This window comes from Massilimicrobiota sp. An80 (genome assembly GCF_002159255.1).
GTDB lineage: Bacteria > Bacillota_I > Bacilli_A > Erysipelotrichales > Coprobacillaceae > Allocoprobacillus > Allocoprobacillus merdigallinarum.
Genome location: NZ_NFHI01000023.1, coordinates 1 through 40770 on the forward strand (window position 1 = coordinate 1; position 40770 = coordinate 40770).

General features: G+C 31.9%; 40 protein-coding genes, 1 rRNA gene and 1 other RNA gene. 5 read left to right on the forward strand and 37 right to left on the reverse strand.

Annotated elements, in window-relative coordinates; all coding sequences use genetic code 11:
* Both B5G32_RS07600 and dtd read right to left on the reverse strand, forming a co-directional pair.
* A 16S ribosomal RNA gene (locus tag B5G32_RS07600) occupies positions 1 to 70 on the reverse strand; the annotation flags it as partial.
* A 265-nt stretch (positions 71 to 335) separates the two neighbouring features.
* Positions 336 to 788, reverse strand: coding sequence for a D-aminoacyl-tRNA deacylase (dtd, locus tag B5G32_RS07605; protein WP_087936323.1), 453 nt, complete (start codon positions 786 to 788; stop codon positions 336 to 338).
* A 218-nt stretch (positions 789 to 1006) separates the two neighbouring features.
* Here dtd and B5G32_RS07610 point away from each other — a divergent pair, with 218 nt between their 5' ends.
* Positions 1007 to 2266, forward strand: coding sequence for a replication-associated recombination protein A (locus tag B5G32_RS07610; protein ID WP_087298166.1), 1260 nt, complete (start codon positions 1007 to 1009; stop codon positions 2264 to 2266).
* A gap of 52 nt (positions 2267 to 2318) precedes the next feature.
* On the opposite strand, the gene B5G32_RS07615 is transcribed toward B5G32_RS07610, so the two are convergent.
* Genes B5G32_RS07615 through B5G32_RS07645 form a run of 8 tightly spaced genes read right to left on the reverse strand, consistent with a single transcriptional unit; the run spans position 2319 to position 11079 of the window.
* Positions 2319 to 3431 (reverse strand): phosphotransferase enzyme family protein, encoded by a 1113-nt coding sequence (locus B5G32_RS07615; protein ID WP_239386223.1) that lies wholly within the window; start codon positions 3429 to 3431, stop codon positions 2319 to 2321.
* Positions 3421 to 4347: a nucleotidyltransferase family protein gene (locus B5G32_RS07620; RefSeq protein ID WP_087305322.1), complete on the reverse strand. Its 927-nt coding sequence runs from the start codon at positions 4345 to 4347 to the stop codon at positions 3421 to 3423. The genes B5G32_RS07615 and B5G32_RS07620 overlap by 11 nt, the downstream gene beginning before the upstream one ends.
* Positions 4348 to 4363: 16 nt before the next feature.
* On the reverse strand, positions 4364 to 6517 hold the full coding sequence (gene gnpA / locus B5G32_RS07625; protein ID WP_087244216.1) for a 1,3-beta-galactosyl-N-acetylhexosamine phosphorylase: 2154 nt from the start codon (positions 6515 to 6517) through the stop codon (positions 4364 to 4366).
* Positions 6514 to 7644, reverse strand: coding sequence for an ABC transporter ATP-binding protein (locus tag B5G32_RS07630; protein ID WP_087305324.1), 1131 nt, complete (start codon positions 7642 to 7644; stop codon positions 6514 to 6516). The genes gnpA and B5G32_RS07630 overlap by 4 nt, the downstream gene beginning before the upstream one ends.
* Before the next feature lie 10 nt (positions 7645 to 7654).
* Positions 7655 to 7822, reverse strand: coding sequence for a DUF6903 family protein (locus B5G32_RS13950; RefSeq protein ID WP_164483503.1), 168 nt, complete (start codon positions 7820 to 7822; stop codon positions 7655 to 7657).
* 12 nt (positions 7823 to 7834) lie between these two features.
* Complete coding sequence (locus B5G32_RS07635; RefSeq protein ID WP_087244214.1) at positions 7835 to 8707, reverse strand: carbohydrate ABC transporter permease; 873 nt, start codon at positions 8705 to 8707, stop codon at positions 7835 to 7837.
* A gap of 12 nt (positions 8708 to 8719) precedes the next feature.
* Entirely contained in the window at positions 8720 to 9616 is an 897-nt protein-coding gene (locus B5G32_RS07640; RefSeq protein WP_087936325.1) for a carbohydrate ABC transporter permease, read from the reverse strand.
* A 59-nt stretch (positions 9617 to 9675) separates the two neighbouring features.
* Entirely contained in the window at positions 9676 to 11079 is a 1404-nt protein-coding gene (locus B5G32_RS07645) for a carbohydrate ABC transporter substrate-binding protein (RefSeq protein WP_087244212.1), read from the reverse strand.
* A gap of 153 nt (positions 11080 to 11232) precedes the next feature.
* On the opposite strand from B5G32_RS07645, the gene B5G32_RS07650 reads away from it, so the two are divergent.
* Positions 11233 to 12117 carry an AraC family transcriptional regulator gene (locus B5G32_RS07650; protein ID WP_087936326.1) on the forward strand — a complete coding sequence of 295 codons (885 nt, stop codon included), beginning with the start codon at positions 11233 to 11235 and terminating at the stop codon, positions 12115 to 12117.
* A gap of 207 nt (positions 12118 to 12324) precedes the next feature.
* Here the strand turns inward: B5G32_RS07650 and miaA are convergent, their stop codons facing one another.
* From miaA to B5G32_RS07740, 18 genes are all read right to left on the reverse strand, one after another.
* Complete coding sequence (gene miaA / locus B5G32_RS07655) at positions 12325 to 13248, reverse strand: tRNA (adenosine(37)-N6)-dimethylallyltransferase MiaA (protein ID WP_087305464.1); 924 nt, start codon at positions 13246 to 13248, stop codon at positions 12325 to 12327.
* A complete protein-coding gene (locus tag B5G32_RS07660) occupies positions 13241 to 13600 on the reverse strand; it encodes a phage holin family protein (RefSeq protein WP_087244209.1) in 360 nt (119 codons plus the stop codon). Before B5G32_RS07660 ends, miaA begins: the two co-directional genes overlap by 8 nt.
* Entirely contained in the window at positions 13600 to 15414 is a 1815-nt protein-coding gene (gene mutL, locus B5G32_RS07665; protein WP_087936327.1) for a DNA mismatch repair endonuclease MutL, read from the reverse strand. Before mutL ends, B5G32_RS07660 begins: the two co-directional genes overlap by 1 nt.
* A 12-nt stretch (positions 15415 to 15426) precedes the next feature.
* A complete protein-coding gene (gene mutS, locus B5G32_RS07670) occupies positions 15427 to 17916 on the reverse strand; it encodes a DNA mismatch repair protein MutS (protein ID WP_087936328.1) in 2490 nt (829 codons plus the stop codon).
* A gap of 96 nt (positions 17917 to 18012) precedes the next feature.
* Positions 18013 to 18519, reverse strand: coding sequence for an outer spore coat protein CotE (gene cotE, locus B5G32_RS07675; RefSeq protein WP_087305469.1), 507 nt, complete (start codon positions 18517 to 18519; stop codon positions 18013 to 18015).
* Positions 18520 to 18665: 146 nt separating this feature from the next.
* The gene (locus tag B5G32_RS07680; RefSeq protein ID WP_087244205.1) at positions 18666 to 20174 is read right to left on the reverse strand and encodes an IMP dehydrogenase; all 1509 of its coding nucleotides are present in this window, start codon (positions 20172 to 20174) and stop codon (positions 18666 to 18668) included.
* A 66-nt stretch (positions 20175 to 20240) separates the two neighbouring features.
* Positions 20241 to 20585, reverse strand: coding sequence for a YlbF/YmcA family competence regulator (locus tag B5G32_RS07685; protein ID WP_087244204.1), 345 nt, complete (start codon positions 20583 to 20585; stop codon positions 20241 to 20243).
* Complete coding sequence (gene miaB / locus B5G32_RS07690) at positions 20569 to 22011, reverse strand: tRNA (N6-isopentenyl adenosine(37)-C2)-methylthiotransferase MiaB (RefSeq protein ID WP_087244203.1); 1443 nt, start codon at positions 22009 to 22011, stop codon at positions 20569 to 20571. The genes B5G32_RS07685 and miaB overlap by 17 nt, the downstream gene beginning before the upstream one ends.
* Before the next feature lie 81 nt (positions 22012 to 22092).
* Positions 22093 to 22338, reverse strand: coding sequence for a hypothetical protein (locus B5G32_RS07695; protein WP_087244202.1), 246 nt, complete (start codon positions 22336 to 22338; stop codon positions 22093 to 22095).
* Positions 22339 to 22400: 62 nt separating this feature from the next.
* The gene (locus B5G32_RS07700; protein WP_087297571.1) at positions 22401 to 22661 is read right to left on the reverse strand and encodes a stage V sporulation protein S; all 261 of its coding nucleotides are present in this window, start codon (positions 22659 to 22661) and stop codon (positions 22401 to 22403) included.
* Positions 22662 to 22708: 47 nt separating this feature from the next.
* Positions 22709 to 23491, reverse strand: coding sequence for a TIGR00282 family metallophosphoesterase (locus B5G32_RS07705; protein ID WP_087244200.1), 783 nt, complete (start codon positions 23489 to 23491; stop codon positions 22709 to 22711).
* 42 nt (positions 23492 to 23533) lie between these two features.
* A complete protein-coding gene (gene rny, locus B5G32_RS07710; protein ID WP_087304866.1) occupies positions 23534 to 25093 on the reverse strand; it encodes a ribonuclease Y in 1560 nt (519 codons plus the stop codon).
* Positions 25094 to 25238: 145 nt separating this feature from the next.
* Positions 25239 to 26270, reverse strand: a complete 1032-nt coding sequence (gene recA / locus B5G32_RS07715) for a recombinase RecA (RefSeq protein WP_087244198.1) — start codon at positions 26268 to 26270, stop codon at positions 25239 to 25241.
* Between the two features lie 44 nt (positions 26271 to 26314).
* Positions 26315 to 26770, reverse strand: a complete 456-nt coding sequence (locus tag B5G32_RS07720; protein WP_087244197.1) for a CinA family protein — start codon at positions 26768 to 26770, stop codon at positions 26315 to 26317.
* Position 26771: 1 nt separating this feature from the next.
* A complete protein-coding gene (pgsA, locus tag B5G32_RS07725) occupies positions 26772 to 27365 on the reverse strand; it encodes a CDP-diacylglycerol--glycerol-3-phosphate 3-phosphatidyltransferase (RefSeq protein ID WP_087244196.1) in 594 nt (197 codons plus the stop codon).
* A gap of 1 nt (position 27366) precedes the next feature.
* The gene (locus B5G32_RS07730) at positions 27367 to 28308 is read right to left on the reverse strand and encodes a helix-turn-helix domain-containing protein (RefSeq protein ID WP_087936329.1); all 942 of its coding nucleotides are present in this window, start codon (positions 28306 to 28308) and stop codon (positions 27367 to 27369) included.
* 217 nt (positions 28309 to 28525) lie between these two features.
* Positions 28526 to 28847, reverse strand: an RNA gene (rnpB, locus tag B5G32_RS07735) — RNase P RNA component class B.
* A gap of 40 nt (positions 28848 to 28887) precedes the next feature.
* Positions 28888 to 29220: a DivIVA domain-containing protein gene (locus B5G32_RS07740; protein ID WP_087936336.1), complete on the reverse strand. Its 333-nt coding sequence runs from the start codon at positions 29218 to 29220 to the stop codon at positions 28888 to 28890.
* Positions 29221 to 29368: 148 nt separating this feature from the next.
* Here B5G32_RS07740 and recU point away from each other — a divergent pair, with 148 nt between their 5' ends.
* Together recU and B5G32_RS07750 are read left to right on the forward strand one after the other, a co-directional pair.
* Positions 29369 to 29962 (forward strand): Holliday junction resolvase RecU, encoded by a 594-nt coding sequence (recU, locus tag B5G32_RS07745; RefSeq protein WP_087244194.1) that lies wholly within the window; start codon positions 29369 to 29371, stop codon positions 29960 to 29962.
* Positions 29962 to 32766, forward strand: coding sequence for a transglycosylase domain-containing protein (locus B5G32_RS07750; protein ID WP_239386224.1), 2805 nt, complete (start codon positions 29962 to 29964; stop codon positions 32764 to 32766). Before recU ends, B5G32_RS07750 begins: the two co-directional genes overlap by 1 nt.
* Positions 32767 to 32798: 32 nt before the next feature.
* On the opposite strand, the gene nth is transcribed toward B5G32_RS07750, so the two are convergent.
* The 6 genes from nth to spoIVA all read right to left on the reverse strand — a co-directional run bounded on the left by nth (position 32799) and on the right by spoIVA (position 37210).
* Positions 32799 to 33455, reverse strand: a complete 657-nt coding sequence (gene nth, locus B5G32_RS07755; RefSeq protein ID WP_087936331.1) for an endonuclease III — start codon at positions 33453 to 33455, stop codon at positions 32799 to 32801.
* Positions 33448 to 34047: a DnaD domain protein gene (locus B5G32_RS07760; RefSeq protein ID WP_087244191.1), complete on the reverse strand. Its 600-nt coding sequence runs from the start codon at positions 34045 to 34047 to the stop codon at positions 33448 to 33450. The genes nth and B5G32_RS07760 overlap by 8 nt, the downstream gene beginning before the upstream one ends.
* Position 34048: 1 nt before the next feature.
* Positions 34049 to 34525 carry a hypothetical protein gene (locus tag B5G32_RS07765; protein WP_087244190.1) on the reverse strand — a complete coding sequence of 159 codons (477 nt, stop codon included), beginning with the start codon at positions 34523 to 34525 and terminating at the stop codon, positions 34049 to 34051.
* Between the two features lie 79 nt (positions 34526 to 34604).
* Positions 34605 to 35321, reverse strand: a complete 717-nt coding sequence (locus B5G32_RS07770; protein WP_087304870.1) for a zinc metallopeptidase — start codon at positions 35319 to 35321, stop codon at positions 34605 to 34607.
* A gap of 66 nt (positions 35322 to 35387) precedes the next feature.
* Positions 35388 to 35660: an HU family DNA-binding protein gene (locus B5G32_RS07775; RefSeq protein ID WP_087244188.1), complete on the reverse strand. Its 273-nt coding sequence runs from the start codon at positions 35658 to 35660 to the stop codon at positions 35388 to 35390.
* Between the two features lie 71 nt (positions 35661 to 35731).
* On the reverse strand, positions 35732 to 37210 hold the full coding sequence (gene spoIVA, locus B5G32_RS07780) for a stage IV sporulation protein A (RefSeq protein ID WP_087936332.1): 1479 nt from the start codon (positions 37208 to 37210) through the stop codon (positions 35732 to 35734).
* Between the two features lie 123 nt (positions 37211 to 37333).
* Between spoIVA and B5G32_RS07785 the strand changes: the two genes are divergently transcribed.
* Positions 37334 to 37807, forward strand: a complete 474-nt coding sequence (locus B5G32_RS07785; protein ID WP_087936333.1) for a VOC family protein — start codon at positions 37334 to 37336, stop codon at positions 37805 to 37807.
* A gap of 16 nt (positions 37808 to 37823) precedes the next feature.
* Here the strand turns inward: B5G32_RS07785 and B5G32_RS07790 are convergent, their stop codons facing one another.
* The 3 genes from B5G32_RS07790 to abc-f are packed head-to-tail and all read right to left on the reverse strand — an operon-like array spanning position 37824 to position 40429.
* Positions 37824 to 38408 (reverse strand): hypothetical protein, encoded by a 585-nt coding sequence (locus B5G32_RS07790; protein WP_087936334.1) that lies wholly within the window; start codon positions 38406 to 38408, stop codon positions 37824 to 37826.
* A complete protein-coding gene (locus B5G32_RS07795; RefSeq protein ID WP_087244184.1) occupies positions 38401 to 38907 on the reverse strand; it encodes a hypothetical protein in 507 nt (168 codons plus the stop codon). Before B5G32_RS07795 ends, B5G32_RS07790 begins: the two co-directional genes overlap by 8 nt.
* Positions 38908 to 38953: 46 nt before the next feature.
* A complete protein-coding gene (gene abc-f / locus B5G32_RS07800) occupies positions 38954 to 40429 on the reverse strand; it encodes a ribosomal protection-like ABC-F family protein (protein ID WP_087936335.1) in 1476 nt (491 codons plus the stop codon).
* Between the last annotated feature and the right edge of the window lie 341 nt (positions 40430 to 40770).

Consider the following 40770-nt stretch of genomic DNA (forward strand, 5'->3'; position numbering starts at 1 on the left):
TGCGTCCGACTTGCATGTATTAGGCACGCCGCCAGCGTTCATCCTGAGCCAGGATCAAACTCTCCATTGTCCTTTTCTATCTTCAGACAATTTCATGTCTTCTTGACTCTTTCTTTTTTTCTATATTTATTGACGTGTTTACTGTTCAGTTTTCAATGTCCCTGTGCCCTCTCGTCGAGTGCTCATCTATAATACCATCTATCCCTTACCTTTGCAAGTCTTTTTTTTACTTTTTTTCGTTTTTTTGTTTTTTGATGGTTTAATCATCACTTTTTTCTTAGAAAATAAACGTCTTTTCCTTTAAAACATTCAATTTTCTTATTTATAATATAAATTTACTTACAAATTTCCTGACTATCTAAAATAATTGTTACTGGTCCATCATTAATAAGCGAAACTTTCATATCAGCCCCAAATACACCTGTCTGCAACTCAATCCCGTGTTCTTTAATCTTTTCATTAAAATAATCATACAATGGTATAGCATATTCAGGTTTTGCAGCATGAATAAAACTAGGTCTTCTTCCCTTTTTACAATCCGCATACAATGTAAACTGAGAAATAGATAAAATACTCCCATAAACATCTTGCAAAGATAGATTCATTTTCCCATTTTCATCTTCAAAAACGCGTAAGCCAAGCATCTTATCAACAATCTTATCGACAATTTCTTTTGTATCATCTTGACAAAAACCTACCAAAACCATAAATCCTTTTTGTATTTGTCCATATACACTCCCATCAATTGTAACACTGCTTTCTTTAACTCTTTGAACGACAACTTTCATTATATCCTCCATTTTCCTGTATCTCCATTAATGAGATACAAACCCTATAATCAAAACCCAATTTTGCATTAATTCAAATCAATTGAGTACATTTCTCTATAAAATATTTTTATTGTCAATATCCACAACAAATTTCATTTTCGCATTTTTCACCTATCCTTATACCTTGAAAAATGCTATAATCATTATATCAAAATCATAGAAAAAGGAAAGATTTTATGGCAACAACTTTAGCACATCGTATGCGTCCAACATCTTTAAAAGATGTTCTTGGTCAAAAACATATAGTCGGAGAAAATGCTTTATTTTCTCAATTTGTTAAAAAGAAACATCCTATGTCGACTATTCTTTATGGTCCACCTGGATGCGGAAAGACAACAATTGCATCAGCTCTAGCTAACGATTTAAATATTCCATATCGCCTTTTTAATGCTTCCACTGGAAACAAAAAAGAAATGGATATAATCATTGAAGAAGCAAAACTTTCCGGTGAACTCTTTGTCATTATTGATGAAGTTCATCGTCTTAATAAAGATAAACAAGATCACCTTTTACCCCATATTGAAAATGGATTACTTATTATTGCTGGATGTACAACAGCAAATCCATATCATTCTATCAATCCTGCCATTCGTTCGCGTTGTCAGATAGTAGAAGTTAAACCTTTAAGTCAAGACGATATTATTCTTGGATTAAACCGTGCTTTAACTGCAGAAAATGGTTTGAATAATGCATATCAAGTTGAAGATGGTGTCTTATCATATATTGCTCAATTAAGTAGTGGTGATATTCGTTATGCTTATAACTGCTTAGAAATCAGCACCATTCTTTCTGAGGATTCACTTATTACTTTAGATACTGTTCAAAAATCTTTATTTAAGGCTAATGCTCAATTTGATAAAGATGAAGATCAATATTATGATACATTAAGTGGTTTACAAAAATCTATACGTGGTAGTGACCCTAATGGTGCAATGTACTATCTAGGAAAATTAATAGAAGCTGGTGACATAGAATCTTTAGAAAGAAGAGTTATTACAACAGCATATGAGGATATAGGTTTAGCTAATCCAAATGCCTGCATGCGTACCGTCATCGCTTTTCAGGCAGCTAAAGTTATTGGCTTCCCTGAAGCACGCATTCCTATCGCAAGCGCTATTATTGATTTATGCCTATCACCAAAATCGAAGTCATCTGAAGCGGCTATTGATGCTGCTTTAGCATCTTTAGCTAAACATCCTTATCCAGCACCAAACTATTTACGATTAACACCTGTAGGACTTGAAGAAGATGAAAAATATAATTATAATCGTCCTGAACTTTGGGAATATATTCAATATCTTCCTGACCCAATCAAAAAAGAACAATTTTATATTCCATGGATGACAAGTTCTTATGAAAAAGCACTTGCTGAAAACTATCGTCGTATACTTAAGCACGGAAGAACTCATCACCTTAAAGAACTTAACAAAAAATAAAAACATCTATCGTTTTATCATCAATCAAAACAATAGATGTTTTTTTATTTTCTTAATTTGTATACTTTGCTACTATTTCATTCATCTGATCCCATTTCTTTTCCATATCTGACACCAGTTTTAATTGAGTACGACAACGAACTAAATTATGTGTTGGATATTGAATCTTAAAATAAGTATCACCTTGCAAATAGTCAGTCAAAAAGCGCATTCCACATTCAAATGTCATCACTTTTGCCCCAATAGGAAGAGCTTTAATTTCAGATAATGTTAATTTCCCTTGACACCCTTCAAGAAATCCTTTTGTATATACTTCAAATAAATGCATGTCACACTCAACTTTTGATAAATCTTTTTCATCTTCTAAAGCAGTGCTTGCACCAAAACGAATAGAATCTCCAAAATCATTAACAACCAACCCAGGCATCACTGTATCTAAATCAATTATACAAATGCCCTCATGTGTCTTATCATCAATCAAAATATTATTTAATTTTGTATCATTATGAGTTACACGTAATGGAAGTTCCCCGTTTTCTTGCATTTCTGTTAATATATTTGCTATATCTTCTCTTTGTAAAATAAATTGAATCTCATCTTGCACATCTTTTGCACGATGCATTTTATCTTCTTCTACTGCTGTTTTAAACACTTCAAATCTAGCTTTTGTATTATGAAAATCAGCAATTGTTTCATGTAAAGTGCTCGCAGGATAATCACTCAGTAAGTTTTGAAACTTTCCAAAAGCTAAACCACTTTGATAAAAGTCTTCTTCTGTTCTGACTTCATCATAACCCGTTGCCCCAACAATAAAATGATAGGCACGCCAGTAATCGCCATCACTATCTTTACAATAAGGTTTTCCATCTTTTGCCAAAATAACAGTAAGTGTTTCTCTTTCTGGATCTCCACCATTCTCAATAATTTTTTTTCTTAAAAACGCTGTAACATTTAAAATATTTTCCATTAATTGTTCAGGATTTATAAAAATTTTTGTATTCATGCGTTGTAAAATAACAGGAACAATGCCCATATGTTTTATTTTAAATTTAACTAAATAAGTATCATTAATATGTCCACTACCAAATGGTTCTATTGTAAATAATTCGCCTGAAAAATCAAATTGATTTATGACTTCTTTTACTTTCAAATGATTATTCATCATAAATACCCCACAACTTTTGAGGATATAAGCCCTGCTTTTTCATACGTTGAATCGCTTCTTCCACAACTGGCTTATCAGCTTTATATGTGACACCATACCATTTAGCAGGTGATTTTAAAACTTGTACAGTTGCCTTTTTTTCCTGCAATAATCTACTCACAACATCAGGAATAAAATATTCACATTTCAATGGGTTATCTTTTAAATTCTGATCTAAAAATGTTGGAAATCCCTGAGCAATTTCTTCAATGATTTTTTGACTAAATCCCCATAAATTCATAGAAACAATTGTTCCTTTAGGCACTGCAAACCATTGGTCATCCTCCTGATACATTGCACCATTTAAATCAGCTTTAATTTTTGTGCGCTCAGTAATGCTACATAAATAATTTTGTTCATCAACTTCACAAATTCCTCGTGCTACTGTTCCATTTTCAGTCAGCGTATTTTCAATACAGTAACCTACCATAGCCAAACGATACAATTCATCGTCTTGATGACCAGCCAAATAATTATAAATCATTTGAAAAGATTCAAAGCCATAGTAATCATCCGCATTGATCACTGCAAAAGGTCCATGAATCCATTGACGACAACAATAAAGTGCATGTGCTGTTCCCCATGGTTTATAACGTCCATCAGGCACCTGATACCCTTCTGGCAAATCATCAATCTGTTGAAAAGCATAATGAACATGCATTATATTTTCTATACGTTTACCAATCGTATTTTTGAAAATGTCTTCATTTTCTTTTTTAATGACAAAAACAACTGTATCAAATCCTGCTCTTTTGGCATCAAAAAGAGAAAAGTCAATAATAATATGTCCATCTTGGTCAACAGGATCTATTTGTTTCAATCCACCATATCTACTTCCCAATCCTGCAGCCATAATGACAAGAACTGGTTTTTCCATGTATTATTCTCCTCTCTTAAATTTCTACCCATCTTAATTCCATTGGTTCTAAATCTAATGTTTCTACTTTTTCACCATGAATATATAAATCCGTTGATAGTGAATCTGTTGTATTGTTAATAACAGCTATTTTTCCTACTTTTTCAAAAGCAGCGACTTCTGTATTCACATTACTTACATAAAATTTCTTCATTTCACTCTCTTTACCAGCAGCCCAATAAATAGCACGTAATAATAAACGACAATTTTGTGGTGAATAAGGCAATCCAGCAAAATAGACACTTCGTCCTTTTCCGTAAATATTAGTAACGAGCTGTGCATAACCATGATGTTGACTCAAAATTTGATAATTTTCACCATGAGCATAAATTCCATCCATTCCTTCTCCAAAATCAATTTCTTCATCAATATCTTCTAATAGGAAATGATTTGAATTCACTTGATTATATTTGTCATGACTCAAAGTAAAACCAACTTCTTTATCAACACCTAAAACATCACTCAATTGGAAAAATTGTCCCTGATATTGATAAGCTGTTGGATCACCGACACCGATAAATCCACCACCTTGATCTACCCATTTTCTAATACGTGTAACAACTTCTTCATCAATCCAGTTCTCAGCTCCTGACCATGAAGTATATTGTGCTCCTGCATTAATAATAACTTTATATTGATCTAATGCACCCTTTTTTACATCTTCAAAATTAATAAATTCAATATCAATTGGCATACCACTTAAACATTCAATAATTCCTACATAAGAATAAATTTCTCGATACCAAATTGAGTGATGAACTTGATTATTCATCCATTTTCTACATGCTCCCCAGCAATTTAAAATAGCGACCTTAAATGGAGATACATATGCTTGAGTTCCCTGAATAGTCTGATGAATTTCTCTAAATTCATCTACAACATGTTTAATTGTATCAATAAATCCAGGCCATTCTAACGCCAGCTTTAAATATCCTCCATAACCAATACGATCTAATGGACTACGTAAAATAGCACGACGTGCTTTCAGCCAATTATTATGAGCTTCTCCAATAGGATCGCCACCTTCACAGAAAACATCTGGGAAAAAGTATGGAAGTAAACGTCCTTCAGTGTATTTAACACCTTTAATATCCGAAATCATCCTCATCGTTACTCCATCACCTACAGAGCCTACAACAGCATCAAGTCCTATTGATTCAAAATAAGGACCATATGGTTCTGTCCCAATCCAATGATCTCCTAAAAACATCATAGCTTCTTTTCCATAACTATGAACAATATCTACAAGTTCTTTAGCCAGTTGACAAACTTCCTGCTGTTGAAACTCAATAAAATCCTTAAATTCTTTTGATGGAACTCTAAACAATGAATTATGATATCCCTGATCAACAATAAATTCAGGTCTAAATTTATACCCTGCCCATTTTTCAAATTTTCTTAAAATATAAGGTGAAACACTAGCACTATACCCAAACCATTCAACAAATTTTTCTCTTTTTTGTTCATCAAAAGTTAAAGTAAATTGATGGAAAAAAGTTGTAAAACGAATAACATCAACTTGAGGATGATCTTCACAGAATTTTTTCAATTTCTCTTTTACATATTTTTGTGTTTTCGGTTGTCTCACATCATATGTCAATTGATGTGGGGCATCTTTCCAGTCATTTGTTATAAAATTATACATATGAACAGGATCCCAAATTAAAAATGCTAAAAAACTGACTGTATATACATGATATGGGATTGTTTGTATTGTAACAGTTCCTTGATCTTGATCGTATTCCCAACAATCAGGTGAAACAACTTCTCCTGTCGTACGATCAATAACTTCCCACCAAACTTTTGGGTCATCAATAAAATTAGGCTTTAACTGTTCAGTATGGAATCCTTTCATTAAAGTAATTGTTAAAGATGACTGTTTTGCTGTATAACGATCTGTTATAAGATACTCTTGTTGAATTTCTTCAGGATTCGCAAGTGCCCATTCATTATCTTTTCTTGTTGTATAATAAGTAGCATAAACCTTTGCATCCATATCCAACAATTCTTGTGGCATTTGCGTTCCATCACAATCTCTAATTGCATCAGCTCCTAGACTTTCTTTAAGTGCTATTGTTTCATCAATAACATCTAAATCAGTAGGGAGTGTAAGTCGTCCATAATTTTTCATGATTCTTTTTCTCCATTTTCTAATATATTTAATTCACTCTCTTTATCAAAGAAATGTGCTTTATTCATCAAATATGTAAATGATCCCTGATCCCCAGTTCTTAAAGCGGTACTTCCAAAAACTTTCACCACAAATGGCTGATTATCTTTTGTCATATGAATATAGCTTTCTGCACCCATTAATTCTACAACATCTATTTCACTTTGAAATGATGATTCAGGATGTGACATGATATAATGAGGATGTGTTGATATATCTTCTGGACGAATGCCCATTGTGACAACCTTACCTATATATCCTTTTTCTTTTAATATTGTTCCTTTATCTTCAGGAATTTCCAAACTGATATCTGAAAGTTCAATATACATTTTGCCTTCTCTTTCAACGATTTTTCCATCTCTAAAATTCATTTGCGGACTTCCAATAAATCCAGCTACAAATTTATTAATTGGATGTTCATATAAAAATGTTGGGGCAGCAACCTGCTGAATGCGACCATCTTTCATAACAACAATTCTTGTTCCCATTGTCATCGCTTCAGTTTGATCATGTGTGACATAAATAAAAGTTGTTCCTAATTGTTGATAAATTTTTAAAATTTCAACTCTCATCTGTACTCTTAATTTTGCATCAAGATTGCTTAATGGTTCATCCATTAAAAAGACTTTTGGTTCACGAACAATTGCTCTTCCCAATGCTACACGCTGTCTTTGTCCACCAGATAATGCTTTTGGTTTTCGATCTAGATATTGTTCGATATCAATCGCTTTTGCTACTGCTCTTACACGTCTATCTATTTCATCCTTAGGAACTTTTGCAATTTTTAATCCAAATGCTATATTATCATAAACAGTCATATGAGGGTATAATGCATAAGACTGAAACACCATTGCTATATCACGATTTTTAGGTGCTACATCATTCATCAATTGACCATCAATATAAAGTTCTCCAGAAGAAATATCTTCTAATCCTGCAATCATTCTTAATGTTGTAGATTTTCCACATCCAGATGGTCCTACAAAAACAATAAATTCTTTATCGGCAATATCTAAGTTAAAATCAAAAACCGCCTGTACCTGATTATCATATATTTTATCAATATGTTTTAAAGATAGTGTTGCCATATAATTCCTCCTACTTATATTTTTTATTGTACATATACAGCAAGATCAATAGTCCTGCTAAACCAATCAACTCTAAAACTAAACCTGTATATCCCACCAGACTTTGACCATAACAGACTAAAACAAAGGAAACAACAAAACAAACAATTGCGATAATATTTTTTGTTATTTGACTCATACTTTCACACCTCTAATCTTTTAATCCGCCAAGCGTCATACCTTGCGTTAATTTCTTTTGAACTAAGATATATAATATTAATGTAGGCAACATGACAATCACAAGACCCGCATATAATTGTCCATAATTGGCAGCCGCCATCTGTCCTTTAGATAAAGTGACTAAACCTACTGGTAAAGTTTTTGAAGCCCCAGGCATTAATGTTAAAGCGATGATATATTCATTCCAAAAAGCTAAAAAGTTAAATAGAATAACAGTAATAATACTTGGTTTAGCCATTGGAGCCATAACTTTAATTAAAGTTTTAAAATAACCACATCCATCAATAAATGCTGCTTCTTCATAAGCTTTTGGTAATGTTTTAAAATAACCACTTAATAAATAGATAGTAAATGGTAAAGCTGTAGAAGCATAAACAACTGCTAAAACAAATATGTTATCCAAAAAGAAAGTTTGACCAAATAAATTATAAATCACATCATCCCAATCTAATAACATCAAGAAAATAGGCACCACAATATAGTTAACATTAATAAAAAGTCCTGCCATAAATAAAGTATTAATAATTTTCTTACCAGCAAAGTCAAATCTTGCTAGAACATAAGAAGCCGGTAAAGCAATGATAACCAGTAAAATTAAACCTAATGCTGTTACGATCACAGAATTCAATAAATATTCAGCCATATGTGCTTTTTCAAAAGCATCAATAAAGTTTTGAAAATAAAAACTCATTGGTAACGTCCATGGACTCCCTTGAAACTCTGCATTTGTTTTTAATGAAGAAACAAACACCCAGGCAACAGGAACAATAATAGAAATAGCCAAAGAAATCAATGCTACATAGACAAATATTTTATATAACTTTTCTGTACTCATTTTTTTCATATGTCTACCTCCCTAGTATTCCAATTCATCACGTTCAGTTATCTTATTAATCGTAGCACTTAATAAGAAAGAAAATAAGAATGTTATAGCCCCAATGGCCATACCATATCCATAACTTGCATTATTGTATGCTTGATCGTAAAGATAGAATAATAAAACACGACTTGCTCCATCTGGTCCTCCAGTTGTCATAACTTGCACAAGTAAAAAACTCAAGTTAATTGTACTAATAACGAAAAATGTTAATGTTGTACGAATATTTGTCCAAATCAAAGGAAGCGTAATCATAAAGAATTGTTTGATTTTACCACATCCATCCAATTCAGCAGCTTCATAATAATGGGCTGGAATGGATGACATACTTGCCATATACATAACCATATAATAACCTATAGCCTGCCATATTAAAGCAAAAGCAATGGAATACATAACAATAGACTGATTACCTAAAAATTGGACACCAATCCAACCATCTCCATGAAACAGACTCAGAAAGCTATTCAATAATCCATTTGTTGAAGGGTCATAGATAGCACTAAAAATGGCCCCAATAACGACAATAGATAATATATTAGGAATATAGAAAATAATCCTAAAGAAATTCTGACCTTTCAATTTCTCTCTTACCAAAATGGCAGCAAATAAAATGGCTAAAGCAAGAGTAAAAACTGTCACAACGACAATGACAAATATTGTATTTTGGAACGCACGAATAAAATTCATATCTTGAAATAAAATGACAAAATTATTAATTCCGACAAATTCTTTGATGTCTGAAAATCCACCCCATTTTAATGTTGACATTAAAAAGACATTGATTGTAGGATAAATCATAAATATAGCAAATAAAATAACTGCTGGAGCAAGACATAAAATCACAAAACGTCTTTTTTCCTTAGTTTTATTCATAAAATACCTCCTTTAAAAGGTAGGCGATTTTCCCAACGCCTACCTTCTATATTTTTTGACTATTTGTCTGCTTTTGCATTTGCTTCTGCGATTTTTGCAACTGCATCAACAGATTCTTGATACCATTGATCAACAGATTTATCTCCGTTCATTACAGAGTTAACTGATCCAAATAAAATACCAGTTTCACCTGTTAAAGTCACACCTTCAACAGCTTCAGCAGCCATGAATGTTGCACTATTTGTTTTTATACCTTTTTCAGATAATGTATACATAAATGTATCTGATTCAGCTACTCTCTTTTCAGAACCTTTAATAGGAATTAAATATCCTGCTTTATAAACTTCTTTACCATCATCATTCTTTTTCATTGCTTCTTCATCTAAAGCACCATATTTATAGAATAAGTCTGCTGCTTCATCACTATAACAATAAGCTAAGAATTGTAATGCAAGATCTTTGTTTTCAGCTTTTTCAGGAACATACATTTGTTCAACAAAGTTTGTTGAATAAGAATCTCCACCAGCTTTAGCAGCTGGAATTCCAGTCATACCCCATTCGAAACCTTCAGGTGTCGTTGCTGCCATTTCACCAGGTAACCAAGTTCCATTAGGAATAAATAATGCATCTCCATCAATAACGGCTTGTTGATTTTTAACAAAATTATCACCATTAGCATTTGCTACTGTTGTAGGTAATGTATAATCTTTTAATTTTCCAACAATTTCAAATGCTTCTTTAACTTCAGGAAGTTTCCATGCTTCTGTATCATAAGCAATTAATTTAGCATAAACTTCAGGACCAGCAGTTGCATTTAATAAAGAAGTAAAGAACGCATCAAAATATCCAGCAGTTGGATAAGTAAATAAGTAAATTCCTTCTTTCTTTGCTTTTTCTCCTAATTCAAACATTCCATCCCAATCAGTTGGTACTTCCCAACCTTTTTCTTTAAATAATCCAGCATTATAAAATAATCCACAAGGTGCATTATTAAGTGGTGCTAAACGTAAAGTTCCATCACCATAAGGATCAGCAGTTGCTCCTTCAACAAATGATGTTAAAACTTTATCTTTCACTTTCACGTCTTCACCTGGAACTGTTTCATCCAATAACGCAGAAATATCAGCAATTTGTTTTTCTTTAATAAGTGTATCAGTTAATCCCCCAGTTGCTCCAACACTTAAGTAAATAATATCAGGAACATCTTTTCCAGAAGTCATTTTTGGTCTTAAAACATCACTAATTTTTTTATCAAATGTAGATTCTACTTTAACACCTGTTTTTTCTTCAAACTTTTTAATAACTTCTTCCCAACCTTTTGTTCCATAACCACCATCTAATCCGGCGATTTTTAAAGTTTTACTTTCATTACTAGATGTACTACTATTATTACTGCAGCCTGTAATTAATGTCGCACACATTAATAATGAAAGACCTAAAGATAACATTCTTTTCATTTTCATCTGTTATTTTCCTCCTCCATGATATCTTTCTAATAACAATATATATAAATGTAAGCGTTTTATCTATATCGAAATTGTTTATTTTTTTATATATCTTGCTATTATTTAAAAATGCGATATAATTAAAAAGGAAGCTAAAGAGAGGAATATAATATGAGCAGTAATCGTATCAATATCGTTGATGATCAATTTTTTGACCATAAATCACAATTAATGTATATTTCGCATTCTAAATACGGAAGTGATTGGAAATCTTTAAAACATTTTCACCCTTTTACAGAAATTTTTTTTGTTTTGAATGGAAGAGGCAAATTCACTGTTGAAAATAAAACCTTTCCCATTAAAGAAAATGATCTCATTGTTGTTTCTCCTAATGTGTACCATTATGAGAATTCGCAAGAAGATAAACCTTTGGAATATGTTGTATTAGGTGTAAAAGACTTATTATTTCAAATAGATGAAATCAATCCACATTTTATTTATCAAAACTTTAATAAGGATAGTGGTGATATTCGTTATTATTTTTCGCATCTATTAGTTGAAAGTAAAAATAAAGAAATAGGATATGATACTGTCTGTCAAAAACTATTAGAACTTTTATTACTTAAAATCATTAGAAAGCTCAACATTCAACTTCAGTCGCATCAATCTTCATTACCTATAAGACGTGAAATAAAAATGATTTGTCAATATATTGATCAAAATTATGCAAATAATATAACACTTGAATCTCTTGCTCAATATATGAAAATGAATAAATATTACATGTCTCATGAGTTTAAAAAATACATGCATATTTCACCTATTCAATATCTTATTGAACGACGCATTAAAGAATGTCAATCACTTTTAAGAACATCCAGTCTATCTATCTCAGAAATATCTGAAGCAGTTGGATTTTCTTCTCAATCTTATTTTGCGCAAATTTTTAAAAAAACTCTTGGTTTAACACCTCTACAATATCGCCAATCAAATACAAACGATGAAATATTGCATCAAAATGATCATGATAACTTTCTTATTCAATCCATTGAATAAAAGCATAAAACCTTATCATCAACAATCCTATATCAAATACAAACTTAACAATGTACAATTTTATTCTCATAAAATTGTACATTTTTTATCATTTTCATTTTTCAAAAACAAAGAAACTCTATCATATGATAGATTTCATGTTTTAAAAAGTTATCTATCAATGCTTACTTTTTCCTTATATCATATTTATCATATAAAAAGATGGACTCATACAAGAGTCCATTTATTGATTTGTTCACACACTGATTGAATCGTATGATCAAAACAATCTAAATCCACATCATACCAGTGAACAGGAAATTGGTTTCTAAACCATGTATATTGCCTTTTGGCATATTGTCGTGAATGTTTTTTGATATTTTCATACACTTCCTCACGACTAATCAATTGATCAAAATAATCAAACCATTCTTTATATCCAATACCTTTCATACTTTGATTTTCCCTTGTCAATCCAGTTTGATATAATTGATAAACTTCCTGTTCTAATCCTTGTTGCTTCATAGATTCAACACGTTGATTAATTCTTTCATATAGGCTTTCTCTTTCCATAGTCAAGCCAACAAAATAGGCATCATATAAACAAATATGTTGTTGAGCATCAATAATTTCACTTTTTCTTTGACCAGTCTGCTCATATATTTCAATAGCACGTAAAACACGTTGACGATTATGTGGATGAAGCTCCATAGCACTCTTAGGATCTATTGATTTTAAATATTCATAGAGTTCTTCGTGACTATAATGAGCATATTTTTTTCTAAAGAATTCATGATGGTCTTCTGTATCATTAAAAGTATAATCATATAAGGCCGCTTTAATATAAAGACCAGTCCCCCCAACAATAATAGGCATTTTTCCTCTTTGGACAATTTCATCAATCGTTTTTCTAACCTGAGTTTGAAAATCTTTCACACTATAATAAGCATCCGGCTCTAACATATCAATACAATGATGAACAATTCCCTGCATTTCTTCATGAGTCACTTTAGCCGTACCAATATCCATTCCTTTATAGATTTGCATGGAATCTCCACTAATCACTTCACCATTGAAATATTTTGCTAAAGCAACTCCCATTCTTGTTTTTCCTACACCTGTTGGTCCTACAACAACAATCACTTTATTCATTGATTTTACCAATTCCCAGTAAACTATATAAAATAGAGATAATAACCGATATAATAATTGTGAGACCAAAAGAAGGAATATAAAAATCTGGAGCCAAAATCATTTCAGCTATTTCTAATACAAAACCATTAATAATCAACTGAAACAATCCTAAAGTTAATAATGTGATAGGAAAAGCTATAAAAGTTAATAGAGGTTTAATAAACGTATTTAACAAAGCTAAAACAATAGCAATCAAACAAGCAACACCAAAGTTTTTCACATACACTTCTGGAAATAGATAGGTTGTAAGCATAATAACAGCACCACCTAAAAGAAATTCTAAGACTAAACGAAAAATACTTTTACGCATTAAACCACCCTCTTAAATAATTTTTCTAATTCATAACTACTGTAAAAAATAATTGTTGGTCTACCATGTGGACAAACATATGGATTATCACATCGCATAAGATTATCAAAAATAGTCTGCATATCCGCTTGTGATAAATACGTATTCGCTTTTAATGATGCTTTACAGCTAAGTGTTGCAATCGCATGATCTTGCAAGGCAACAACATCTAAATGATTTTTATGCAAAACTTCTTGAATCATTTCATCTACAAATACATTCTCATCAATTTTTTTCATCCACAGTGGTAAACTTCTTACAATATAACCATGTTGCCCAAATACTTCTAAATGAATACCTACTTTTTCTAGCATCTCTTTTCTTTCTTCTAAAATAAGAAATTCACTCATTGGATATTCAAATTGTAATGGAACAATCAATGGTTGCATTGTCAAATCAAGATTGGCAAATTTATCTTTATAATATTCATAATTAATTCTTTCCTGAGCAGCATGCTGATCAACCAGATACATTCCTTTTTCATTTTCACCAACCAAATAAGTTCCATGAATCTGTACTTTCGCATATATTTTTTCCTTTATAGGTTTTATTTTTTCTTCCTTCATCACAGGTTGTGGATTTTCAGGTATGATAACATCCTGTTGTACCTCTTGACTTTGATATGTCAAAACAGGTTCTTCAACACTATGATTGTCTTTTAAAACAGCTGACTGAGTCCATAAAGGTGTTTCTTGAATTGGCGGTTCTTCTGAAATTGACAATGTCATTTGATCTAATTGTGGTTTGAAAGTTTCTCGTTCTGTTTGCTTATTTTTAGCTTCATATGTTAAATCGACCTGTCTCAATGTTTCACTGACACCATTATAAATTAAATCTCTTAATTCATATTCTTTAGAAAAACGAACTTCTAATTTAGATGGATGAACATTGACATCAACCAAATAAGGATCAACTTCAATATTGACAACAGCAATAGGGTAACGATTATCAGCCAAATAAGAACGATAGGCATTATTAATAGCATCTATACTCATGACATTTTTAACATAACGATGATTAACCAAAGTAATAATATTAGCTTTAGATGCACGTGATGTATCTATTTTACTGATATATCCATCTATTTGAAATTCATCAGTCTGCAGATGCAATGGCAACATATTTTTAGCTGTTGCAATTCCATACATATTAGCAATGACCTCTAAGAGCTGTCCTTTTCCATTCGTTTGAAAAATAGCCTTATCATTATGATAAAGATGAAAAGCTATTTGAGGATAAGCCAATGCCATACGTTCTACATATTGATGAATAGCCGCAAATTCACTGTTAACAGATTTTAAATATTTTAATCTGGCAGGAACATTTTGAAAGAGTTTCGTAACAGTGATTTGTGTCCCTTTAGGCAAGTCGCAAACTTCCTCTTGCTGATACTTACCAAATTCATAAACAATAGATGTTCCCTGCAAGCCCGTTGAAGTTCTTAAATCAAAGCGACTGACTGAGGCGATAGAAGGAATAGCTTCTCCTCTAAAACCTAATGTCATAATATTGAATAAATCTCGATCATCCTTAATTTTACTTGTCGCATGCCTAGAAAAACACAAACGTGCATCCACTGCTTCCATGCCTTCTCCGTTATCACAAACTTTTATTTTTTGCATACCACCATCTTCAATGAATATATCAATTTTTGAAGCACCGGCATCAATACTATTTTCAACCAGTTCTTTGACGACACTTGATGGTCTTTCTACAACTTCCCCAGCCGCAATTTTATTAGAAAGAATATCATCTAATTGTCTGATTTTCCCCATTTTCTCACCTCACTATAATAATTTTTTTAATTCAATTAATGTACTTAAAGCATCTAATGGAGATAATGACATTGGATCAATACGTTCTAAAGCTTTTTCCACTGCACTTTCTTTTGTAATCATTTGAGGTTCTTGTTTTTCACTAATAACTTTTTCAATATTATTATTTTCTAAAGATTCTAAAATCACTTGAGAGCGTTGGATAACTTCTTCTGGTAACTTCGCTAATTGAGCAACATTAATACCATAAGAACGATGACTTTTCCCTGGTTTAATCTTATAAAGGAAAACAATATGATCATCTTCTATTGAAGCACTGGCATGTACATTTTGAATATGGAAAGATGCATCCATCATTGTCAGTTCATGATAATGTGTTGAAAACAGAGTTATACATTGTATAGATGTTGCAATGTATTCAATAATGGATTGGGCAATGGCCATACCATCAAAAGTTGCTGTCCCACGACCAATTTCATCAAAAATAATTAATGAATCTTTGGTTGCATAACGTAAAGCATTATTTGCTTCAAGCATTTCTACCATGAAAGTTGATTGTCCAGAAATCAAATCATCACTAGCACCAATACGGGTAAAAATTTGATCAAAGATAGGCATATTCGCTTCATCTGCTGGAACAAAAGAACCAATTTGTGCCATAATCACACTTAATGCAATTTGTCGCATATACGTAGATTTACCACCCATATTAGGTCCTGTAATCAATAGAATAGATTGATCTTCAGGAATATGAATATCATTAGGTACATAGTTTTGTCGAGAGATAACTTGTTCTATCACTGCATGTCTGCCATTGATAATATTTAAAGTATGATTTTGATTAAAAGTTGGTCTGACATATCCATATGCACTTGCTTTTGAGGCCAAGGATTGATAGACATCAATTTGTGCAATTACTGCGGCAACATCTTGGATCAAATGGACATCTTTTTTAATATATTCTCGCATTTGTACAAAAATTTCATATTCTAGCGCAACAATTTTATCATTAGCACTTAAAATCTTAGCTTCCATTTCTTTAAGCTCTGGTGTCACAAAACGTTCAGCATTAGAAATACTTTGTTTACGTGTATATTCAAACTCATCTTTAATCATTGGTAAATAACTTTTTGTGACTTCAATATAATAACCAAAAACACGATTATAACCTATTTTTAAGCCTTTGATGCCTGTTTTTTCTCTTTCTTTAGCTTCAAATTCACTTAACCATTGTTTTCCATTTTCACGAATATATCTCAATTCATCTAATTCCTGATTATAACCTGAGCGAATCAATCCACCTTCTTTTAATGTCAATGGAGGATTATCAATAATGGCCTCATCAATGGTCTGGGTTAAATGTGATAAATCTATGAGTTGATTCGCCAATTCATGCGTATAAGGATGATCTAATGATAAAAGCTGATGCTTCAATTCTGGGATCACCTTTAAAGAAGAAGCAATCCATTTTAGATCTCTGGCGTTAACATTTCCAAAAGCAATACGTCCAGCTAATTTCTCCAAATCATATACATCATTAATAATATCTTTAATAGTTTCACGTTCAATGAAATTATCAATCAATATTTCAATGATATCCATACGTTTTTCAATTTTTTCCTGATTAACCAACGGTCTTTCAATCCACTGTCTTAATAAACGACCACCCATTGCTGATTTTGTATCATCTAATAACCATTGCAAAGTCCCATAACTTTCATTATTTAAATTCTTTATTAATTCTAATGACTTCTTTGTATAAGAATCCATATAAATATAATCTTCAGTTTTTACTTCCTGAATTTTTTGTATATGTTCTAACTCTCTTTTTTGAGTATCCAACATATAATTTAATAATAAAGAACATATTTTGATTTGTTTGAGATCAGTTATTGAATCAAAGATTTTTTTATAGTTTTCATTAAATTTATCATTATCAAAATGTGAAATAAATAAACCATCCATTGTCCAATCATCTTGAACAACAATTTCTTTCAACCCTAAAGAATCAATATAGTTTTTAAGAACATGTTCCTTTTTATCAATATTGACAACATAGAATTCACCTGTTGAAATATCGCAATAAGCCAAAGTATAGTTAAAATCAAAAATACCTAAAGCCCCAATATAATTATTTCTTTTTTCATTTAAAGACGTATCCATAATCGTTCCAGGAGTAATAATTTGAACAACGCCACGTTTGACAATACCTTTTTTTCCAGGTTCAGATAATTGTTCTACAATTGCTACTTTATGTCCTAAATCAATAAGTTTTTGAATATAGCCACTGACTGAGTGAAAAGGAACTCCACACATAGGAACTCTTTCTTTAACCCCAGCATTTTTTCCAGTCAAAGCTAAATCCAATGCTTTAGATACAACAATAGCATCATCAAAAAACATTTCATAGAAATCACCTAAACGAAACATCACTATAGCATCTTGATTTTGTTCTTTAATTTCCAAGTATTGCATCATCATTGGTGAATATTTTTGCTTCATAATATTCCTCCTTTATAACTTCCACATTATAGCATATTTTGTAAAATAAAGAAAAGATTCCATACAAAAAAAAGATGCAAAAAGCATCTTCCTATACTAGCCCTTAATAAAATGCGGATTGATTTCAATATCTTCTAAATCATCCCAAATTTCTTCTTCATCTTTCACTTCTACTTTAATACATGTTTCTCCACTAATTTCAATTTGCATTTCTTTTTCAATTTCAATTGTCACTTCTTTTGATGCATGCGTAGCCGATAAACATTTTGGCTTTTCTAAACATCTCCCTTTGACCTGATCACTATTTTCAAATTCACGATCTTCCTTTTTAGTAACCTGCATGTCGTCAATATAAGTGACCTGATGTTTTTCTACAATTGAATCCATTTCATCACGATAACTGTACCAGATGTGAATATCAAAAGTACCAACAATTTTAGGAATCTTATTTTTAATAGCGGCTTCATAGTGATGATTAGTAATCCAGCACCCCAGTATATCATCAGGTAAATGACTCAAAGTAAAATTGTAAGTATTCCTAGATAATTTTTTGCCTTTAGCCACAATCGCTTTTGTATAGATCTCTCTAATATTATGACTCATAAACCCACCTCTATATACTATATGATAAATCTCCTTAATTACCACAATTTTTTAATATATTCATCAAATATTAACCAGTGAGTTCGTGAATTCCCTTAATCAATAATCATAAACATGATAAAAAAAGATACTTCAAATGAAGTATCTTATTGATTATGTGATGGTGTTGAATCTTTCAACACAACATCATGTGCTCCACCTTCAACAATACTTGTTGAAGAAACGAGAGTGATTTTGGCTTTTTCCTGTAATTCAGGAATTGTTAAAGCACCACAGTTACACATAGTTGATTTAATTTTGGCAAGTGTTAAACCAACATTATCTTTTAATGGACCTGCATATGGTACATAAGAATCAACACCTTCTTCAAATGAAAGTTTAGCATCTCCACCTAAATCATAACGTTGCCAGTTACGTGCACGAGCGCTTCCTTCACCCCAGTATTCTTTCATATACTGTCCATTGATATTGACTTTATTTGTAGGTGATTCATCAAAACGAGAGAAATATCTTCCTAACATGATAAAATCTGATCCCATTGCTAAAGCTAATGTCATATGATAGTCATGAACAATTCCACCATCACTACAGATAGGAACATAAATTCCAGTTTCTTTAAAATATTCATCTCTAGCTTTAGCAACTTCAATAGTTGCAGTTGCTTGTCCTCTACCAATTCCTTTTTGTTCACGTGTAATACAAATAGAACCTCCACCGATTCCAACTTTAACGAAATCAGCACCACATTCAGCTAAAAATCTAAATCCTTCAGCATCAACAACATTTCCAGCACCAACTTTTACACTATCACCATAATGTTCTCTGATCCATTCAATTGTTAATTTTTGCCATTCACTGAATCCTTCACTAGAATCAATACATAATACATCTGCTCCAGCTTCTACTAACGCAGGAACACGTGTTGCATAATCTCTTGTATTGATACCTGCACCAACAACATATCTCTTAGATGCATCTAATAATTCATTAGGATTAGATTTTCTTGATTCATAATCTTTTCTAAATACAAAATATTCTAATTTCTGATTATCATCAATAATTGGTAAAGCATTCAACTTATTATCCCAGATAATATCATTAGCTTCTTTCAATGAAACACCACTTTTAGCAGTAATCAATTTATCAAATGGTGTCATAAACTCAGATACTTTTGTATCTAAAGACATACGTGAAATACGATAATCTCTTCCTGTTACAATTCCAACTAATTTTCCATTTTGTGTTCCATCTTCAGTCACAGCCATAGTTGAATGTCCAGTTTTTTCTTTTAACGCAATAACATCCTTTAAAGTCTGATCAGGAGCAATATTTGAATCACTTGGAACAAATCCAGCTTTATAATTTTTCACTTTTCTAACCATTTCAGCCTGTGCTTCAACAGTTTGTGATCCATATATAAATGAAACTCCACCTTCTCTTGCTAAAGCAATAGCCATTGTATCATTAGATACAGATTGCATGATTGCTGATACAAGTGGGATGTTTAACGATAATGCAGGTTCTTCACCTTTTTTAAATTTAACTAATGGTGTTTTTAAACTGACATTTTTTGGTTGACACTGAGCACTTGAGTATCCTGGTACCAATAAATATTCATTAAAAGTATGTGATGGTTCTTCAAAAAAATATGCCATAATCTCTCTCCTTTTTTCTTATATTGTCATTTATTGAAGAAATTATATAGATTTTTCATGATTTCGTCAACTCTTTTTCTTCAATTCCAGATTAATATCATTTTGAATCTGATTTAATAATGCATTCACTTCTTCTTTTAACACTAAATAATTATATACTAATGGATTTTCATCAAACGATTTTTTCTTTTTTTGATAAGCTTGAATTAAACTTTCACAGTCGTTATTCAAATGTTTAGCTTTTACAATAGCCTGCTGCATTTGTTTTAACTCCTTCTCCAAAGCTTTCAACACTTCATCATTTTGTATCTTCTTTTCATATCTTTGATATTCTTTGACAATATCCTGATTTAAAATCCATTGATTCAAAGCTTCAGCCTTTTCTTGAACTTGTTTATTCAACTTCTTCACCTTTCAATGCCCATGTTTTGACTTCTGTGACTCTAACAGGAACTATTTGACCAATATGTTCAGGATTTCCTTTAAAATTAATAAGTTTTTGATGTTTTGTATATCCTGTTAACATTTCATTATCTTTTTTAGATGTTCCTTCTACGAGAACTTCTACAACCTGATTTAGAAATTTTTGATTTTGTTTAAGTGCTTTTTCATTCACCAAATCATTGAGACGATATAGACGTTGTTCTTTTGTATGAATGTCAATATCATCCTCCATCTTCGCCGCTGGTGTTCCCGCACGAGGTGAATAAATAAATGTATATGCTAAATCATATTCACAATATTCATATAAAGATAATGTATCTTCAAACTGTTCATCTGTTTCTCCTGGGAATCCTACAATAACATCAGTTGTGATAGTACAATCAGGAATCTTTGATTTAATCTTATCAAATAATTTTAAATAATCCTCTCTTGTATATCTTCTTCCCATACGTTTTAAAACTTCACTATTTCCTGATTGAACAGGTAAGTGAATCGCTGGCATAATGTTATCATATTGAGCAATAACATCAATCATTTCATCACTGAAATCCCATGGATGACTAGTTGTAAAACGTATACGTGGAATGCCAGTTTTAGCTACATCTTCTAACAATGAAGCAAAGTTATAATTATCTTGAAAATCCTTACCATAAGAATTCACATTTTGGCCTAATAATGTAATCTCCTGATATCCCTGCTCTTTTAATTCTAAAACTTCTTGAAGAATTTCTTCTTTTAGACGTGATCTTTCTTTACCACGTGTGTAAGGCACAATACAATATGTACAAAACTTATTACATCCATACATAATATTAACCCAAGCTTTATAAGGATGCGCACGATGACTTGGTAGATTTTCAATGACATCCCCTTCTTTAGACCAGACTTCCAAAACCATTTCTTTATCTAACATAGCTTGTTTTAATAAAACAGGCAAACGATGGATATTATGTGTTCCAAAAATCAAATCTACTTGTGGATGTTTTTCTAAAATCTTATTAACAACAACTTCTTCTTGAGCCATACATCCACAAATTCCAAAGATAATATTAGGATTTGTTCTTTTGACTTTTTTAAGATATCCAATTTTTCCAAAAACCTTTTCTTCAGCATTTTCTCTTATTGCACAAGTATTCAGTAAAACAACCTGTGCATCTTTAATTTCATCAGTTGCACTGTATCCTAAACTTTCTAAAATACCTGCTAGTGTTTCACTATCACGTTCATTAGCTTGGCAACCATATGTCTGAATAAAGTATTTCTGTCCTTTTCCAATACCAACCATATCTGCTGGTATTTCATAAGCATCTTTAATATGATGTATTTCATCTTTTCCTCTATGTTTAGCATCTTTTAAAGATGGACCTTTAAAATATTGACTATAATCTTTCATTTTCTCACCACTTTCTGCTTTATTATACCAAATAAATCAAAATAAGAAAGAAAAAAATAAGGACGTTGTCCTTATTTTTCATTAACCAAAGAATCCATCTGGCTGAATTGAGAAATATAAGATTCCACCTTCTGGTGTTTTCTTAAATAAACCTTTGCAATATGAAGCAGCTTCATCAGGGCTTAATTCTGTTTCACATTCAATTTCAGCTTTAATTCCTGTTTTCTTTATAAATTTACATTTAACTTTATCATCTTCATACCCATCAAAGAAATCAATTAATTTTTGAACTTGAGCAGTAGACATTAATAATTTACATTTTGCCATAATATTTCCTCCTTATTATCACATTTCTATTATAACACTTTGCTAAAAAAAATAAAGCCTTTTCATCTCATTTCTACATTTAATCTTAATGATGTAATGACCTGATTATCAATTGTCAAATCATAAAATGATGGGATACAATACAATTCATATCCACTTGGTGCAATGTAGCCACGTGAAATAGCAATAGCCTTCATAGCCTGATTTAAAGCAGCTGCTCCAATCACTTGAATTTGAACCTTTTGGTGTTCTCTTAATAAACTCGTTAATGCTCCAGCAACCTTGCTTGGTTGTGAAGAAGACGATACTCTCATCATTTCCATAAAAATTCCTCCTTGCTTTTAATATATGAGCAAAGAGGAAAAATATACTATAAAGGATGATCTGGATCAATACAAATTCTTTGAATATGCGTACACTCATTATTTTGATTAAATGATAGTAAAGTTGCTCTGAATTGCCCCATTCCTTCAGCTACCTGGAAAGGTGTCATAATACCCATTTTCATGCGTTTAATAATTCCTTCAACATCACATCCAATAGCACTATGATAAGGACCTGTCATTCCTACATCACATTGAAATGCTGTTCCATGAGGCAAAATCTTTTCATCAGCTGTAGTCACATGTGTATGTGTCCCTAGCACTGCCGCAACTTTTCCATCAAGATAATAACCTAAAGCCACCTTTTCACTTGTAGCTTCAGCATGAAAATCAATAATATGAATATCACTTTGATCTTCTTTCAAAATTTCATCAATAGCTTCAAATGGATTTTGTGACTTTCCATCCATAAAAGTAATACCTAATAGATTCGTCACACGAATCTTACGATTTTGAAACATAATCTCACGACTTCCAACACCCGGCAAAGCTTTAGGCTGATTATAAGGCACGATTAAACGATCTGCTTCGTCTATATATTGAAACAGTTCCTTTTTAGCAAATGTATGATTACCCATGGTCATAAATGATATACCTTGAAATAAAAACTCATCATAATGTTTTTTTATTAATCCTTTGCCGTGCGTTGCATTTTCTACATTGGCAATGACAAAATCAATCTGATATTTCTTCTTCAACAATGGTAAATATTGATCAATCATTTCTCTCCCAATTGCTGAAAAAACATCTCCAATAAAAAGAATGTTCATTATCTCTCCTACTTTCTAAAAAAAGATAGGATATCCTATCTTTTATTTGGCAATTTCATTGGCACGAACTTCACGAATCACTGTCACTTTGATATGTCCAGGATAAGTGAGTTCGTTTTCAATTTTATCTCTAATATCTCTTGCAAGCTGATGGCTTGTTAAATCATCAACTTGATCCGGTTTGACGATAACACGAATTTCTCGACCAGCCTGAATAGCAAATACTTTATCAACACCATCAAAACCTTTAGAAATTTCTTCTAGTTTTTCAAGTCTTTGAATATAATTTTCAATTGTTTCGCTACGGCTTCCAGGTCTAGCAGCCGATAAAGTATCAGCAGCGGCTACTAAGATAGAAATAACGCTTGTTGGTTCCACATCTCCATGATGTGATTCAATGGCATTAATAACAGTTGCATTTTCACCATATTTCTTTGCAAACTTCACACCTAACTCAACATGGCTACCTTCCATTTCATGGTCAACAGCTTTTCCAATATCATGTAATAATCCCGCACGTCTAGCAAGCTGTTGGTTGAGACCAAGTTCAGCTGCCATCATTCCAGCAAAATGCGCAACTTCTAATGAGTGCTGTAAAGCATTTTGACCATAACTTGTACGATATTTCAATTTTCCAATCAACATGATAATTTCTTTGTGAACACGTGATAAACCTAATTCAAAAATAGCATCTTCCCCAGTTTTTTGAATAACTTCATGAAGTTCATTTTTTGTCTTTTGAACCACTTCTTCAATACGACCAGGTTGAATTCTTCCATCTCTAATCAACGTTTCTAATGAAAGACGTGCAATTTCTCTACGAATTGGATCAAAGCAAGAAATAGTAATAGCTTCAGGTGTATCATCAATAATCAATTCTACTCCTGTTGCATTTTCAATTGCTTTAATATTTCTTCCTTCACGTCCAATAATACGACCTTTCATTTCTTCGCTTGGTAAAGCGACAACATTAACAGTTCGTTCAATCGTTTCTTCCTGTGAATAACGATTAATAGCTGCTGCAATAATATCTTTTGCATAAAGCGAAGCTTTAGATTTTGCCTCATCTTCCTGCTCTTTGATATAAGCTGTCACTTCTTTTGACATTTTTTGTTCAACTTGTTTAAATAACTCTTCTTTTGCTTCATTAGCGCTCATTGCTGCAATTTTTTCTAATTCCGTAATTTTTGCATCAATCTGATCTTTCAATTGAGCCTCTAATTTCCCTAGTTCTTCACTTTTCTTTTCTAATTGCACTGCTTTTTCTTCCAAAACATCTTCTCTACCTTGTAAAGCAATATCTCTACGATCAATATTTTGTTCTCTTTGCAATAGTTTATTTTCAAATTTAGTAACTTCTAAGCGTTGTTCCTTGATTTCTTTTTCAGCCTCAAGCTTATATTCATAAGCCTGTGTTTTCGCATCAAGAATCGCTTCCTTAACTATATTATCAGCCTTAGAATTGGCTTCATCCACAATTCTAGAAGCATCATCATGAGCTTTAGATACTCCTAATTTTGTTAAAATAAAATATAAACCAAATCCTAAAGCGACACAAAGAACATAGGTAACAATAGTAAGAGGGGCACCAAATTCTTGCATAATCTTCCTCCTATTTCCTATGACAAATTTCTTGTTGTGCATTACACACATAAAATATTATACCGTATTTTTGTGAAATTGACAATAAAATATCAAAAGATTGCTTTTTGACCATAATAAAAACCAATATAGAAAACTATATTGGTTAAGCTTCTTCATGAGCAAAAATCTGTGCTTTGACTTTTTCTTCAATTTCATTCATGATATCAGGATGTTCAGCTAAGAAAATTTTAACATTTTCTCTACCCTGACCAATTTTTTCACCTTGATAAGCATACCATGCGCCTGATTTATCAATAATATCATGAGCAACTGCCAAATCAATAATTTCACCATCTCTTGCGATACCTTTACCATAAATGATATCCACAGATGTTGTTTTAAATGGAGGTGAAACCTTGTTTTTGACAACTTTAATATTGACTTTATTTCCAACAATCTCACTACCATTTTTGATAGCTTCACTACGTCTGATTTCAATACGCACAGAAGCATAAAACTTCAAGGCACGTCCTCCTGTTGTTGTTTCAGGATTACCATACATAACACCAATTTTTTCTCTTAACTGATTAATAAAAATAATTGTACATGATGTTTTATTCATAAGTCCAGACAAACGACGCATAGCCTTAGACATCATACGCGCCTGTAAACCAACTGAATTATCACCCATTTCACCATCAAGTTCAACTTGTGGAACCAAAGCCGCTACTGAGTCAACAACAACCAAGTCAATCGCATTACTCTTTACTAAAGTTTCCGCAATAGCTAACCCCTGTTCTCCACTATCAGGCTGTGATAAAATCAGTTCATCAACATTCACTCCTAAATTTCTCGCATAAATAGGATCAATAGCATGCTCTGCATCAATAAAAGCAGCTCTTCCTCCCTGTTTTTGAACTTCTGCTATCGCATGAAGTGTTAATGTTGTTTTCCCACTTGATTCAGGACCATAAATTTCAATAATACGTCCTTTGGGATAACCACCAATACCAAGTGCAGCATCCAGTGTTAATGAACCGGTAGGAATCACATCAATATCAACTGCCACACGATCGCCTAATTTCATAATTGACCCTTTACCAAACTGCTTTTCAATTAAATGAATGGCATCTGTTAATGCTTTTTCTTTTTTATCATCAACTGATTCTGTTTTTTTCACTTTCTTTTCTGCCATAAAATATTCCTCCTACTATTTATATACAACACTTTTTTATGAAATTACTTCAAAATTTCTAAAATTTTTTCAATTCCTATCAAAATAGCCTGTTTTTGAATATCATCACGGCTGCCAGAAAGACGATAACAAAAAGTATATATATTTTCACCATAGGCAATACCAATATAAATCAAACCAACTGGTTTTCCTTCCATTGCTGATGGACCTGCATTTCCAGTAAAAGAAATGCATACATCACTATCAAACATTTTTTGTCCTTGAATGGCCATCAGTCCTGCGACTTCTTTAGAAACAACGCCAAACTGATCAATAATTTTTTCATCAATATGCAAAACATCTCTTTTAATACGTGTCTGATAGCTCACTAATGTTCCTCGATAAACAGCCGAAATGCCACTAATACTACCAATTGTTTTGGCAAAACCACCTACTGTAAAACTCTCTACACTGCTTATCGAAATATTCCTTTGTATTAATAATTGAGCTAATTCTTCCATTTTACATACTCTCCATGATATATTGTCTATTTTTCATAAAATAGTCTACTCCACTCACAAAAGAAATCAATGTTGCAAGCCAAATCATGATCTGATCCATTGGAATATGCAAACCAGCAAAAACAATATTATTCAATAACAGCAAACAAATAGCAATCATTTGTGTCATTGTTTTTGCTTTTCCTAGATAACTTGCCGCTAAAACAACATTCTTTTGGCTGGCAACCAAACGAATAGCATCAACAATAATATCTCTTGAAATCATAATGATAGGAATAATGATATGAATATCATGTGTTGAAGCTAACAATAATAAAGTCGTATTGACAATCAATTTATCAGCAATTGGATCAATAAACTTTCCAAAAGTCGTAATCAAATGCTGTTTTCGTGCAATATAACCATCTAAATAATCCGTCAATGCTGATAAAGCAAAAATCAAAAATAAAATAATATCCAATAAAGATAATGATGTTGATAAAACATCAAAAACAGGTATCTCAATACCTAATGATTGATATGGTATCAAATAAACAATAATAAATAACGGGACACTTAATAAACGAATTGTTGTTAATTTATTAGGTAAATTCATATTATTCCTTCTCTAATGTTAAAATGAAATCGACTGGTCTATCTTGATTAGTATTGATATCTTCATCAGTTAATGGAATTTCCTGATTATTAATATAATAACGATGTCCTCTATTATTACCATTACGTAAATCTAAACTTTCAAAATCACTTACATTAAATGTCAATTCTACTGTTTCAGTTTCACCATCTTCATTTTCATGATAAATTTTTGATACAAACTGATCATATATCTCATCATTGACTCTCATTTGTGCCCAACAAGGTGCATTATATTCAACTTTCAATGTAAATGTTTGGGCATCTGCAGGCAATTTGAAATTATAATCTAAAAAATCATTTCTAGTAAATTCTACAGTTCCTTGTGTTGTTTGTGATTGATTACCATTATTTCCAGAATTTGACGGCTGATTATCTGGAGGTGTTGTTTCCACATTTCCTTCTACTGTCAATTGATTATCAGGTTTTACTGGATCATCACTTTGAGTACGTGTTGCATAAAATCCAAACCAAATAACGACAATCACCAGACACACTAAAATCAAAATAATAGCTGCACGAATAATCGTTACATGCGATTTATCTTCATATACAGAAGGTTTTCTAGTTAATTGAGGTGCTTTAAAAGAGAATTTTTTCCCTTTATTCACAATTTCTTCATTATGATCTTCCTGTATTTCTTTTTCCTTTAATTCTTCCAACTCAATTTCACGAGTTAATTCTATATATTGCTCTGTTAACTGTTCTCCATCCATCTCTAAAGCTTGTGAGATTTTTTTGAGGTACATCTTTACATAAGCTTCATCACCTTTATAGCGATCAAATTTCCCATTTTCTATATCTCTTAAAACAGCGACTGAAATTTTTGTTTTTGCTGATAAATCTTCTATCGTCATTTGTTTCTTTTCTCTTTTTTGACGAATATTTTGACCTAAATTATCCAAAAAAATACCTCCTTATTTCCAGAAAATGTCCCTTCAATAATAATCATATTAAACCATAAAATAGTTATTTTTACAATACCAACACTATTATTTTATGAATTTATGAACAAGTTATGAATTTTATCCTATATCTATATAATTTCCTGTCAAAAAAATAAATATTTTTATTTTAGGTAGAAAAAAAAGTCGACATTTCTATCGACAAAATTGCTCATTCTGATAAGCCGAGTTCTGTTTTTCAACCGATTATTTATCTATGTGTATAACACATCTTCATATCAGTTCAATTCCCTCTATGAAGCTCCCCTACCAAAATTTGGGTTTCATCCTTGCAGAGTTTACCGCTTTTCACTCTTTTTTTCAAAAGACATTGTTTCTGTGGCACTTTATGACTTATCAACCATGCCTGACGGTTTAGGTCTTAGGTCTGTCGTTAGCAAGATGCTACCTGCATTTATTAGATGCAGTACAAACACTACAATCATCGCAGATTGTGGATGCCCGGACTTTCCTCTATTTCTAGCAATCGGTTCTCATGAGCATGCATATTTTACTCAAAATCGCAAAAAAAAGCAATCATTATTTATTTTTATAGACTTCTTTTTCTAAATTAGAGATTCTTTTTAACAAATCTACATTAGATGAAAGATTTTCTTCCATAGAACGTAAATTATCCTGTTGAATCAAATGTTCTCTTTCCATATTTGCCATTTTCATTTTTAAAGCTTCGTTTTCTTTTTGTAGATTTTCAATCTGTTCATAAGATTCATTTAACATTTGCGCAAATGTTTCATAATCTTCAACAACTGTATCTAAAAAATAATCTACTTCGGTTGCACTATAACCCTTAAAATCTATTTGAAAATGTTTGTTTAAAATTTTTTTTGGACTTAACTGTATTTTATTTGCCATATCCATCACCTTTCCTCCTCCATATTTTCACAAAAAACAATTATAAATGCAAGATATTTTTAAAAAAAGATGATTTTACACACAAATTAGACAAGATGGGAAAAATATATGTTATAATAACATGGTAAATCAATGAAAGGATATAATTATGGTTAATTACCCTAATATGAAACGCAGCTGGCAATCTTCAACATTACCAACGCACGATAAAAAACATTATACAGCTCATCGTGGAATGTCATTGGAAGAAGATATTACATTATCGAATCAATATTATCTTTCACATGATATTGCGGTTATTTATAAAAAGCCAACGCCTATTCAAATTGTCAAAGTTAACTATCCCAGACGTGAAGCCGCTAAAATTGTAGAAGCTTATTATAAAACACCTTCAACCACAGACTATAATGGACTTTATCGTGGGAAATATGTGGATTTTGAAGCTAAAGAAACAAAAGTCAAGACCTTTCCTTTTGCAAATATTTCAAAACATCAGATTGATCATCTACAAAAAATCATCAATCATGGAGGGATTGCTTTTGTTATTATTGCATTTACCTCATTAAATGAGGTATACTTAATTGACGCAAGTCATATCATTAATGATTATTATCATTCCCAGCGAAAATCAATAACATATGAAAAAATCAAAAATCTTGGACATCTGATACCCCAAGGCTATCAACCAAGATTAGATTATTTAAAAGTTGTTGACGATTGGTATTTTAAGGAGGATGAATGATGAAAAAAATAAACCGAAAAAAATCTACCAAAACAGAAAACAAAAAACAAAAAAGACGAATTATTAAAGTTGTTTGTTTAATTGTTGCGGTTATGATTACTTCTGCTGGTATGTATTTGGGATTTGGGATTTTCAAACAGGTAGAAGGCTTTTCAAAGGAAAAACTCACTTCTGATGAATCTTCTGTTTTATGTACAACAGACGGTGAAGAGTGGTTTTCCGTTGCTCGTGGTGGTGTTCAAAAAAATGTCAGTTACAATGACATTCCTCAAGTAATGATTGATGCTGTTGTAGCTGCTGAAGATTCACGTTTTTTTGAACATAACGGGTTTGATGTTCCTCGTATTGTCAAAGCCTTAGCAGGTAATATTGCTGCAGGTGGTATTACAGCTGGTGGTTCAACAATTACTCAACAGTTAATTAAAAAGTCATACTATCCTGATGAGGAACAAACCATTGAAAGAAAAATTGGTGAAATTATTCTTTCAATCGAAGCAACTTCTCAAATTTCAAAAGAAGAAGTTCTTGAACTCTATTTAAATAAAATATATTTTGGATATGGTCCTCAAACAGTTGGAATTTATGCAGCTTCAAGATATTATTTTGATAAATCAGTACAAAACTTAACATTACCAGAAGCGGCTTTGTTAGCGGGTACTTTAAACTCTCCAAACAGATATGACCCTTTTAGAAATCTAGATTTAGCACAACAACGTCGTGATACAATCTTGGATTTAATGTTACAGCATGGTTATATATCTGAAGAAGAATGTGAAGCTACAAAAGCTATTCCAGTTGAAAACACATTGAAATCAAATCCAATTTCAACAAGCGGACAATATCAGGCATATGCTGATAAAGTCATTCGTGAAGTTCAGGAAACAATTGGTTATGATCCGTATGAAACACCTATGCGTATCTATACATATATTGATACTGATGTTCAAAAACAATTAGATGATATCGCAAGTGGTGAAACATATGATTTTCAGGATTCAAGAATTCAAGTGGGTGCTGTTATTCAGGAATCCACAACAGGACGCATTGTCGGTGTTTTAAGTGGACGTGATTATACACCTTTAGGGACAACATATGCATATGCATCTCAAACAGGTGCAAGCTATGGTCAAAAGAACCAACCTGGTTCTTCATTAAAACCTTTAATTTCATATGCTGCTGCATTTGAATTCTTAGATTATTCAACAGCCCATTATGTCCATGATGTTCCTTATGAATATGCAAATGGTTTTGTTCCTAGTAACTGGAACGGAAGAAAATATAATGGTGATATTTCTATTTCAAGTGCCTTAAGCAATTCATGGAATGCTGCTGCTTTACAAACATTTAGTGAAGTCATTACTGGAAAAGATTGTAATGGTAATGATGTTGGTGATGGTATTGGTATTGATGGTGCAACTCAATATCTTGAAAGCTTGGGATTTGATATGGAAGGCGAATCAGTTGACATTGGTTATGCAATTGGAGCATGGCGACAAGGTGTCACTCCTGAATCTGAAGCTGGTGCCTATGCTGTCATTGCGAATGGTGGAACTTATATTGAACCTCATACAGTTCAAAAAATCGAATTATTAACAACTGGTGAAGTTATTGAAATTGATCAAAAATATCAAGAAGAAAAAACACAAGCCCTTTCTGAAGAATCAGCTTATATGATTCGTGATATCATGACTGACTATGTCAAATCTGGAACAGGAATGTATAGTATGTTAAATTTAGGATATCAGATTGGTGCTAAATCAGGAACTTCTAACCATGCTGATGATACAAGTGTTAATGAAAAAATTCGTGGTCAAAATAAAGATGCCTGGTTATCAGCTTTTTCTCCAGATTATACATGGAGTGTCTGGACAGGTTATAACGCTAAAGATCAAAAAAAAGGTTATTATACAAAAAGCAATCGCGATTCCAATAATATCGCAACGATGATTGCCAAATTCTTACATGAAGATGGTATGAAAAATTCATATCCTTCTCAACCATCTGGATTAGTAGAAGCAAGCTGTGTATCAGGTATTTATCCATATGTGACTCCAGGTGAAGGTGTACCTGATAATCGTGTTGTTTCTGGTTTATTCAAAAAGAACAATACACCTAGTGGTAGTGCAAATGGTTCTAGTTTAAATAATCTGTCATCTTTTACAGCAAAAGTTACTGATGATAAGCTCAATGTCACATTCACTGAATATGATCCAAAGAGCATGACAGAAGATGCAACACCTACAAAAACATATACAGCTGGTGGAAATAGTTACACACTTCCATATCTAGGTAATATTAATCAATTATATGGAAAAGTTGTTTATAAAGTTGATATTGCAGATGCCTCTGGTAATGTTGTTCATAGTGAAACTTTAAATAGTGCTACTGGAACAATAAATTACACATTATCACCTGGTACATATACTGTAACAGGATACTATGCTTTTGAAAGTGGCAATGGAACTTCTAATAAAATTTCACAAACAATCACAGTAGAAGACACAACGCCTGCAAGCTATACACAAACTGCATTAACAGAAAGTTCAGTTACATATCAGGTCACTGTCCCTGCTGGAACTTCCATTACTGCTTCGTTAAATGGAACAAATCAAACACTTCAACAAAGTGGTACAATCACATTTAGTCAATTATCCGCTGGAACAACTTATTCTGTCACATTTACACATACACAAGCTGATGGTCAAACTGTGACTCTTGGTACTGATTCATTCATGACCACAAGTCAAACACAACAACCTGACCCAACTCAGCCTACAACACCGACACAAACTCCAACACAATAAAAAAATAAGACTGAATTCTCAACAATGAGTTTTCAGTCTTTTTCTATATTTAAATATTTTTTTCTTTTAGGCTCTTTACATATATCAATGAGTGAACAATGCTGACAATCAGGATTTATAGATTTACAATGATATCTACCAAAGAAAATCATTTGATGATGCGTTTTAATCCATCTTTCTTGAGGTATAGCTTTTTGTAGCTTTTGTTCAACCACCAAAACTGAATCTTTCTTAAAAGCAAAACCTAGCCTTTTTGAAATACGTTCTACATGTGTATCCACTGCAATAGCAGGCACTTTAAATCCTTCTGATATGACGACATTCGCTGTTTTACGCCCTACTCCTGGCAATGTCTGTAAGGCTTCATGATCACAAGGAACCTGACCATCAAAATCATCAATGAGTTTTTGCGCCATTGCTTTGACATTTTTCGCTTTATTTCGATAAAGACCAATAGTACGTAAATCATTTTCTAATTGCGATAAAGGGGCTTTCGCATAATCTTCAACACTTTGATATTTTTGAAATAACTGTTCTGTTAATTTATTCACACTCGCATCTGTTGTTTGAGCAGATAACATGACTGCAATTAACAATTCTAATTCATTATGATGAACCAATTCACATTTAGCATCTGGATACATCTCATCAAAAACATCTAAAATATGTTTGACTCTTTCCTTATTCATTTTCTTCCCACCATTTATAATCCTTTATACTTTGTTCAACCTCATTATGACTTGGTTGTGGCTTTGCAGGAGCATAGCGCTTTGTAACGCCATAACGTGCCCAATTATCCAATACTTTTTCAATATAACGAAAAGTAATAACACCTGATTTCACTGACTCATTTAAAGCATCAACAATCATTTCATCATCAAAGCCCTGACACTTTAAAGAATTAATTAACTGTACTTCTCTTTGACTTAAACTACGTCCAAAGGCATCTTCAAAAATGCTAACCAAATCAATATCCTGGCTTTCTGTTTGAGTTGGTTGATTTAACAACATTTTTTGTAAAGGCTTGAGATTTAATGAACCATGTTGTCTTGAAATCCAATGTTTATCAACCAATGACATCAAAATATCATCAATCTTTCGAAGTGATAAAGAACAAATACGTGAAATTTGTGATGGTGTAATAGGTTTAACTCCTATATCATCTAAAGTCATAATCAACAATAGTACATAACACTCCTGATCAGAAATATGCAGTTGTTTAGACTTTAAAATCAATAACTTCTGAAAATCAACACAACGATAATCTAATAATTCATCCATATTATTCTCCTAGCCTTACTGCTTTTATAAATTCTCCAGTTGCCAAATCATAATATACATATAACAAAGATTGCTCATCCTGGTAACGTCCATAATATACAAATCTTTCATTTTCATAACCAATTTCCATACTTTCTATATTGACCTGATATTTATCTTGAATAGCTTTTTGGACAACTGCTTCATCAGCCACTTCACCTTGATAAGTATCTACCAGTTTTAAATCCTTATTATATGCCACATAAGATTCAACACCATTTATTTTCACTTTGACAATATAATAAGTTTCTTTACCACGATATTCACTAAAATAATCATCATATTCATATTGATTTGTTTCACAAATTTCATTTCTAATTTCATCAAGTTGATGATGATATTGATAATATGGAACATGAACAAATAACATATAAAAAGAAACAACTGCTAAAATAATAACTAACACAACAACTGAAATAATAAATGTATGTTTTTTCAATCTGTCCACCTCCAGTGTTTCTATTATATAACAAAAAGTCTAAAATGCAAAACAAAAATGAAAAGACCATCACTGGTCTTTACTCATCTCTTGAATTACCTAAAATAATCAAAAATATTCTTAACATACTCATTAATGTTGAAATCAAAGCCGCAACATAAGTCATGGCTGCAGCTGATAGCATTTTCTTAGCACCATCATATTCCAAAGTCGTTAAATAACGTGTTTTTAAAATAGAAAGTGCTCGAGAAGATGCATTGAACTCTACTGGGAGAGTCACCAGTTGGAAAGCCAAGATTCCACACATTGCAATAAAACCAATCCAGGCAATGTCTGTTTGACCAAGAATCAACCCAATAAAGATGGCAATCCATCCTAAATACTGTCCAACATTCGCAATTGGTAAAATAGCATTTCTTAATGAAATAGGAATATATTTTTCTTTATACTGAATGGCATGTCCACATTCATGTGCTGCTACAGCTAAAGAAGCTATAGAAGTTCCATGATAAATATCACTGGAAAGATTAATTGTCTTGCGACCAGGATTATAATGATCACTTAATTGACCTTTCACTTCATAAATCTGAATATCATATAATCCTTCACTATCCAATATTTCTCTTGCCACCTGTGCTCCACTTATACCACGCATATTAGCTATCTTTTTATAACGACTATATGTAGATGTGACTTTCATTTGTGCCCATAAGGCCAATATAGCAGCCAAAATAACAAAGATTGTTCCAATCATATAATAGCTATTATAGTAAACTCCATAAAACGGAAAAAACATTTTTTCATCACCTCAATAATTATAATATACCCATTATGTTAACTCAGTATGTCAAAAAAGATGCAATTAATTCATTGCATCTTTTAATCTATTGCTTGGCTTAAATGAAACAGTTTTACTAGCTGGGATAATCATTGCTTCTTTTGTTTTAGGACTTACACCTTTACGTTCTTTTCGATTATTCACTTTAAAAGTTCCAAATCCAGAAATAAGCACTTTATCCCCATTCAAAATACTTTCAATCATTGTATCAAAAACTGTATCTACTAACGCTTCAGCATCCTTTTTTGTTAAATCTTTTTTTAGTGAAACGATATCAATAAGCTCTTTTTTATTCATTTTTTATACTGCCTCCTACTTAAATCTAAGTAGTAGTATAACATTTCAAAAACCTAAGCGCAATAACAAATTTATAAAACTATTGCAATCACATTTGACTTCCCTTTATTCACAATTTTACTTAAAATATCATGCACTCTAATACAAGCGGTTTCATTCATAGAGGCTAATTTCATACGCATACCTTCATTAATCAAATCGCCCAATTTACGTCCAAAAACGTCACAATCAAAGATAGCTTCTTTATTATTTTCACCATGACTTTGTAAATATTGAATAAATGCTTCTGCCTGTTCTTTCGATCCAATAATAGGTTCAAATGTAGACTCTATATCAACCTTAATCATATGAATAGTTGATGCTGTTGAAACAAGTTTCATTCCATAACGTGGTCCCTGTTTAATCACTTCAGGTTCACTTAATTCTATATCATCCATTAAAGGTAAAGCATATCCATATCCTGTCTGTTTAACCATTCTAATGGCATTTTGATAAGCCTGATACTCCTGACTCATCTGTTTCAAATCCTGTACCTGTTTTAAAAATAATGCAGCATCGAATTTTTCCTGTCCCAAAATTTCATTTAATATTTCCTGATATAGACCATTTCTTTCTTGAATACGTAAAGTTGCTGATGAAGAAGATGTATCAATAGATGAAAGATAAGCTTTGCGAATAAAATCAAATTCACTCATATGCGTTGCTATTTTTTCTACATCTCTAAAACGATGAATCTCTAATAATGATTTTTCTAATGACTCATCCAATGTCTGTTTTAACCAATGAGATGAATCCATTAAAGCTATCCAGCGAGGAACTTCAATTTTAACTTCATGAATTGGAAATTCATATAATGCTTCTTTTAATAAATGCGTTATATCTTCCTCATTCATTTCAGTTACCCTTAATGCCATAACAGGAACATCATGTTTCTCTTTCAAATCTTCAACAAGCTGATTACACTGTAGACTTTGAGGATCTTTTGAATTGACAACAATCACAAATGGTTTCCCAATTTCTTTAAGTTCACGAATCACATCATCTGTTGCCTGTACATAATCTGCTCCAGGTATTTCACAAATAGAGCCATCACAAGTCATGACAATCCCAATCGTTGAATGATCCTGTATCACCTTTTGTGTCCCTATTTTCGCAGCTTCATCAAAAGGAATAGCTTCTAAATACCATGGTGTTTTGACATAACGAATTCCTTGCTCATCCTGATAACCTTTCGCTCCATCTATGACATAACCCACACAATCAACAAGACGAATATTGACTCCTAAATTATCTTCTATTTGAATGTGAGCAGCCTGATTAGGAACAAATTTAGGTTCAACTGTCATAATCATTTTTCCTTCACCAGATTGGGGTAATTCATCAGTAGCACGTATTTTAGCGTCTGGATTATCAATATATGGTATAACAGCTTTTTCCATAAAACGCTTAATAAATGATGATTTCCCCACCCTGACTGGTCCAACAACCCCTAAATAGATGTCACCATCACATCTTTTTCCAATATCTTTTAATATATCTATTGTCTGCATAGACTTCCTCCTTCTCACACATCAATATATGAATTTCATTTTTTATTTAGAACAAATTACAAAAAGATAAAAAAAGTTCATGTTTTTATGGTAGAATGAAACATAGTGAAAAGGAAGGATATTATGAAACTCAAAAATACTGTTTTAATTGTCAATAACCTAGAACAATCTAAAAAATTCTACAAACAAGTTCTAGGATTAAAAGTTTTATTAGATTTTCATGGTTCAGTCACATTGTCATCTGGTATCGTGCTTCAATCAAAAGAAATCTGGAAAGATCTCATTCACAAAACTGATCAAGATATTATGATGGTTAATCATGCAGTGGAATTATCCTTTGAAACAGAAGATATTGATGCTTTTATGTTAGTTTTAGACCAATATCATGTGACTTTACTACATCCCCCAAAAGAAAGCACATGGGGACAAAGAGTTGTCCGTTTCTATGATCCGGATGGTCATATTATCGAGGTGGGAGAGAGTATGCGTAAAATTATCAAAAGATTAGTGAGTCAAGGATTTTCTTATGAAGAACTTGCTCATCGCTTACGTTTACCCTTAGACTATATTAAGCAAATTTTAGAATCTCATTCATAAAAAAGACAAAAGCACATTAACGCTTTTGTCTTTTTCGTTTTAACTTATTCATTTTCTTAACTTCTTTATTCCAATATTGATTCGCTTTTTTCATAAAAATACGATCTGTTAACATTGATGTCTTGCTATAAAAATCCTGATGATGAATAATAGCATCAGAAAGGCGTTTCATTTCATTAGACACAACAAAACGCGACATCGTCTTCATAATAAAAAGTGCTGATCCAATTTTTAAGCTGCCCTTATAATGTAATTGCTCTCTTTGACACCAATTTTGTAAAATTTTCTCTGAAATATCACATTTTTCAGGTTCATATTCATCACAAGCAATCAATGCATAAATTTCAGTCGGTCCTTTTGGCTGTGACTCTAGACGTTCAAAAATTTCTAATGTTGAAGATGGTATAGAATCAAGCGCAATGAAGAAAAGAAAAATAACCTGATCATATTGAAAAAAAGTACGTTCATCAAAGGTCGATACATGGCGAACATCTAAACAATCACAACGATCATCAAGATAAACTTCTAATCTTGATAAAAAAGGTTTCATAAATGTTTGAGTATGTTTCAATCCCGAATTCAATAATAATATTTTAGCCAAGATCAACACCTCCAAACGTATGCAGAACTTCATCTAGCTCATCTTCTTCACAAAAATAAGCATCAACAGATGAATAAGAAAAACCCAATGTCGAATCATCTAAAATGTCTTTAAACAGCTTCTTTTCTGCATCTGTTGCCTGACCATATCCAATCACCAATAATTTTTTACGCAACTGACTTAACCCCAAATGACAGGTTTCCCCATCCACCATTGTATAATAAGGTTCATGATTAACGACCAGTCTTTCCAGCATCTTTTTAAAAGGAATATCAAAGCATCCATATTTCACCCTTGTAATATATATAATCAACTGACAATCATTTGTCCATTTAGAAATAATACTCATATCATCTTTAAAATAGCAGGAACCCTCACATTTTAAACAAGATAATCCTCCTGTACATGTTGAATAATGAATATTATTTAAATTCACAATAACTGAATTTTGAAAAAAGTCAGTTGAAATATCTCTATCTGTAACAACTAAATTTTTCATCTGTGTTCTCCTTTGTCTTTTATTGTATATGGATACACATTATTTGTCAAACCAGTTCTTGAAAATCCATTATTTTCGTAGCAATGGTCTGTTGAAAATATTGATCATGTTCAACAAACAACAAAGTAGGCTGATAAGTTAAAATTGCATTTTCAAGTTGGATACGTGAGAAAATATCAATATAATTTAAAGGTTCATCCCATATATATAAATGGGCCGAGGTTGCCAGTGAAATAGCTAACATGATTTTTTTCTTTTGACCCTGGCTCAAATTTTCTAATGCGATATCAAAATGAGAACGTGAAAATCCTAATTTCCTTAATAAAGTTTTAACTAATGTTAAATTGCTATGACACTGTTCTATCCAATCATCCAGTTGACCACTTAAAAAAGTACAATCCTGTGGAACATAGGAAATCTTTAACTGACTTCCACATATATATTGTCCATCATATTCAATCTTTTCACCTAGAATAAAACGTATTAAGCTTGATTTACCACAACCATTAGGTCCTTTTAATAAAATACGATCATGTTGATGGATAGTCAATGAAAGATCTTCAAATATCTGATGATGATCATAAGATAATGAAAAATGCTGGAATTGAAGGATTTGATTTTGAAAGTATTTTAAACAATGAATTTTTAAATCATCATATTCTTCAATATCCTTTAACAGAGTCTTTTTCTTTTCAATAGCCTGTTGTTGTCGCTTTTCAATAGCACGAGAACGCTTCATCATTTTCGCAGCCATATGCCCAACATATCCTTTATCTGCGGCTCCTTTTTTAGATTTTTCAATCTGATAACCCCAATTTTGTTTTTGACGCTTAGAACTTTCCATTTTCACAATATCTTTTTTCAGTTTCTTATTTAACATCATTTCTCTTTCATCTTTTTTGGTTTTATCTTCATACCAGCTAGAAAAATTACCATTGACCACATCAATACTTTGAGGATTTATAGCCATCACATGATCACAACAGCTATCAATAAAATAGCGATCATGACTGACAAGCAAAAAACCTTTTTGACGTTTTAAATATTCTCCAATTTTCAAACGAGAATCTTGATCAAGATGATTCGTTGGTTCATCAATCAATAAAAAAGAGTGTTCCTTCAAAAAAAGAATAGCTAATAAAACTTTTGTCTGTTCGCCATGAGAAAGTGTTTCAAAAGGACGATAAAACACATCCATTGCATCCATTCCTAATAAACGAAGTTCTTTTTCTAACCGCCAGTTTTCAAGTGATGGTTCAATTTCGTAACAGACATCTAATGTCAATAATTGAGGATTTTTTACTTCATAAGGAAAATAACAGCATTTTTCATGTATCATGATTTGTCCTTGATATTCATATTCATGCATCATCAGTTTTAAAAGTGTCGTCTTACCTCTTGCATTTCTACCAATCAAAGCTGTTTTAAAATGTGTATCTAATACAAATGAAACATCGTCAAAAATCAATTCATAACTTCCATCATACCCAAATGTTAAATGTTGAACTTGTATTAAAGACATAAAGTATCACTCCTTTCCAAAATAAAAACGACAAGAAAATAGTTCCTGTCGTTATATACATCATTTGTGATTAAAAGAGTTCTATTTTCCTGCAAATATCATCAATACAATTGTCCATTTTGGCAAGAAAATAAATACATCTTTTCACACCCCTTCATCAGTTATTATTATAATCTTTTTATAATAATATTTCAAGAAAATGATTTACACAAATTTTTGAATTCTGATTCAAATATGATAATGTCTCAATGTATCAAGATTGATAATGTCCCAACATGTTGGGACATTATCAAATAATCCTGTTATACTATAAACCTCACTTTTTATTGGAGGTTTGATGA

Excerpts from the sequence above, each read along its gene's own strand:
- dtd (WP_087936323.1), bottom strand. The coding sequence starts at position 788 with ATGAAAGTTGTCGTTCAAAGAGTTAAAGAAAGCAGTGTTACAATTGAT.
- B5G32_RS07610 (WP_087298166.1), top strand. The coding sequence starts at position 1,007 with ATGGCAACAACTTTAGCACATCGTATGCGTCCAACATCTTTAAAAGAT.
- B5G32_RS07615 (WP_239386223.1), bottom strand. The coding sequence starts at position 3,431 with ATGATGAATAATCATTTGAAAGTAAAAGAAGTCATAAATCAATTTGAT.
- B5G32_RS07620 (WP_087305322.1), bottom strand. The coding sequence starts at position 4,347 with ATGGAAAAACCAGTTCTTGTCATTATGGCTGCAGGATTGGGAAGTAGA.
- gnpA (WP_087244216.1), bottom strand. The coding sequence starts at position 6,517 with ATGAAAAATTATGGACGACTTACACTCCCTACTGATTTAGATGTTATT.
- B5G32_RS07630 (WP_087305324.1), bottom strand. The coding sequence starts at position 7,644 with ATGGCAACACTATCTTTAAAACATATTGATAAAATATATGATAATCAG.
- B5G32_RS13950 (WP_164483503.1), bottom strand. The coding sequence starts at position 7,822 with ATGAGTCAAATAACAAAAAATATTATCGCAATTGTTTGTTTTGTTGTT.
- B5G32_RS07635 (WP_087244214.1), bottom strand. The coding sequence starts at position 8,707 with ATGAAAAAAATGAGTACAGAAAAGTTATATAAAATATTTGTCTATGTA.
- B5G32_RS07640 (WP_087936325.1), bottom strand. The coding sequence starts at position 9,616 with ATGAATAAAACTAAGGAAAAAAGACGTTTTGTGATTTTATGTCTTGCT.
- B5G32_RS07645 (WP_087244212.1), bottom strand. The coding sequence starts at position 11,079 with ATGAAAATGAAAAGAATGTTATCTTTAGGTCTTTCATTATTAATGTGT.
- B5G32_RS07650 (WP_087936326.1), top strand. The coding sequence starts at position 11,233 with ATGAGCAGTAATCGTATCAATATCGTTGATGATCAATTTTTTGACCAT.
- miaA (WP_087305464.1), bottom strand. The coding sequence starts at position 13,248 with ATGAATAAAGTGATTGTTGTTGTAGGACCAACAGGTGTAGGAAAAACA.
- B5G32_RS07660 (WP_087244209.1), bottom strand. The coding sequence starts at position 13,600 with ATGCGTAAAAGTATTTTTCGTTTAGTCTTAGAATTTCTTTTAGGTGGT.
- mutL (WP_087936327.1), bottom strand. The coding sequence starts at position 15,414 with ATGGGGAAAATCAGACAATTAGATGATATTCTTTCTAATAAAATTGCG.
- mutS (WP_087936328.1), bottom strand. The coding sequence starts at position 17,916 with ATGAAGCAAAAATATTCACCAATGATGATGCAATACTTGGAAATTAAA.
- cotE (WP_087305469.1), bottom strand. The coding sequence starts at position 18,519 with ATGAGTCATAATATTAGAGAGATCTATACAAAAGCGATTGTGGCTAAA.
- B5G32_RS07680 (WP_087244205.1), bottom strand. The coding sequence starts at position 20,174 with ATGGCATATTTTTTTGAAGAACCATCACATACTTTTAATGAATATTTA.
- miaB (WP_087244203.1), bottom strand. The coding sequence starts at position 22,011 with ATGAAAGATTATAGTCAATATTTTAAAGGTCCATCTTTAAAAGATGCT.
- B5G32_RS07695 (WP_087244202.1), bottom strand. The coding sequence starts at position 22,338 with ATGGCAAAATGTAAATTATTAATGTCTACTGCTCAAGTTCAAAAATTA.
- B5G32_RS07700 (WP_087297571.1), bottom strand. The coding sequence starts at position 22,661 with ATGGAAATGATGAGAGTATCGTCTTCTTCACAACCAAGCAAGGTTGCT.
- B5G32_RS07705 (WP_087244200.1), bottom strand. The coding sequence starts at position 23,491 with ATGAACATTCTTTTTATTGGAGATGTTTTTTCAGCAATTGGGAGAGAA.
- rny (WP_087304866.1), bottom strand. The coding sequence starts at position 25,093 with ATGCAAGAATTTGGTGCCCCTCTTACTATTGTTACCTATGTTCTTTGT.
- recA (WP_087244198.1), bottom strand. The coding sequence starts at position 26,270 with ATGGCAGAAAAGAAAGTGAAAAAAACAGAATCAGTTGATGATAAAAAA.
- B5G32_RS07720 (WP_087244197.1), bottom strand. The coding sequence starts at position 26,770 with ATGGAAGAATTAGCTCAATTATTAATACAAAGGAATATTTCGATAAGC.
- pgsA (WP_087244196.1), bottom strand. The coding sequence starts at position 27,365 with ATGAATTTACCTAATAAATTAACAACAATTCGTTTATTAAGTGTCCCG.
- B5G32_RS07740 (WP_087936336.1), bottom strand. The coding sequence starts at position 29,220 with ATGGCAAATAAAATACAGTTAAGTCCAAAAAAAATTTTAAACAAACAT.
- recU (WP_087244194.1), top strand. The coding sequence starts at position 29,369 with ATGGTTAATTACCCTAATATGAAACGCAGCTGGCAATCTTCAACATTA.
- B5G32_RS07750 (WP_239386224.1), top strand. The coding sequence starts at position 29,962 with ATGAAAAAAATAAACCGAAAAAAATCTACCAAAACAGAAAACAAAAAA.
- nth (WP_087936331.1), bottom strand. The coding sequence starts at position 33,455 with ATGAATAAGGAAAGAGTCAAACATATTTTAGATGTTTTTGATGAGATG.
- B5G32_RS07760 (WP_087244191.1), bottom strand. The coding sequence starts at position 34,047 with ATGGATGAATTATTAGATTATCGTTGTGTTGATTTTCAGAAGTTATTG.
- B5G32_RS07770 (WP_087304870.1), bottom strand. The coding sequence starts at position 35,321 with ATGTTTTTTCCGTTTTATGGAGTTTACTATAATAGCTATTATATGATT.
- B5G32_RS07775 (WP_087244188.1), bottom strand. The coding sequence starts at position 35,660 with ATGAATAAAAAAGAGCTTATTGATATCGTTTCACTAAAAAAAGATTTA.
- spoIVA (WP_087936332.1), bottom strand. The coding sequence starts at position 37,210 with ATGCAGACAATAGATATATTAAAAGATATTGGAAAAAGATGTGATGGT.
- B5G32_RS07785 (WP_087936333.1), top strand. The coding sequence starts at position 37,334 with ATGAAACTCAAAAATACTGTTTTAATTGTCAATAACCTAGAACAATCT.
- B5G32_RS07795 (WP_087244184.1), bottom strand. The coding sequence starts at position 38,907 with ATGAAAAATTTAGTTGTTACAGATAGAGATATTTCAACTGACTTTTTT.
- abc-f (WP_087936335.1), bottom strand. The coding sequence starts at position 40,429 with ATGTCTTTAATACAAGTTCAACATTTAACATTTGGGTATGATGGAAGT.